The organism is Bacteroides sp. AM54-2NS (assembly GCF_003602935.1).
GTDB classification, from domain to species: domain Bacteria; phylum Bacteroidota; class Bacteroidia; order Bacteroidales; family Bacteroidaceae; genus Bacteroides; species Bacteroides xylanisolvens.
In genome coordinates this window covers 57,672-114,372 of the sequence record NZ_QTMZ01000022.1, presented here as the reverse complement: position 1 = coordinate 114,372, position 56,701 = coordinate 57,672, and the positions used below count along the sequence as shown (strand labels likewise).

Genomic DNA, 56,701 nt, shown 5'->3' with positions numbered 1-56,701 from the left:
AGGGTGAGGGGTGGTGAGGGTAGATTTATAACCTTTTATTTTATTATTTTCTATACTATCTCCTTTTTTATCTATAAAAAAAATACGAAAGTTATAAATCTACCCTCACCAACCCTCACCCTTGACCCATATCTTATAATAAAAAGATAACGGAGAATCTTAAAAACTCAATCATCTTTTTCAGATTTACCACAACGTTTCCAGAATACTCCATTATTTTATTCAAAACGGTACCGAAATGAATGAAACCTTGCTTTCTAACTGCTGATTACTCATTATTTCTTTATCCGCACGTTTACTGTTTGGGCAACGTCACCGAGAAATATGGATTGGGCGTATGTTGTTCGAAGATGATAGCTTTCATCTTTTCTACAACGTCCGGATGTTGGAGTGCTATATCAGTATCTTCGTGAATGTCCGTTTTTAAGTTGTAGAGGAACGGTGTTCCTTTTTTTACCACCATCTTCCAATCGTCCATACGTACGGCAATCTGGTCCGTTTCATCAAATTCCCAATACAGGAAATCATGTTTCTTCTGTTTTTTCTTACCCAGCAGTGTGGGAGCAAAAGAAATCCCATCGAAATAATCGACTTCTTTTTCTTTATTGCGATATTTCTTTTCGTAGTCCTTGATGCCGATCACTTCGCAGAATGTGGGCATTAAATCATAAAAAGCACAGATATGATCGTTCACTTTACCTGCCGGTATGTGCCCCGGCCAACGCGCGATAAACGGAATACGTATTCCTCCTTCATGACACTGGCGTTTTATCCACGTAGTTTTCCGTCTCTGCCGAAGAAAGTAGGGTCGGCTCCGCCTTCTTCGTGAGGGCCGTTGTCACTGGAGAAAATAACCAATGTGTTTTCGTCCAGCCCTTTCTCTTTCAGTTTTTTCAGAACTTCACCCACGTAATAATCCAGTCGGGTAATCATTCCTGCAAATTGAGCATGGGTGTGCGTAATAGCATTGTATCGTGAGCCTTCGCTTCCTTTAAACTCTTTGTCCGGGTTGAATTTGGCTTTGTATTCATTCAGGATAGAATCTTCCGGTTGAACGAGTTCCGCATGAGGCAAGGTGTAAGTCAATATGCCGAAAAACGGTTGTTGGTCGTCTTGTTGGTCCAGCCACTCCAATGCTTTCTGATGAATCATGTCGGCCGAGTATTGCGGACGTTTCTGGTAGTCGGGACCATACATCGGATATTTGATGTTTTCATTCATCACCACCCGCACCACTCCGGTGTCGCCCAACGCTTTACTATAACGGTTCAGGAAATTGGGGTAGTAAAGATGAGCCTGAAATTGGCAGATGTAACCGTAGTATTCATCTATTCCCCGTTTGTCGGGAGTAGAACGCGAGCCTTCATATCCTCCCGCCCATTTGCCGAACATACCCGTGGTATAGCCATTGTCTTTCATTATTTCCGGTAAGATTACATGGTCGGAATCATAAGGGTGTTGTCCTACTATCGAATATTCTTGGTTTTGCCCATACAACACGATCGGTACATTTTTCCAGTATTCTTTGTTGCCTCGCACCTCGCAGTGGCCTGAATGTTGCCCTGTCATGAATGAAGCTCTGGAAGGCGCGCTGACGGGACTGCCGGCGTATGCCTGTGTAAAACGCATACCTTCATTCGCCATCGTGTCTATATGAGGGGTGCGGATAAATGGTTGACCGTAACAGCCTAAATCTCCATATCCCATGTCATCGCAGAGAATGAAAAGAATATTGGGTGGAGTATTTGATTGGGGCGGTGTAGTGTTTTCCGGTGCTTTGTTAGTGGCTGTTGCAGCGCAGGTAACAGTGGACATAAGGGTTAGAATGAAAGGTTGTTTCATTGTTTTTGGGGGTTAAGTGTGTTATTATTAGTAGAAAAAGATGTGTCCGGCAAAGAACGGACACATCTTTTTCATCATCTGTTTAACTTAATTCAATGATTTCTTCATTGCAGTTCGTCAGCTTTTCTATTCCTTCATTGGTTACTACCCAAGAGTTTTCAATACCTACGGGGCCTACACCCGGAATAACGATTTTCGGTTCGAGGGCAAAGAACATGCCCGGTTCTAATTGTTGTTTCATGCGGGGAGCCAATACCGGAGCTTCATTAATTTCGAGTCCGATACCGTGGCCGATAAACTTGGCTTGTTGCCCTGTTCCCATAAATTTGTCGGCAAATCCGGCTTCTTTGGCTATTTCGGCAGCTGTGTCGTAAAGCACTTCACAAGCAATGCCCGGTTTGGCGATGGAAGCAATCTTTTCCTGAATATCCAAACAAACCTGATGGGCGGTGTAAGCCTCTTCGGGCAGCTTTCCTATTGAGAATACACGGCTCATATCGTTCATGTAGCCGTTGAAGTTACCTCCCAAGTCCACCATAACGCTCTGACCTTCCTTTAGCGGAGTTTTATTTGCTCCTCCCGGCAAAGCAGGATCAAGTCCCTGTCCACCTAAAGCAAAATCATAGGGCGAGGGGTATCCGGCATTGTCTCCGGTCAGTACGCTACCCATGAATATTTCCATGCTGCGTCCGAATACCCGGAAAATTCCGAGGCAACCTTGCAGACGCATCAGGCGTTCTATTTCAATGGAAAACTCGATGTCCGTCATACCGGGGCGATATACGCTTGGAATCTGCTCGTATGCCTTGGCGTGGGCAATGCCCGAACGGCGGAACATCTCAATTTCTACAGGTGTTTTTACGCTGCGTGCCTGACGAATCAACGGGGTGCCATTTACAACTTCTGCTTCCGGAAACAGGCTGGCCAGACGGCAATATTCCGTATAAGGGAGCTCGTCACCTTCTAACATCAGTTTGGTTGGCATCGGCAATCCTTGTTCTTTCAACAGGTCAACGATTTGTTCCGGTTTGCGAATCGAGAACGAATGTTCTCCTGTGATATTATTAGGGCGTTTGAAAAATAATAGTGCAGGCGAATGAAGGGGGAGGTAAAGATAGCCACTGACTACACAGCCATACGTGTAAATTAAATTTGCATTACAAGTGATAAGTGCGGCGTCAATGCCCTGTGACACCATCAGACTGCGAATCTTGTCACGGCGAAATTTCAATTCGGGTTGTAGCATTTTTTATTTATTACATGATTATTAATTACAAAACTATCAATGGTAAATTATTAGTTGTGAGTTGTTTATCTGATATAACAAATTCACAAACCATTATTTAACCTATCATGCCACAAAGATAATTAATTCCAGCGAAAATATTGTTAATCTCAAAAAATAGCGCTACCCGCGTCCTGTCACAGGAGGCGAGCAGCGCAAACCACAAATACAAATACAACTAAACAAAGTCTTCTAAATAACGCCTTGTCCCATCATTGCGTGAGCTACTTTCATAAATCCGGCAATGTTGGCACCCTTCACATAATTAATGTATCCGTCGGGTTCCGTGCCGTACTTCACGCATTGTGCATGGATGCCGTGCATGATTGCATGGAGCTTTTCGTCCACTTCGGCAGCACTCCAGCTAGGTGCATTGCGTTTTGAGACATTTCCAAACCGGAAGTGGCAACACCGCCTGCGTTGACCGCTTTACCCGGAGCATACATTATCTTATGTTCAATAAAGAGGTCGATTGCTTCGGGAGTACATCCCATGTTGGAAATTTCTCCGACGCAAAGTACGTCATTTTTTATGAGATTTTGAGCATCTTCTCCATTTAATTCATTTTGGGTAGCACAAGGAAGTGCGATGTCTGCTTTCACTTCCCACGGGCGCTTGCCTTCTACAAAGGTAGCATTCGGATACTGTTCTGCATAAGGTGCAACAATGTCATTACCCGACGAACGAAGTTCGAGCATATAGTCTATCTTTTCGCCGCTGATACCATCCGGATCGTAGATATATCCGTCCGGGCCGGAAATTGTAATCACTTTGGCACCCAGTTCGGTAGCTTTGGTAGCTGCTCCCCATGCAACGTTGCCGAAACCGGAAATAGCGACTGTCTTACCTTTTATATCAATACCTTTCGCTTGTAGCATCTGATTTACAAAATACAGACCACCGAAACCGGTAGCTTCCGGGCGAATCAACGAGCCTCCGAATTCTAATCCCTTGCCGGTGAATGTGCCTGTAAATTCGCGAGTCAGTTTCTTATACATACCGAACATATAACCTACTTCACGTCCGCCTACGCCGATATCACCGGCAGGTACATCCATATCCGGTCCGAGGTGACGCCATAACTCCAACATAAAAGCTTGGCAGAAACGCATGATTTCAGCATCACTCTTACCGCGCGGAGAGAAATCGGAACCTCCTTTTCCACCCCCCATAGGCAGCGTGGTCAGTGCATTTTTGAATGTCTGTTCGAAACCGAGGAATTTCAGAATGGAAAGATTGACGGAAGCATGGAAACGGATACCACCTTTATAAGGACCGATCGCATTATTGAATTGTACACGATAACCGAGGTTGGTCTGCACCTCGCCTTTGTCATCCACCCACGTCACACGGAAAGTGAAGATACGGTCGGGTTCTACCAATCTTTCTATGATTTTAGCTTTTTCAAATTCAGGATGTTGATTGTATATATCTTCGATAGAAAGAAGAACTTCCTTCACTGCTTGAAGATATTCAGATTCACCGGGATGCTTAGCCTCCAAAGAGGACATGATTTTCTGGATGTTCATGATACTATATTTTAAAAGGTTAATTCTGATAAAATGTCAACTAATTCACTGCAAATATAGGAAATTTTTTCAAAATTACTTGTTTTAATGCGGATATTTTGATTAAATAATGATAAAATGTCAATTTCTTCTGTTGGAAAACACAAAGCCCCGCAGCCTGTAATGTAAAATACAGGTTACGGGGCTTGTATGTGTTTATAAATAGGAAGTGCCGCTTTAGAATTTTGGTCTCATTCCTAGATTATACATGATGAATCCGTAAATATCAGCTTGTTCTTCCAGTACTTTAGCCATTGGTTTGCCTGCGCCATGCCCGGCTTTGCTGTCAATACGGATCAGTGTCGGATTGGTACCGTCGTTGTCGGCTTGCAGGGTAGCGGCAAACTTGAATGAGTGGGCAGGGACTACACGGTCGTCATGGTCGGCGGTAGTGACCAGTGTTGCCGGATATTTCGTGCCCGGTTTAAGGTTGTGCAGTGGAGAGTAGCCTTTGAGGTATTCAAACATCTCTTTGCTGTCTTCGCTTGTGCCGTAATCGCTTGCCCAGTTCCAGCCGATAGTAAATTTATGGTAGCGGAGCATATCCATCACACCTACTTGCGGGATCGCTACACGGAACAGGTCGGGACGCTGTGTCATGCAGGCACCTACCAACAGACCACCGTTGGAACCTCCTACAATGGCGATTTTATCTTTATTCGTATATTTCTGGTCGATCAGATATTCGGCAGCAGAGATGAAATCGTCGAATACGTTCTGTTTCTGCATTTTAGTTCCGGCTACGTGCCAGTCTTCACCGTATTCACTACCACCGCGCAGGTTTACTTGTGCGTAGATACCCCCATTTTCGAGGAATGGAATACGTGTGGCGCTGAAGCCCGGGTTGAGGCTGATACCGAAGCCACCGTATCCGTAGAGGAATACAGGGTTTTTGCCGTCTTTCTTCAAATCTTTCTTATAAGTAAGGAACATCGGAATTTTTACGCCGTCTTTGCTGGCGAAGAATACTTGTTCGGTCACAAAATCGTCCGAGTTGAATTGTACTTTCGGGGCACGATATAGTTCGTAGGTATTTTGATCCATGTCGTATTTGTAGGTAGCACCCGGGATGGTGAATGAAGTGAATCCGAAGAAACATTCTTTGTCGTCTTTGTTGCCGCTAAAGCCTACGGAACCGAGTGACGGCAGTTGGATTTCCTGGATTTGTTTGCCGTCGAGACCGTAAACGTATGCGTGGTTCGAGGCATCTTTGTCATAAGTAAGGAACAGTTTGCCACCGATCACTTCCGCATTTGAAAGAACAGCTTCCGATTCGGGTACGAGCTCTTTCCAGTCCTCCAGCTTCGGACGGTTGATGTCGGCTACCATGATCCGGTTTTTCGGTGCACCGTAGTTGGTATAAATATAAATCTGGTCGCCGATAACTTCAATCGGGTAATATTGGTAGTCGAGGTCTGTAGTCAGTTGGATGAAAGGTGAATTCGGTTTCTTCAAATCTCGTATAAACAGGTTGTTGCCTCTTCCGGCGCCGGATTCCGTTAGGAAGAGAATCCGTTCGTCTTCACTGGTGCTCGATGTGTAGAAACGTTTCGGATAAGCCGGGTTTTGATAAATCAGTTTATCTTTTGACTGTGGCTCACCGATTTTGTGATAATAGATTTTGTGATTTTCATTCACGTTAGAGAACTCTTTTCCTTTGGTCGGCGCATCATAGGCACTGTAATAGAAACCGTCTCCCTGCCAGGCGGCACCGGTAAACTTGGCCCATTCGATGTGGTCTTCCAGCAGTTTTCCGCTTTCGGTATCCATTACATAAATTTCAGACCAGTCCGAACCGCTGCGTGAAATACTGTAAGCGGTGTACTTGCCGTCGTTTGAGAAATAAAGACCGGTCAGTGCCACTGTTCCATCGTCCGATAGTTTGTTCGGATCGAGGAAAACACGCGGTTCACCGTCCAGTGAGTCCTGAACATAGAATACACTCTGGTTCTGCAGACCGTCATTTTTACTGAAATAATACTTTCCATGTTTCTTGATCGGGGCACTGATCTTCTCGTAATCGGCTAGTGTCGTCAATCGTTTCAGCAGATTTTCGCGGAACGGAATCTGGCTAAGATACTCATCCGTTACTTTGTTTTGTGCTTCTACCCAGGCAGTAGTGGCTGCACTGGTGTCATTTTCTAACCATCTGTAAGGGTCGGGAACTTGTGTGCCGAAGTACACATCTACAGTGTCTACCTTTGCCGTCTCGGGGTAGACCAGCTTTTTTTGTTGGGGAGCGCATGACATCACCATGATTCCACTCATTAATAAAGTTGCTTTTTTCATGTGAATAAAAAGTCTTTTTGAATAAACTTAAAGTTACAAATCTACAAAATAATAAGAGATAAACAAGTAAACTTTATAAAGAAGATGATGGAAAATGAGATTTAAAGAATTAACTTTGCAAAAGTAATCATCAAGTATAAAGGACTATGGGTAATTTTATTACGAGTATCAAGGTTAATCATATTTTTCATTTGGAGAACTTTTGTATACCAATCTCTGAAAATGAAAAAAAACATCTGATTATTACGGGAAAGAACGGAAGTGGTAAGACTATTCTGTTGAATGCAATAGTGGAGCATTTAAGTCAGGTTTGTAATGATAAGATGTTGAGTTTCTTAGATTTAAAGAAAAATTTAGAGTCTAATCAAGCATGGTTGCAGCAAGCTGAGACCACTGGTGATTCGAAAAGTATTGCTTCCGGCCAGAATAATGTTGAATATTATAAAAATAGAATTGAAGAATTTTATGGAAAAGTAGAACTTTCATTCCATGATATATACTCCATCTCTAAGGATTTTTTTAGTCAGAACTTTATTATAGCTTACTATGCTGATGAACGTAAGTCTCTTTTTGTAGAACCGAAGAATCCTGTTAAGCCAGATTTGAAGATGAAGACTGATCTGAAACATAATAAAGTAGATCAGTTCTTGAACTTTATGGTTGACTGTAAAGTGCAAGAGGCCTTAGCTCGTAATGAAGGAAAAACGGAGGATGCTGATTATATTCGTCAATGGTTTGTCGGCTTCCGAAATATCCTTCGTCAGATATTTGATGATACAACCTTAGAACTTGATTTCAATTATAAAGATTACTCTTTCCTCATTCAAACACGCGGAAAGTCGTTTAAATTCACCGAACTATCAGCAGGATATTCGGCTGCATTAGACATTGTAGCTGATTTAATTTTAAAAATGCAATCACAGAATAATGTGGTCCGTGCATACGAGAAAGAAGGAATTGTGTTGATTGATGAAATAGAAACGCATCTTCATTTGGAACTACAAAGAGTGATTTTGCCGATATTGACTACTATTTTTCCTAACATACAGTTTGTTGTCACTACTCATTCCCCTTTTATTCTTAATTCTTTAGAGAATGCTGTTGCTTTTGATTTGGAGCATCGTGAACCAATTGAAGACTTAACGGATTATTCTTATGAAGCATTAGCAGAAGGTTACTTTGGTGTTCGTACAGACTCCAGTGAGATTCAAATGCGTTTACAACGGATGGAAGAATTGATTCGTTCTGATCGGCTTTCTATTTCGGATAAAAGTGAGTTGGAAATGTATCTACAGGATTTTGATAAGATTCCGGAAGCAGTTGCTCCTGCTATTAAAGCTAAATATTATGATCTGAAAAGAGAGTGGCAAAATAAGAATTAATTAAGATGATTAGAATTTGTAAAAATGCAGATAAGCCACAAACTTTAGATAAGAGTTATAATACGGACGAGGTCTGCAAACAATTACTGATGGATCAGAATGATAAATGTTATCTATGCGAACGGCGTTTGACAACTGATTATCAAGTAGAGCATTTTAAATCGCAAGCCAATAATGGAGACTTGAAGCAAACATGGGAAAACTTATTTGTAGCTTGTGGATACTGTAACAATAAAAAGTCGAATAAGTATGATGATATCTTAGATCTGACTCAATATGATATCGAAACTATAATAGAACATTCAAATGATTTTGTTAATCAGAAAGCAATATTTGATAGTGATAATAGAACTTCTGAAGTACTTTCAACGATAAAGTTATTGAATTTATTATTTAATGGAAAACTATCTTATAGGAATTGTCGTGAGCAACGATTTTATGATGAATTTATTCAAAAAATGAATTTCTTTTCTTATGTTGTTGATGAATATATGTCAGGTAAGAAAGAATATTATTATCCGGTTATAAAAGAACAGTTGGATATTCGTAGTGAATATTTGGGATTTAAATATGCAATTATTCATAGTAACGATTTGCTGAAACATGATTTTGGAGATATGACGATTTGGAATAAGAAAGGAGAATGACTTTATGCTTAGTAAATATAAATTAAACCAGCTTTACTTCAAAGATACACAGTTCGCCAACCTGATGACAAGGCGAATTTTTAACGTGTTGTTAATCGCCAACCCTTATGACGCTTTTATGCTGGAAGATGACGGGCGCATTGATGAGAAGATTTTCAATGAATACACCTCTTTATCTTTGCGTTATCCGCCTCGTTTCTCGCAGGTATCCACAGAGGAGGAAGCATTGGCGCAGTTGGAAAATATGTCGTTCGACCTGGTGATTTGTATGCCGAGCACGGGGGATAATGACAGTTTTGATATCGGTCGTCATATAAAAGAGAAATATGAGCATATTCCTATCGTGATCCTGACTCCTTTCAGCCATGGTATTACCAAACGGATTATCAATGAAGATTTGAGTGCGTTTGAATATGTGTTCTGTTGGTTGGGCAATACCGACCTGCTGGTGTCTATTATCAAATTGATAGAAGACAAGATGAATCTGGAACACGATGTGCAGGAAGTCGGTGTGCAGTTGATTCTTTTGGTGGAGGATGGCATTCGTTTCTATTCTTCTATTTTGCCGAATCTGTATAAGTTCGTGTTGAAGCAGAGTCAGGAGTTCTCTACTGAAGCCTTGAATGCGCACCAGCGTACACTTCGTATGCGCGGGCGGCCTAAGATTGTACTGGCACGTACGTATCAGGAGGCAATGGAAATTTATCATAAGTATCAAAATAATATATTAGGAGTAATCACCGACGTCCGTTTCCCGAAAGTGGAGCGGGGGGAGAAAGACGGTCTGGCAGGTATCAAGCTGTGTGCCGAGATACGCAAGAACGATCCGTTTGTTCCGTTGATTATCCAGTCGTCCGAATCGGAAAATTCGTCTTATGCCGTTAAGTACGGCGCTAGCTTTATTGATAAGAACTCAAAAAAGATGGATGTCGATTTGCGTCGTATCGTTTCCGATAATTTTGGTTTTGGTGATTTTATATTCCGTAACCCGGATACCGGGGAAGAGATTGCCCGTGTCCGGAATCTGAAAGAATTGCAAAACATTCTTTTTGCCGTGCCTGCGGAGTCCTTCTTATATCATATCAGCCGGAATCACGTATCGCGTTGGTTCTATTCTCGTGCCATGTTCCCGGTAGCCGAGTTCTTGAAACCGATTACTTGGAATAGTCTTCAGGATGTGGATGCTCACCGTAAAATCATCTTTGAGGCCATCGTTAAGTATCGTAAGATGAAGAATCAGGGAGTTGTGGCTGTCTTTAAGCGCGACCGCTTCGACCGTTATTCTAACTTTGCCCGTATCGGAGATGGTTCTTTGGGCGGAAAAGGGCGTGGACTGGCTTTTATTGATAATATGGTGAAACGTCATCCGGAGTTTGAAGAGTTTGAGAACGCACGTATTGCTATTCCTAAAACGGTGGTGCTTTGTACGGATGTGTTTGATGAATTTATGGACACTAATAATCTGTATCAGATTGCGCTGTCAGATGCGGATGATGCTACGATTCTAAAATACTTTCTGAAGGCAAAGTTGCCTGACCGATTGGTGGAGGACTTCTTTACTTTCTTTGATGTGGTGAAATCTCCGATTGCTATCCGTTCCTCTTCTTTATTGGAAGACTCTCATTATCAGCCGTTCGCCGGAATTTATAGTACATATATGATTCCCTATCTGGATGACCGGTATGAAATGTTGCGTATGCTTTCGGATGCTATTAAAGGGGTGTATGCTTCGGTTTATTTCCGCGACAGTAAAGCGTATATGCAGGCCACTTCGAATGTGATCGATCAGGAAAAGATGGCTGTTATCTTGCAGGAGGTAGTTGGTAATCAATATGGCGATCGTTATTATCCGTCTATGTCTGGTGTGGCCCGTTCGCTGAATTATTATCCGTTGGGGGATGAAAAAGCAGAAGAAGGAACGGTTAACCTGGCTTTGGGATTGGGAAAATATATTGTAGACGGTGGTATGACCCTTCGTTTTTCTCCTTATCATCCTAACCAGGTGTTGCAAACCAGCGAAATGGAAATCGCCCTGAAAGAGACCCAGACCCGTTTTTATGCTTTGGATTTGAAAAATGCCGGGCATGATTTTTCTATCGACGATGGTTTCAATTTATTGAAACTCCATGTCAAAGAGGCGGAAATGATGGTGCCTTGCGTTATATCGCTTCTACGTATGACCCGTATGACCAGATTATCCGGGATGGTTTATATCCCGGAGGTCGGAAGGTGATTACTTTTGCCAATATCCTGCAACATGATGTATTCCCGTTGGCTCGTATTCTGCAATTAGTCTTGAAATATGGTGAACAGGAGATGCGCCGTCCGGTTGAAATTGAATTTGCGGCTACGATGAGTCGTGAACATGATAAATCCGGAACTTTCTATCTGTTACAAATACGTCCTATCGTAGACAGTAAAGAAATGCTGGACGAGGATTTGAACGAGATACCGGATGAAGATGTGATTCTCCGCTCATATAATTCATTGGGACACGGTATCATGAATGATATTTATGATGTGGTCTATGTAAAGACCGATAATTATAGTGCCTCCAACAATCAGCAATTGCCTGGGAAATAGAAAAGATTAACCAACAATTCTTGAATGAAGGAAAGAATTATGTGCTTGTCGGTCCGGGACGTTGGGGAAGCAGCGATACTTGGCTCGGCATCCCTGTGAAGTGGCCGCATATCTCGGCTGCCCGTGTGATTGTGGAAGCCGGACTGACCAATTATCGGGTAGATCCCAGTCAAGGGACACACTTTTTCCAGAATTTGACTTCTTTTGGAGTAGGATATTTCACTATCAACGCCTTTATGAATGATGGGGTTTATAATCAGGATTTCCTCAATGTGCAACCTGCGGTGGAAGAAACGAAATATCTTCGTCATGTCCGCTTTGAGAAACCGATGGTGGTCAAGATGGATGGAAAGAAGAAGCAGGGTGTGGTTTTGATGCCTTTTTAAGTGGAACTCGCAATAATTTTATGTGAAACAAATTTTGGAAGTACTAGGAGGGGCGTTTTTTATGTGTTAGAATTGATAAGATTCTTTTTTCTGACCGTTGGTCTTTTTAACTAAATTAAAATATGACTTAAATCTTCCGTAGCGTACCGTATAGTGTGAATATTAACCTTAAAAATCTATATAGACAGGAAATATGGCCTTATGATCTTAAAAATAGGACATAAAATACAAAGAATTGACCTTGTGTAAATTATTATAAAGCTGTTACTTTGTACTCGTTTTTGTGATCAAATAGATTATTAATTAATTATGAAAATTATGAAGAAGAGTTTATTGTACTTGTTTATGCTTGTTTGTTCTGTTAGCATATTCATGAGTTGTAGTGATGATGACGATGAAGTGAAATATCCGATAGATACAGAATTGGCTGGAGGCTATGTTGGTAATCTGTCTGTGAATGTGGATGGTAATCAAATGGGAACTACTGAAAATCAAAAAATCACAATTTCACAGTCTAATAAGGGAACTAACCAAATTGCATTATCATTGAAGAATTTTACTTTTTTGGTAAATGTTGGTGATATTGAAGTTGATCCTTGCACTGTGAAAGCTATAGATGGTGGTTATGCTTTTGAAGGTCAACAGAATCTAGATTTGGTACAGCCACTTGGTAATTGCCCTGTTAGTATTTCTGGTACTGTGAAAGGTAGCAATATTAATATTGAAATAGGTGTAAAAGTTGGTGCTCCTTTAAATCAAAATGTAAAGGCTACTTTTGTTGGTCGTAAATTGACAGGTAGTGAAAGTTCGGAAGCTAAAATAACAAGTTTTATTATTGACGATGAGGCAGTAGTAGAACAACCAGTTATAAATGAAGAAGCTGGTACGATTGTTTTTGCTGTTAATGAGGAAGTAGAATCTTTAAAGTTTACTCCTATTATTGAAATATCTGAAGGAGCAACTATTACTCCGGCTTCCGGCGTAGCACAGGACTTCTCGAATAATAAGAAAGTGACTTATACTGTGACGGCGGAAGATGGCACCGTGAAAGTTTATACAGCTTTTGTGGAAGGTACTCGCAAGGTATTGAAATATTCTTTTGAAGATTGGAAGGAAGGTACTAAGAATGATGAACTGTTACCCAAAGATTTGTGGGCAGGAAGTGCTGCAGGAGCAGGTATTTTAGGTGGTACTTTGTTGAGAAAGGAAACTAGAGAGGATGGTACGTATGCGGCTAAACTGATAACTTTTGAATATCCAAATGAGCCAAATTCATTAGTTCCGAAGATTACTGCCGGTTCTATTTTTATTGGTAAATTTGATATGATGCCTGCTTTACAAGGTGATAGGTTGAGTTGTACTAAATTTGGTCTTGATGCAGAAACAGTTAGTTTAGGTGGAAAACCGCTTCGTTTTAAGGGTGTTTATAAATATGAATCAGGTTCTAATTATCTTGACGCTTCTAATTATGAAGATGTAAAACCGGTTGATATTAAAGATAAAGGACAGATTCAAGCCGTATTGTATAAAGTGCAAACAGGTGAGGATGGTAAAGAGATTGTATTGACAGGTCACGATGTGAACACTTCGGAATTAAGAGTTGCTGTTGCTAATATTATCGTTGAGGATATTAAAGAATATACTCCTTTTAACATTGAATTTGAATATTTACAAGAGTATGACCGAACCGCAAAATATAAATTTGCTATAATTTGCTCTTCAAGTAAAGATGGTGATTTATTTAAAGGTGCTGGTGGTAGTACTTTGATTGTGGATGAATTTGAAGTAATATGTGAATAAGATTATTATAATATAAGTTGGCATACATTTGATGTGTGTTTATTGTATAAACGAGGGTGTCTATGAGGATATCCTCGTTTTTCTGTAAAATCCTGTATATATATATCAAATAAATATTAAATAGATTTCCCTTACTGTTTTTGGACAGTGGGGAGTTTTTTTGTAGTGAGGGAGAATTATTGTTTGTTTATGGCAATCATACCCAAAATGTCATTCAATATACGATACAGAAAAGGATTTGTTCACTATAGAATAACATCCGGATATAAAGTTTCAATGAATTTGAACTCAGCAAATACTACATAATGGAAAAATATCTATCATACTATCATTTATTTTTATATTAAGCTAGCTGTCAATAAGATAAGTATGATAGATGATTTTTCAAACAGGTATCTATCATATTTTTGTCGCAAAAAACGGGTATCTATCATATCCATACTGCATCCGTTTTAGTGTAGTATTAGGGGAAACACCCATATGAAGCCACAATAATATCCACTTTATAGGATGATAACCTGTATTTGGCAGCTAAATAATCCATTGGAAACGGTAATCTTTTTATAGCCTACATATGTAGGCTGTACAGCCCGCAGCTGTAAACCGTACAGCCCACGTATGCAGGCTGTTTGTCACACAGATGTGGGCTATAAACTTATCGCTGTCAAAGTGGGATTATTAAGCCATACAAGTCGGATTTATATAGGTTTATTGCAACAAAAACAAGCCATCTTACGCCTGTTTGAACCTTATTGGGCTATTTTATTGATGAGAGATACTCGCTTTTTGGTGGTATAGAAACGCGGAAACGCTTACGATATTACCATAAATAAAAAACTACGAGAAGAATTCCCGTAGTTTTCTATTGACACAATATTCTGGATTGTTTAGTATAAAACAATATGCTAAAATGCATATCCAAATCCCACGTTCAAATAAATAGGATACATGGCAAATGAGATTGTATCAAAATCTTTTTTGAAAATATCATTCAGCCCCCACGTTAAGTCAGCGTATACATTTAGATGTTTAAATGCTCTCCATTCGCCGCCTAGTTGTAGTCCCCATTGAAATTTTTGGAGATTTTCGGAAAAATCATAGGTAGCTATGCTTTCCCCAGAGAAAACAACTCGTGAACCTGTTTGGTCTGGAGTACGTAAATGACCGTTGTATACATGTCCGGAGAATCCTCCTTCGATGAGGTATGATATGTATGGACCTGCAGACAATTTCCAACGCTTGCTTATCTTATAGTTAGCAACCACCGGAATTGTCAGATATGAATTTTTAACTTTGGTCTTTACTCCTCCTGTCCATAATCCTTGTAATTCTCCACCATTGGTATTGATAATTTTCATACCGTAATTTTTTACGGTAGCTTCGGTGGTCATATTCTTATTTTCAAGTCGCACTCCTACAGTCATCCCCCATTTGGGATCGAACCACTTCGTCGCATTACCTTCAATTGAAATTGCGATTCCTGGTGCATAACTATCAATTTTACGGATTTCTTTTGGTAGAGGTAATGGTGAAGTTCCACCAATATTGAAACCGGCCTTTATACCATATTCCCATCCATGTAAATAAGACCAGATGATACCTTGGTTTCTTTCTTCCTGTGCTTGAGCTGTGAATATGCTTACAAATAGCAGCACAACTATGATATTGATTGATTGATATTTTTTCATTGTGTTAGTTTTTTTATTCTTTACAAATAAGTTCTAGCTCATCAACGTATAGAGTGCTACCAACAGCCCCTCTAAAATAGGCGCCATCTACGCTGGATGATAGTACAATACCTAATTTATATTTACCGTTTTGTAGTTTCGTATCGTCAATTTCTCGTCCTTTTACTGATTCGAAATATAAAGTAAACTCATTCCATTCATCTTCTGATTCAACGATATCTTCAGGTTTTATTCGTGCTAATAATACTAATTTATCAGAGTTGAATACGTCATCACCATTGAGCATGATAGAATTATTTTCTGCCTCATACATAACAGCATAAATATCACATTTATCCTTTTTTCCGGTTTGTGGCTGTCCTTCTACAGAATAAACTTCCCCAGCTTTAAATTTATAATGTCCTTTTAGTGCTATGGGATGTTTATAAAATTGAAAACCAAAGTTCGTTGCTTTTCTAGGATTTGTCAGTGCATTTTCTACTTCGAATGTTCCGATAAATAAATTCCCAGCAGCAATATACATTTTTACCATTGCACCAAAATCTCCAGTGTTACGGGTTTCTAGCTTTACAGCCTTACCTTTAAAACCATTTGTAACTTGTACTGTTGGGTAATCTATTCTAGAATTAGCCATACCTGTTAATTTAAAACCAGGATTACCGCTTGACCATTGTAGTACTTTAGATATTTCTTGCGAGGTTGCTGGTGTAAATTCGTAAAATGTATCGTATTCACTGGAGGTTGTCAGTAATTCTTCAAAACTGAAAAGGGTAGGTAATTCCGCTAAAATCACATTTACGGTATAAACAGGCTGCCATTGACCGTCTTCTGATGTAACGGTGAATTTACGGGAGTGCGGTTCTTCGCTGAAATCATAGGTAGATTCAGTATCGCCTGCTATTGGAGTATTTACTTTAATTGTAGCTCCTTGTGGAAGTGTAAATTTTAATTTCTGTTTGGAAAGGTCGGCTCCTTTATTTACATATACATTGATTACTTTAGAATCTGCATCGATATTTGCCAATTGCACATCATCGCCTGAACAAACATCAATGGCTGCTTCTGAATTTAATGCTTCATCCTGTATGCAGGAGGATATTGCACATGTAAAGATGAAATAGGCTATTAAAGTCTTAATTTTCATTTGATTTTCCTTTTTAGTTTACTAATTTAGTATCTTCTATAAAACTTGGTTGCAAAGTTAAGTTTCTTTTTTGAAATGCAGCACTTCATCACTTAAGTAATTCAATAAAATTAGTGCCTTTTTAAAATTGATGTTATAAATGAATTATTCCTTTTTACATCCCTGCACTGTTTTTATAATAAATCTAACCACCCTTCGAGGTTCTGTGAGACAATTTAGCTTGCACTCCTGTAAGTGTGGTTTGTGAACATATGACTTGACATACGGTCACGTCGATTTATCTTCCAGCTTTTCTCGGCAATATCCAAGAGACAGTCTTCGGGAATGAGACCGTCAAAGAATGGGAATAATATTAGACTTGTATATACTTTTTCAGAGATTGGCAATGTGAGACTGGTAGGTTCGGCATCGTTGGATTTAATGTAGGCTGTATCGTATTGGAAAGTATAGCCATTTTCATCTTCTGTAAGCAATCCTGCAAACTGGTCTTGGTTGTATATGAGTGCTTGTCTCATAGCTTGTTGAATTTATTTATTGGTACAACCCCCACTTTCATTCCAAAGAGGCTAAGCACTTGATTTACTTTATCAAGACGCAAAGTCTGTTTGTCTTGTTCGAGTTCGCGTACAAAGCGTAATCCAACTCCTGATTTTTCGGAAAGTTCTACTTGGGGCAAGTTATGTTCTTTACGCATTTGCTTGACGTATTCTGATAATGATTTATCATCCATATTATACCCTTTGGGGTATAAATATAATGTAATTTTTCTGTTTTACACCCTTTAGGGTATAAAAACTCCCGCACTTCCTTTCGGAAGGCGGGAGCCTTTAAATAAACTATAGCTTATATATCTTTCGCTGATTATACGATACCTTGTGCCATCATTGCTTTAGCAACCTTCATGAATCCGGCTACGTTAGCACCCTTCACATAGTTTACGTATCCGTCGGCTTCTGTACCGTACTGAACGCAAGCTTCGTGGATATTCTTCATGATGCTCTTCAGCTTTTCGTCTACTTCTTCAGCGCTCCAGCTCAATTTGATAGAGTTTTGAGTCATTTCGAGACCTGATACTGACACACCACCAGCATTAGCAGCTTTACCCGGAGCGTAAAGGATCTTAGCATCCTGGAACACTTTGATAGCTTCCGGAGTAGAAGGCATGTTAGCACCTTCAGATACGGCGATACAGCCGTTTGCTACCAGTTGACGAGCGTGGTCGCCATTCAATTCATTTTGAGTAGCAGAAGGAAGAGCGATATCACATTTTTCACCCCAAGGTTTAGCTCCTTCTACATATTTGCAACCATATTTTTCTGCGTATTCACGGATACGGCCACGGTACAGATTCTTCAGTTCCATGATGTAATCCAGTTTTTCGCGGTCGATACCATCCGGATCGTAGATATAACCGTCAGAGTCAGAGCAAGTAACTACTTTACCACCCAGTTCGATTACTTTTTCGATTGTATATTGAGCAACGTTACCAGAACCGGAAACCAGACAAACTTTACCTTTCAGGTCAGTGCCTTTTGTTTTCAGCATTTCCATCAGGAAGTAGATGTTACCATAACCGGTAGCTTCCGGACGAATCAGTGAACCACCGAATTCGCGGCCTTTACCTGTGAATGTTCCGGTAAATTCATGAGCCAGTTTTTTATACATACCGAACATGAAACCTACTTCACGGCCACCAACACCGATGTCACCAGCAGGAACGTCAGTTTCAGGACCGATGTGACGCCACAGTTCCAGCATGAATGCTTGTACGAAGCGCATTACTTCAGCATTTGACTTTCCACGAGGAGAGAAGTCGGAACCACCTTTACCACCACCCATCGGCAGCGTAGTCAGTGAGTTTTTGAGTGTTTGTTCAAAGGCAAGGAACTTCAAGATAGAAAGGTTTACAGATGCATGGAAACGGATACCGCCTTTGTAAGGACCGATCGCGTTGTTGTGCTGAACACGGTAACCCATGTTGGTCTGAATATTACCTTTATCATCCATCCAAGTCACGCGGAACTGATATACTCTATCAGGAATACACAAACGTTCGATCAAGTTTACTTTATCAAACTCCGGGTGTTTGTTGTATTCTTCTTCAATAGTAGAAAGTACTTCTTCTACTGCTTGATGATACTCCGGTTCATTGGGAAATCTTCTTTTCAGATCGTCTAATACCTTTGCTGCATTCATAATCTTTTTTCTTTAATTGGTTGATATAAAAATAATGTGCTAATTTGACAATTTGCTAATGTGCCGCTCGACTATGTGCTTTTCTGCCGTATAGCAATTTGCACACTTGTATATGGGTACATCGGATTTTTATTTCCGGTTGCAAAAGTAAAGATAAAAATTGAACCAGCAAACATTTTATAAAGAAAAATGCGATAAAACATCAAATTTGATATTTTATCGTAATAATAGGAAAAAAGATATTTATTTGTTCTTTTTGATCGACTTATAGACAGGAATAAATACTAATGCTGCCGAAATGACAAGCATTACTATCGTCATCCCGTCAATTCGTTCGGCTTTTGTCAGAACTAAATAGCAAAGCGCCAACCAAAGCAGGCTGATGCAAACTATTTGTGATTTGGATAACGGGCGTTTCATTTCACTCCTCTTTTCTTTTTGTCAACAATGGCATCGATCACGGCTACGGCTGTGATATTCACAATGTCACGGACGGAACTTTCGAAATCGGTGAAGTGGATAGGTTTGTTCAATCCCATCTGGATAGGGCCGATGAATTCTGTATCCGGGTCCATTGCCTGCAACAGTTTGTAACCGGCGTTTGCTGAACTTAGATTCGGGAAAATCAATGTATTTACGTCTTTACCTTTCAGGCGGGTAAACGGATATTTGGTATCACGCAATTCGCGGTTCATGGCAAAATTAACCTGCATTTCACCGTCGATAGCCAATTCCGGATATGCTTCCTGCATGTGAGCAACTGCTTCGTGCACTTTCACTGGGCTACCTGCAGTATCAGCGCCGAAGTTAGAGTATGACAACATAGAGATAACCGGTGTGTGATTGAAGAAACGAACTGTTTTATCGGACAGTTTGGCGATATCAATCAATGTTTCCGTATCGGGGTGGCGGTTAATCAATGTGTCTGCCAGGAAGTAAGTACCTTTCTTGGAGTTCAGGATATGCATGGTACCGAAGTGTTTGAAGCCCGGTTGGATGCCGATCACTTCTTTTGCCACTTTGATCGTATTGCTATATCTTGTATAAAGTCCGGTGATGAATGCGTCTGCATCTCCTGTTTCCACCATCATCATACCGAAGTAGTTGCGTTCGAACATCTTGTCGTTGGCTTCTTCGTAGGTAAATCCTTCGCGTGCACGTTTTTCTGCAAGGATGCGGGAGTAACGCTCGCGACGATCTGATTCGTCCGGGTGGCGAAGATTAACGATTTCAATACCTTCCAGGCTAAGCTCCATTTCTTCTGCCAGTTTTCCGATAGCTTCGTCGTTTCCTAATAAGATAGGATGACAGATACCTTCGGCTTTTGCTTCAACGGCAGCTTTCAGCATATTCGGGTGGATACCTTCGGCAAATACGACACGTTGCGGTGAGCGGCGGGCAGTATCATACAGTTGGCGGGTCAGTTTGGATTCGTAGCCCATCAATTCGCGCAGGTGAACACAGTAAGCGTCCCAGTCTTTGATTTCTGTGCGAGCCACTCCGCTTTCCATAGCAGCTTTTGCCACTGCGCAGGAAACTTCGGTGATGAGGCGTGGATCTACCGGTTTCGGGATAAAGTATTCCGCACCGAAAGAAAGGTTGTTTACGTGGTAGGCTGCGTTGACTACATCAGGCACCGGCTGTTTTGCCAGGTTGGCAATGGCGTGTACGGCCGCAATTTTCATTTCTTCGTTGATTGCTTTAGCTTGAGTGTCCAAAGCACCGCGGAAGATATATGGGAAACCGATTACATTATTAATCTGGTTCGGATAGTCGGAACGTCCGGTAGCCATCAGTACGTCAGGACGTGCTGCCATGGCATCTTCGTAAGAGATTTCCGGTGTCGGGTTGGCCAATGCGAATACGATGGGCATCGGAGCCATGCTGCGTACCATATCTTGACTCAACACATTTCCTTTTGACAGGCCGAGGAATACATCCGCGCCCTTGATTGCTTCTTCCAGTGTATGGATATCTGTGCGGTCGGTTGCAAAATATCTTTTTTGTTCGTTCAGATCGGTACGTGTCTTGCTGATAACGCCTTTACTATCCAGCATGACAATATTTTCGAGGCGAGCGCCCAAAGATACATATAATTTAGTACAAGATACTGCGGATGCACCGGCACCGTTCACGACGATTTTCACATCCTCGATTTTCTTTCCTGCCACCTGCAAGGCATTTACCAAACCGGCGCTGGAGATAATAGCAGTACCGTGCTGGTCGTCGTGCATTACAGGAATGTCTAATTCTTCTTTCAAGCGACGTTCGATTTCAAAACATTCGGGCGCCTTGATGTCTTCCAGATTGATACCTCCAAAGGTAGGGGCGATTGCTTTCACTGCCGCAATGAATTTCTCCGGATCTTTCTCGTCTACTTCGATGTCGAAAACGTCGATACCGGCATAGATTTTGAAAAGCAGCCCTTTACCTTCCATTACAGGTTTGCCGCTTAATGCGCCTATATCGCCCAGTCCGAGTACGGCTGTACCGTTAGAAATAACAGCTACAAGATTTCCTTTAGCTGTATACTTGTATGCATCCTGCGGGTTCTTCTCAATTTCGAGACAAGGTTCTGCTACACCGGGGGAATATGCGAGTGATAAGTCGGTTTGTGTACTATAAGGTTTGGTAGGCACTACCTCAATCTTGCCGGGTTTGCCCTGTGAGTGATAGAGCAAAGCGGCTTCTTTCGTTATTTTAGCCATGGTATATATGTAATTTGTTAATAAGTTATCAATTGGCTGCAAATGTAGAAATAAAAGTTAGAAATTGTTGCTGTTGATTGGTAATTTCTATTAATTTTATAGCAAAATGGCTGAATTTATGATATGAGATACATAGGATATGCATTTATATCCTATTCTTTTTTAAAAGCTTAGATATTGATTTATTGAAATTTTAACAAGCGCTTTGGTTGTCGGCTTTAGTTATTTCGTTATTTTTGAGTCCATATATGATTTAACCTTATTTGATGATGATTACCACCCAACAACTTCAATTATTGAAGGAAGGAAATAAAAATGCTTTTGAAGCGTTGTATCGTGCATACAATGCTCGCATTTACAGTTTTGTCCTTTCGATGATAGGCGATGCCGGGGTGGCAAAGGATATTACACAGGATATCTTTCTCCAAATCTGGGAGAAACGGCTCAATATTGATTTGGAAGGTAATTTTGACGGTTATCTTTTTAAGATATCCCAAATATGGTATACCATTACGTAAGGCGCGAACTCCTGCTTCAAAATTATGTGGATAAACTATCCAATGAATCGGCTGACGAATCTGTAGAGATAGATGAAGAGTTGGATTATTTATTTTTAGAAGAATATATCCTGAAACTTTTGGAAGAACTGCCTCCTGCCCGTCGGGAAGTTTTTATGCTCTACTGGAAATCCGGGCTGAACTATCGTGAGATAGCTGAACAGTTGGATATATCCGAAAAGACTGTTGCTACACAGGTACATCGTTCTTTGGATTTCCTGCGTGACAAACTGGGGACGATTGCCTTTTCTGTCTCTCTCTTCCTGCACCATATCTAATGCTTAATCTTTAATAAAAGTTAATATCTAACTTATCTTTATTTTCTTGTAGTCCTTTTCTGTCTCTCAAGGCTAGTATATATAGAACAGGAAAATTATGGAGCAACACGATTACATAGTACTATTGGAAAAATTCTTCAAGAAGGAGGCCTCTTCTGAAGAAAGAAGGATACTTATTGAATGGATTCGCAAACCGGGGATTCGTGATGAGTTTAATTCGCTTTGCGAGCAGATGTGGAAAGAAGCAGCTGTCGAAATAGATAAGACAGTGGAAGAAGAAATGTGGAATCATCTGCAGCGGAATTTGGATGAACCCAAAATTCTGTATCCAAAGAAGCGGCGTTGGCAACCTATTATATATAAGGTGGCGGCCACTATATTATTACCGGTTTGTTTGGGACTGGCTACTTATTTCGGAGTAGGACATATAAATAAGGTATCGCAGGATCCTTTCATGGTTGCAGTAGATTACGGGCAGAAAGCGAACCTGACTTTACCTGATGGAACGAAAGTCTGGTTGAATTCGGCTACTCATCTTTCTTATGATGCGGAGTATAACAAATCCGACCGAAAGATTTATTTAGACGGAGAAGCCTATTTTGAGGTGGCAAAGAACAAAGACAAGCGCTTTATCGTCTGCTGCAATGATTTGGAGATAGAAGCGTTGGGAACAACCTTTGATGTGAAGGGATATGGCGACGATCTTTCCGTCACGACACTGTTGGCGGAAGGAAGTGTCAGGGTTTCTAATAAAACGAATACCACATTGTTGAAACCCGGAGAAAAGGTAGAGTATCATAAGAACAAGCAGACATTTACTAAATCGCCCATCTCGGATCTGCGTGAAATCGACTTTTGGCGGAACAATATGTTGATTTTTAATTCAGCGCCTTTAGCAGAGATCGCGACCACGTTGGAGCGGATGTACGGGGTGAAAGTCGTGTTTGACTCGGAGAAGCTGAAGAATGTGCCGTTTTCCGGAACCATCCGGAACAGCAGTTTGCATAATGTATTTTACATTATAAGCCTTACTTATCCTTTGACTTATAAGTTAGAAGGAGATACGGTGAAAATTGGAAGTAGTATTAACTAAAAAAAGACGATTTATGGAAGACACCTCATAATAAAACAAAGAGGGTAGAATTATGTAGCAGCATAATTCCACCCTGAAATTAAATACGGTTTATACATGATAGTAAAAAAGAAATTTTTCCTTATGCGGATAAGGGAAAGGGAATCCTTTTTGCATCACGATTTCACAAAGATAATAAAAAGTCTGATTTTCAGACTTATATTTTAAAGAATTTAAAGCTAATTACTAATGAGAAAACAATTACATATCATATTCAGGCTTGTTATGTTCTGTTGTATCTTGTTGTGTGTATCTCAAGAGGTAAGTGCGCAGATCACTTTCTCTGTAAAGAATCAGACAATACGCCAGACGATACGAGTGATTGAGAAGAAGGCTGATTACAGCTTCTTTTATACGGATAAGCTTCCCGGATTGGATCAAAAGATTTCATTGAAAGTGGACAATGAAAGTATCGATTCGGTTTTAGAAAAAGTTTTCAAAGGGTCACCTATTAGTTATAAGATAGAATCGGGCAAGCAAGTAGTGCTTACCCTGAAAACCGAACAAAACGCCTCCCAGAAAGGAGATAAGAAAACAATAACCGGTGTTGTAGCCGATCGGAGGGGGGAACCTTTGATTGGTGTTACCGTGAGAGTGGAAGGAGAGAATATTGGGACCGCTACTGACATCGACGGACGTTTCTCTTTGGAAGCTCCCATAGGAGCAAAAATCAGTTTCTCCTATATCGGTTACGTTTCCCAGTCTCATACGGTCAATAAACAGAACATCTATAATGTGTCTTTGAGCGAAGATTCGCAAGTGCTGGAAGAAGTTGTCGTAGTGGGATACGGTTTTATGAAACGGAAAGATATTACGACGGCAGTATCTGTGGTTTCTACGGCAGATATTGAAGAGCGTCCGATCATGACAGCCGCACAAGCCATTCAGGGAAAAGCAGCCGGTATTCAAGTTGTGCAGCCATCGGGTATGCCGGGTTCCGGGGTGACCATCCGGGTGAGAGGTGCTACTTCCGTGCAGGCATCCAATGAGCCGTTGTATGTGGTAGATGGTTTGCCGTCGGATGATATTTCGAATATCAGTCCGAACGATATTGAAAGTATGCAAATCCTGAAAGATGCTTCATCAGCAGCTATTTATGGAGCACGTGCGGCAAACGGAGTGGTGTTGATTACGACCAAGAGGGGAAAGATCGGTGCACCGCAGGTGAAAATGAGTGCTTATGTGGGTTTTTCTAAATTAGGGAAGAAGATAGACGCCTTGAATACAGAGCAATATAAAGACTTGATGAAAGACTTGAAAGCAGTTTCGGATGTTGCTCCCAATATTCCTGAAAATGAAACACGCTATGTGGACTGGACTGATTTATTCTTCGGTACGGGTGTTAATCAGAACTATCAATTATCCGTGGCAAATGGAACCGAGAAATTACAATATTTTGTATCCGGAGGTTATTCCGATGAACAAGGTATTGTGGAGAAAGCACATTTCAACCGGTATAATTTCCGTGCGAATTTGGATAGTGAGCAGACAAAATGGTTAAAGATGGCACTCAACTTTGCGTATTCGCATACAGGAGGACAATGGGTGAACGAAAGCCGCAGTTCTTTGCGTGCCGGTTCCATCTTGTCCGTAGTGAATACTCCTCCGTTTATGCAGAAGTGGAACCCGTATGATCCGAACGAATACGACGAACAGGCTTATGGTGCACGTATTCTGAATCCGCTGGCTGCCAATGCTGCGGACAGCAACACGAATACAGATCATATTAATGGTTCGCTCGGCTTTACGGTTGATATATACAAAGGTCTGAAATTCAAAACAACTTTTGGCATTGAACTGACTAATGAACACTGGGATTATTATCTGGACCCGATTTCAACTTCGGACGGACGCGGTACAAAAGGACGTGTGGAAGAGAGTTTCTCACGAAACTTCGAATGGCTGTTTGAGAATTTGCTAACCTATGATTGTTCCTTCAACAAACATAACCTTTCCATCTTGGGAGGAGCCACCCAACAGCGTGCACAATATAACGCATCCTGGATGGCTGGTTTCGATCTGGCAGAGTCTTATCCCGATATTCATTCCATCAGTGCCGCCAATCAGTTGGATAAAGACGCTTGTGGTTCTTCCGCCTCCGCATGGACGCTGGCCTCTTTTTTAGGTCGTATAGCGTACAATTATGACAGCCGTTATTTGCTGACGGTCAACTTCCGTGCCGATGGTTCTTCCCGTTTTGCTCCGGGACACCGTTGGGGTACTTTTCCTTCTGTTTCGGCAGGTTGGAGAATTTCAAGCGAAAAGTTTATGCAACCTTTGCAAAACATTGTAACCGATTTGAAGCTACGTGCCGGATGGGGTATGAACGGTAACCAGGGCGGTTTTGGAAACTACGCTTACATGGCTTCCATGAGTGCTAGTAAACTACCGGTTTCAGAAGGTAACTTATACCCGGGACTAGCCATCAGACCCGGTTCGGCAGCCAATAAAGAACTGACTTGGGAAAAAACAAGCCAGTGGAATCTGGGTCTCGACCTGACAATGTTTGATTCCCGTTTATCCTTCTCGGTGGACGCTTACTACAAAAAAACAACCGACTTATTACTGACAGTCAGTCTGCCGGAGAATGTAGTGCCAAGCAGTGTGACAAGAAACGATGGTGAAATGGTGAATAAAGGTATGGAGTTCACTGTCTCTTCCCAGAATTTGAAAGGCAACTTCCAGTGGAATACCGATTTCAATATCTCTTTCAACCGGAATAAGTTGACGAAGCTCGGCTTGAATAAAGTCTATTATTATGCTGAAATGTATGAATCCAAGGAGAAAGCTGTCATCCTGAAAGAAGGTCTTCCATTGGGAACATTCTTTGGATATATATCAGAAGGCGTCGATCCGGAAACTGGAAATATTATCTATCGTGACCTGAATGGTAACGGCTTTATTGATCCGGAAGATCGCACTACGTTGGGAAATGCCCAACCTAAGTTCATTTACGGTATGACGAATACATTCTCGTATGCCGGCTTCGACCTGTCTGTTTTCTTGCAGGGAAGTCAGGGCAATAAGATTTTTAATGCGTCACGCATCGATATGGAAGGTATGACCGACTTTAGAAACCAGTCGGTTCGTGTATTGGATCGTTGGAAACGACCGGGTATGATTACCAATGTCCCCCGCGTTGGTAATACAGAGAACAATCACAACTCCTCCCGTTTTGTAGAAGACGGATCTTATCTGCGCTTGAAAACAGTCACTTTATCCTATAATTTCCCTAAGAAATGGTTGAATAAAATACATCTGTCTAGATTGCAGGCTTACGTCACCGGACAGAATCTTTTCACGTTGACAAAATACAAGGGATACGATCCTGAAGTAAATGCTTTTGGCGGCGACTCCGTTGCTCAAGGAGTGGACTATGGTACTTATCCTCAATCGAGGGCGGTAATATTTGGTTTGAATGTTGAATTTTAATAGGTGCGAAAATGAAAAACATAATAAAGTTAGCTTATGTCGTACTCTGTGTCTTATTCGTTTCATGCAGTAATTTTCTGGATGAGAAACCGCAATCGGATTTTATGCAGGAGGGTACCGGAACGGAAGATCAAGAGTCTAAATACGGAAGTCTGGCAGATGCGCAAGCCGAGTTGCAAGGTGCGTATGAAAGCTTTAAGGCAGATATATTCCAGTCGGAAAATTACACCATTGGAGATGTACAATCCGATAATTGCTATATTGGTGGAGACGGCGTGGCCGAACAAGAATTTGATTTGTTGAAGCTGACTTCTACCAATTATAAGGTAGAATTGGTCTGGTCACAGTATTATTCAATGGCTGGCACTGCAACCAGTGTGATTGAAAATACGAAAATGATGGATCCTGCCTCTACCGTAGCAGAAGAGCGTAATCGGGTCATCGCAGAAGCAAAATTCTTGCGCGCATGGGCCTACTTCGATATCGTCCGTTTATGGGGAGACGCTCCGATGGTGCTGGATTTGATTCCGACCATTACAGCCGAGAATCTGGATAAATGGTATCCGGTGATGTATCCTGAACGTTCTGTCGCAGATAAAATCTACGACCAGATATTGGATGATCTGAACGAAGAAAATACCATTCGTTACCTGGTAAGCAAAAATAAAGGAGTTTTCCAGGCCACCAAAGGCGCCGCTTATGCTTTGCGTGCCAAGGTGTTGGCAACCAGAGGAGAGAAATCAACACGCGATTATGCCAAAGTGGTTGAGGCTTGCGACAAAGTGATAGCAGAGGGTTATACGCTGGTCGGCAACTTTGATGAGTTGTGGCAACCTGACAAGAAATTCTCTTCCGAAAGTATCTTTGAAGTCTATTACACCTCCGATGCTCCCAACTGGGCTTATTGGGTGTTGCTGAAAGAAGACGACGGTTCGGTGACCTGGAGACGTTATTGTACGCCTACTCATGACTTGGTTGCTAAATTCGACAAGGAGAAAGATACCCGTTATGCATCCAGTATCCTTTGGAAATCGGTTCCTTATGACACCTATTGGCCGGCGGACAGTTATCCGTTGTCTTATAAGATTCGCGAGAAGACTTCCAACATTATTCTGATGCGATTGGCGGATATACTCCTGTTGAAAGCCGAAGCACTGGTAGAGTTAGACCGCACTCCGGAAGCGATTCGAATCGTGAACGGCATTAGAGAACGTGCGGGCTTTGCTCCCTCTTCTCTGGATGAGAATATGGGACAGGCTAGGGGCCGCTTGGCGGTAGAGAATGAACGTCAATTGGAGTTGTATATGGAAGGTCAGCGTTGGTTTGACCTGGTACGTAATAACCGTTTGCTGGAAGTGATGCAGAAACATAAAGACAAAGATGGCAGATTGCTGTTTGCAGGTTTGCAGGCTTTCCGGCAGTTGTGGCCGATTCCTCAAGGAGAGAAAGATAAAAATACCAATCTGACTCAAAATGAAGGTTATTAATGAAAAGAGGAACGTAAAATTTTAAAAGAAAAAATGATGAAACACAATAATCTGTTTTTATGGTTGCTGGGGCTAACCGTTTGCTGGCTGGCTTCATGTAGCGAAGAAGATGGTCGGGTGAAGTATCCATATTCATGTCCTGAACTATCAGGACTACAATTTTCGACTACCGATCAGACTCCTGCTGCCGATTCTCTTTATTTCTCTGTAAAGATTCACGATCCGGAGACTCCTTTGTCTACGCTGGAAGTGAAATTGATGGTGGGTGAAACCTTGGTAAGTTCGCAGTCGATTCGTACGAAAGGCACTGATGTGTCGATTGTTGAGAAAGGAATTTATATCCCGTTTGAGGCTGACTTGGAAGAGAATCAGGAGGCTAAAGTAGTATTGACTGCCATCAATGTGGAAGGTAGTGAAGTCACTCAAACGTTTGATTTCCATATCGTCCGTCCACAGATTCCGGAAGTGCTCTATCTTCACTATAACGGTGAGGTGGTAGAAATGACCCGGAGCGCAGAGAATCCTTATCTGTATCTGACGGAAGTTTCCGGCTCGGAAGAGGGCTATCCGATGGAGCTAACCGGAAAAATATCCACTACGGAATCATTGGACGATGCGGAATTGATTTGGGGAGCTGCTGAAAAGAGTAATACAGCGGTTCTTATTGAAGCGTCGGGACCCAGCTTTGCCTTTGATTACCGGGATTGGTTTGTTGAACAGATCACTTTCGACGTGATGACTTTTAAACTGGGTGTCGTCGGTTTCCAGAAGAACCTGAAAATTAAAGAAACCGAGTTGATAGCCAGTGAAGGATTGTTCCGTGCCCAGATTAGTTTTACTCAAGGTGAAGAATTTGAAATGAGTGGATTTGAAGATGTGGAACATGCTTACAACCGCGACTTCTTTAGTTATAATCCGGACAATGGTAAGTTTACCTTCCTGCGCAAATCAGGTACTTGGGAAATATACTATTCTTCTAAATTCAATTATATTTGGGTTGTACGGATGAGTGATACCGCACCTACTTGTTTCTGGTTGGTAGGACACGGATTCACTTGTGCTCCTGTCTGGAACGAGGCTTACAATAGCGGAGGCTGGAATTTGGAAGATATATCACAGTTGGGATATATTGTGCCGATTGGTGAACAAAAATATCAAACTACCGTGTATTTGAGTAACACTCATGAATGGGAGTCCTTCGAAATCGAAATTTACAGCGATTTGCAATGGAATAAAGATAAAGGTATGGAGTTGCAAGCAGGTTCGTTGTCCGGTGATACGGATGGAATTGAACTATCGGCTTCCAATGGAATAACGAGTGGCGACGGCTTCGTACCTGGCTATTACCGTTTGACTTTCGACACTTCGCAGGGAGTAGGTAAAGAAACATTGCACATCGAACGATTGAGTGATTAATGTCTGAAAGAGTGATATATAGAAAAATAGGAAAGCCTATGAGGAATATACTATATACGATAGGGGGAAGTCTGTGTCTCCTGCTGTTCATGACCGGCTGTAAATCGGCTGACGGGGCGAAAGCCCCCGTGTCATTGACTTGGGAGATGGGAGCTGCCGAAGTGCAGCCCGGCTACTATGAGAACTCATTTATCCTGAAGAATATATCAGATGCTCCTTTGGGAAAGGACTGGATCATCTATTATTCGCAGTTGCCTCGTGAGATTCTTCAAGACGAATCTGCATCGGTCAAGGTAGAGGTAGTAAATGCGAACTTCTTCCGGATGTATCCGGCGGAAAACTTCCAGCCATTGGCACCGGGAGATTCGCTGATTGTGACGTTCTGTTGTACCAACGGACTGAAGAAACTGTCACATGCTCCCGAAGGTACTTACTGGGTGAGTCAGGCAGGCGGCAAGCAAGGTACTCCCTTGCCTGTCGAACTGACCATACAGCCGCTACAAGGAATGGAGGCGGAAGACTGGTATCCCGCACCTGATAAGATATATGCTTCAAACTTGGCGTTAGAGACTACTGCCAAGTTGCAACAAACTGATATTTTCCCGTCAGTAAAGGAAGCGTTTCCGGCTGTCGGTAAAGAAAACGTTACCATAGAAAATAAGGTGAAACTGACTTTTCATCCCGATTTTGCCAACGAAGCAGGATTGTTGAAAGAAAAGTTGGAAACACTCTATGGGCTGGCAGTCATTTCCGAAGCACCGGTAACGGTTCATCTGGATTATTTGCCGCAACAGGAGACGGCTGCGAATGACGAATACTACCGGATGAACACAGGAAATAGTCTGATAAATATTTCAGCTCCTACGTCACACGGCATTTTCAATGGCACGCAAACCTTGCTCTCTCTCTTGAAAGGACAAGAGAAACCGTTCCGTTTGGAAGCTGTATCTATCCGTGACTATCCCGACTTGCCGTATCGCGGACAAATGCTGGATATTGCCAGAAACTTCACGACGGCAGACCAATTAAAGAAGCTGATAGACGCCATCTCTTCTTATAAACTGAACGTGCTGCATTTCCATTTTTCGGATGATGAAGGCTGGCGTCTTCAGATTCCCGGTCTGGAAGAACTGACCTCGGTCGGTGCACGTCGGGGACACACTACGGATGAACTGGAATGTTTGTATCCGGGCTACGATGGCAACTATGATCCGTCTGCACCTACCTCCGGTAACGGATATTATACTCGTGAAGAGTTTATAGATTTATTGCGTTATGCAGCTCAAAGACATGTGCGTGTAATTCCGGAAATAGAGTCTCCGGGGCATGCACGGGCGGCAATAGTGTCCATGAAAGCACGTTATCATAAATATATAAACACCGATCCTGAAAAGGCCGTCGAATATTTGTTGAGTGACGCGCAAGATACTTCCCGCTATGTTTCTGCACAGTCTTATACGGATAACGTGATGAATGTGGCATTACCCTCCACGTATCGGTTTATGGAAAAAGTGATTCGTGAGCTGATGGCTATGTATGAAGAAGCGGAGGTACCTTTGACTACCATCACTTGGGAGGCGATGAAGTGCCTGATGGAGCTTGGATGGGTTCTCCTGTCTGCCGGGCGTTTATGGATGAACATGGAATGACGAGTGCGCATGAACTGTCCGAATACTACATCACGAAGATGGCAGACTATCTGCAACAATATCATGTGCAGTTTAGTGGCTGGCAGGAAACAGCGTTGGGACATTCGGAGGCTACCGACCGCCATTTGAACAGGCTTGCGGCAGGAGTATATTGCTGGAATACAGTTCCCGAATGGGAAGCGGACGAAATACCTTATCAGGTAGCCAACAAAGGCTATCCGGTGATCCTCTGCAACGTGAACAACTTCTATCTGGATTTGGCCTATGATGCTCACCCCGATGAAAGAGGGCTCTCGTGGGCCGGATATGTGGATGAATCTAAAGGCTTTTCCATGCTTCCATATCACATCTATCGCTCTTCGCGTACTGATATGGCTGGCAATCCGGTCGATTTAGGTATTGCGGAAAGAGGAAAAACAGTTTTGACCGCATCCGGCAAGGAGCGTATCCAAGGAGTACAAGCGCAATTGTTTGCAGAAACGATCCGTGATTTCAAGTGGGTGGAATATTATACCTTTCCTAAAATCCTCGGACTGGTAGAACGCGGGTGGAATGCTTTTCCCGCTTGGAGTATGCTGGCAGGAGAGAAAGAACAGCAGGCTTTCAACAAAGCGCTGGCTTTGTTCTATTCGAAAGCGAGTGAGAAGGAAATGCCCCATTGGGCGTCCCGAAACATTAACTTCCGTTTGCCTTACCCCGGACTTTGCCTCAAAGAAGGCAAGCTCTATGCCAACACCCCCATCCGGGGAGGGGAGATACGCTATACGACCGATGGAGCGGAACCAACTCTTGATTCAGCGCTTTGGGAAGCTCCCATAGCCTGTGATGCTTCGGTTGTGAAAGCTAAACTGTTTTATTTAAACAAAGAGAGTGTGACAAGCACTCTCAAAGTAAATTAATCCACAAAAAGTAGACAAGTTATGAACTATGATAAGATAAAAAGAAGCGGTATATTATTCCTGTTGGGAATAGGTGCGATCACATCGTTGTCGTGCAATGACAATGATAATGGAGGGTATCCGGAACGGGTACCGACCCGCCTGTCGGTAATGCCTTTGCCGGAAAGAGTTGATTATAAAGAATCGGTGGTCACTCTTCCGCAGAATGTGACTGTTAGCCAGAATATTCCGGCTTCTACGTCACAACTGTTGAAATCCACGCTGGAAGAGAAACTGTCTCTTTCCGCGAGTGACGCTTCCAACGATCATGCCTTTATCCGGGTGAAACAAGAATCTGATCTGGCCAAAGAAGCCTATCGTCTGACCGTAACCAAAGAGGGGGCCTGCATCTATTATTCGACGGAAACCGGACTTCTTTGGGGAATCCAGACGTTGAGGCAAACACTCGAACAAGCTAATTTCTTCACTTCGGGAAACTCGAAATATCTTCCGATGGTAGATATAAAGGATGCTCCCAAATACGACTGGCGCGGATTCCATATTGATGTGGTACGGCACATGTTTACGGTTGATTATCTGAAAAAGGTGATAGACTGTCTGTCTTTCTACAAGATAAACAAGCTCCACTTGCATTTGACCGACGATCAGGGCTGGCGCATCGAAGTGAAAAAATATCCTTTATTGACGCAGGAGGGAAGCTGGCGTGACTTCGACGAGTATGACAAGAGATGCGTAGAGCTTTCCCAACAAGATTATAACTACGAGATAGATCCTCGTTTTGTGAGAAATGGTTCGCAATATGGTGGTCATTATACACAAGAAGAGATGAAAGGCTTGGTGAGTTACGCATTGGAAAGAGGTATTGATATTGTTCCCGAAATAGATATGCCAGGGCATTTCTCGGCGGCTATCAAAGTGTATCCCGAACTGTCGTGTACGGGAGAAGCTGGTTGGGGAGAAGAATTTTCTTATCCTATTTGCCCTTCCCGGCCGGAAAACTATCAGTTTGTGCAATCTATCATTGATGAAATGGTTGAAATCTTCCCTTCGGAGTATTTTCATATAGGAGCTGACGAGGTGGAAAAGGATAATTGGGAGCAGTGTGAAGTCTGTCAGCAGTTGATGCAACAGGAAGGTTATCAGAAAGTGGATGAATTGCAAAACCGCTTTGTGAAGATAATGACGAACTATGTGAAGGGTAAAGGTAAGAAAGTGATGGGATGGGACGATGCTTTTCTTGAGAAAGATCCACAAGACCTGATCTATACCTATTGGCGTGACTGGCTGCCCGACCAGCCGGGAAAGATTACCCAGAAAGGTTATCCGATTGTATTTATGGAGTGGTCTCGTTTCTATTTGAGCGCAACGCCTCGGACGAAGGATTAAGCTCTTTGTATAACTTCGAGTTCGAACCCCAGTTTCCTAGTATTGTGAAGCAGAATGTATTAGGCTTCCAAGCCTGTGTCTGGACGGAAATGATTCCCAATGAGCGGAAGTTCGGTCAGCATGTTTTCCCTTCTCTTCAGCCTTTTCAGAATTGGCGTGGGGAAGTGACCGCAACTGGATTGATTTCACCAATCGCCTGAAATGGCATGTTAAATGGTTGAATGAGAATGGATTTTACTTCACCAAACCGGGATTTATTTAATCCCGGTGTCATCAGAACGATATGAAATCAGAACGTTTACTTTCATTAGACGTGCTTCGGGGAATCACCATTGTCGGAATGATTTTGGTGAACAACCCCGGGACGTGGGAGTCTGTTTATGCGCCCTTGCGGCATGCCGAATGGAACGGACTGACACCGACAGACTGGTCTTCCCATTCTTTATGTTTATCATGGGTGTTTCTATGAGCTTTGCCTTATCCAGGTTCGACCATCACTTCAGCCGTAACTTTATCACCAAACTGGTGCGGCGCACAGTGATTTTGTTTTTGTTGGGACTTTTCCTTTCCTGGTTTTCGTTGGTGTGTGCGGGGGTGGAACAGCCTTTCTCACAGATACGTATTCTAGGTGTGTTGCAACGACTGGCGTTAGCTTACTTCTTTGGTTCCTTGTTGATTATGAGTGTCCGGCGTCCGGCAAATCTGGCATGGATCTCCGCGATTATTCTGATAGGCTATACTGTCTTGTTGGCTTTGGGGAACGGCTTTGAACTATCCGAGCAGAATATTATTGCCGTTACAGACCGAACATTGTTCGGAGAAACTCATCTGTATCGGGAGTGGTTGCCGGACGGTGGACGTATCTTTTTCGATCCGGAAGGGCTGTTAAGTACCTTGCCGTGTATTGCGCAAGTGATAATAGGTTATTTCTGCGGAAATATCTTGCGGGAGAAGACAGAAATTCATCACCGGCTGTTACAGATATCCATACTGGGTATTGCTCTTTTATTTGCCGGATGGTTGCTTAGTTACGGTTGCCCGTTGAATAAAAAAGTATGGAGTCCGACTTTTGTCTTGGTAACCTGTGGTTTTGCTTCTTTATTTCTTGTGCTTCTCACCTGGCTTATTGATATTCGTAAAAAACAGAAATGGGCGTATCCTTTCCATGTTTTTGGCACGAATCCGTTGTTCATCTATGTGGTAGCCGGTGTGTTGGCTACTCTGCTCGAGGTTATCACAGTTAGTGGAATTAGTCTGCAAGGGAAGGTTTATACCTCCATCCTGCTCATTCTTCCCGACACTTATTTGGCCTCTCTGATTTACGGACTTCTGTTTATCGGATTCAATTATTTGATTGTGTGGGTCTTGTACAAAAAGCGGATCTTTATAAAGATATAAAAAGACAGGTCTGAAAAATGGATCGTTTATACCGATTCTTTTCGAAAGTTGGTTTTCGTAATGAATCGGTATAAACTCTATTCATACTACTGAAATTTCACAAATTATTCGGGGAAACCATAAATAGACTGGAAGAACCTACAATTTCACCTCTTTCGTGAATACTTCCCCGAAACGATTCTTAACCACCACTTTGACAGACTTTGTACCTTTCGCAGGCTGTGCCCGGAAAAGATGCCGTGTATGATAGCCGGTTTTCTTTCCTTTCACCATGTTGATGTAATCCTGGTCTTCATCATCAAAAGCCTGCATGGCACCTTTCAATACTCCGTCTTCGTACCAGTTTACCGTATACGTTCTGTCCCAATCCCAGATGTTGGCTACCACATAGTCTTTCTGGCTTTCAAATTCTCCCGGCTTGTAGAGCCGGAACTGATAATCGGGAGAACAGCCTGTCGCTTTGTAACGCCACTTCACATCGTCACCTTTCACTTCTACCACCAGATAACCGTTCGGCGCTCCGCAACGGTTCACGTGTCCTGCCCACCATGCACCGCAGGCAGCTCCGATATTATGTTCATAAATAGTAGGCGCAGGTTGCTGATTCTCATAGAAATGTGTGTGTCCCGAAAAAATATGAACCTGATACGGTCTTAATAGTTGGAAAAGCGCGTTGGCGTTGCGTGCATTTCCACCGGCCGATACCGTGTTGTTGGCTACCGGAGCGTGTACGTTCAGGAATACGGTGCTTCCTTCGGGCACATAACTTAAATCTTTTCTCAACCAGTCCAGATCTTCCGGTGTGAATCGTTCCGTGTATTTCTTATTACCATCGTAGTCGATGTCTTTCATTGCGATTACATGGATTTTTCCAATGTTGAATGAATAGTTGGCCGGACCGAACGACTGGTAATAATTCTGTTCCCCATATCCGTCTGCCGGATGGTCCGTCTGTGTCATGGACTTGTAGAGCAGGTTGAAATCATGGTTTCCCATTAGTTGGAACATTGTGATACCTAAATTAGAGACGGCTTGCCGGTAAGGAGCATATAAGTTCATGGCATCCCACACAAGGTCGCCCAGTCCCATACCAACGATTTCGAAGTTCTTTAGCGAGTCGGCAGTCTGTTTCAGGTCGGGCACTGTCTCTGTGCGGAAGCGGTCCAGTTGCTTCTCGTTCCTCACTTGCGGATCGGAAATGGCGATATATACAAATTCATCTGCCGGCTTCTGCCGCTTGGTCAGAACGAAGTTGCACTGATTCTCGCTTTTCTTCGCATCCAAATATTGATAGAAGCCGTCGGCTACACCCTCTTTGGAAGGAAGCTCATAGTCTGCCGGAGTAGAGATGTAAACCATCGGATAACGTGCCGGATCGGTGTTCAAAACATAGTTCCCTTGCTCGTCGGTTGTTTTAAAATGCGCACCGTCAGTTACTACTACACCGCTGACAGGCTTACCTGTGTTATCTTTCACACTGCCTTTCACAACAGTCTGACCAAAAGCGGCAACAACATTTAGCTGGAGACATAAGATTGCCGCAAACAACATATTTCTATTACATACTTTTTTCATTGCTTATAACTTTCTTAGAGTGACTTGATTGAATAATGCGATAATCTCTTCCGGTTCGTCTGCCGACTTTACAGCCTCTTCGAAAGACTTGCTGTTATCGTCGAAACACATCACATTGGCACAATCCAGAATGTGTGCCATGTTGGATGTGGCAACTTCCCGGCTCACTTCTTCCTTTTTCAGTGCCTTTTTATAATATTTGTTCACCTTGTTGACTGCCTTGTAAATGGAAGGCTTCAAAATCTCAACGGAAGAATCAGTGAATCCGATCGTTACATCATACTCGTGCGTGTAATTCTGGATGAAAGTATTCCATTTTCCGGTAATGTCACTACCTAGATAATGTTCCGTTTCAAACACCGGTTTAGTTGTCGGAATCTCTCCATATACGTCGAATATAAATGTAGCTTTTGGTTTCTTCCCTACGGGAGTCGCTTCTTTCTCTGCTCTATTTTCTGCTGTATTTCCTACCGTATTCTCCGCAACGTTTCTTGAAACATTTTCCTTTCCGCGGATATTTTCGTTCATGGCAAGTTCTCCTTTCTGTGCCATTGCTGTCATTGTTATATATAACATGACAGCCATACTGATAATTTTCTTCATACACATTGAATTTTAAATTTATGGTTGATACATTTCTTTATTTGCCATATTCCGTTATTGTTGCCACATTAATCGAATATTAAAATCATCACCTCCCATATTCTGCTTGGCAGCCTGATAGTTTTTCAGGTTGGTACGTTGCAGGGCAGCCGGATATTTGAAACGTTTCGGCATTTGGTTGTTGGCATTCGCGATGCCGGGTCCTACGGGCAACACAGGAAAGCCGGTACGGTTATATTCGAACCACTGCTGATAGTCGCAGAAGAACAGTGCAACGAATTTCTGGTTCATGATACGTTCCAAAGTATCGTCATAAGCTGCTTCCGGATTCTCAAAGTAATTGTCGGGCAATACCTGTCCCCACTGTTCGATAGCTGCCTGCACTCCTTTCTGATACGCTTCTTTGGCAGCGTTGCTTCCTCCGTCGATCACCCCTTTCTTCAGTAGTTCCGCTTTGATAAATTCAACTTCGGCATAAGGCATCATGGCAAGTTTCATGGGAGCTTTCGCCATTTCTTGATTCAGTCCCGAAGCCGTGATAGAGGCAACGTCTGATAACCGCTGGGCAAGCCTACATAATCCTTTGTCTGGTCGGGTAGAGTGACCTGCGTTGCATACACTTGCAGACGAGGGTCGTTCCATCCTTTTAGCAGGTCGACAAAGAACTCGGAAATCTGAACGTATGAAGTGAAATCCTGCGGCCGGGTGAGCGGAGCTTCCTGCGGATAAGTTCCGCTGATGGCAAGCAGGGCGGCATCAGCGTTCGATTCGAATACCGGATAGGTGGCGGGATCGGTTAGCATCGTGCGCAATTCCTGTTTCGCGTTGAACTCCGGAACGTCGATCACGCGGAGCAATGCACGCAGGCGGAGCGAGTTGCAGAACTTCTTCCATTTCTTTATACCGGTTGCATCTCCTTTAGACGTGTTGTACAACATTTCGCCCGATTGGTTGTAGATCAGTCCGTTAGCTTCGTCAAACAGTTCGTTTGCCGTTTTCAGGTTGTCGATAATTTGTCGGTACACTTGTTGTTGGGTGTCGAACTTCGGCGCGAGTATTCCTTCATCGGCAGAGCAGGCTCGCTCATCGGGACGTCACCGAAAGCATCGGTTAGAATCTGGTACAGCCAACTTTGCAGTGTGAGTGAGATGGCGTCATAATTGGGTTGTTTGGCAGCCTCCGGGAGTTTTTCGGTGAGACGCGTCATCTCTTTGGCGTTATTGATCCATTTATAAAAGGTAGTCCATGTGCCGTCTCCCTGGCTGTCCGTCATATACCACCATCCGACACCGTTAGTGCTGGAAGTAGATACAGCGCATTGCATCAGGTCGTAGGTGTAGTTGTTGTAGAGTTTCCAGTTGTAGACAGACGTTTCGTAGAGAATCGGGTTGAGCAGTGTGCCGGGATTCACCTCGTCCATGCGGGTGGGGTCCGTATTCAGTTCGTCGAAGCTGGTACAGGAGGTTGTACAGAGTGTTCCGCACACTATTATTCCTCCTGCTATATTCTTTAAAAAATTATAGGTTTTCATGAGTCAGTGTTTAAAAAGATAAGTTAATATTCAATCCGAAAGTACGTGCCGTAGGCAGTGAACCCGTTTCCACACCCGTTACCATCGAACTTCCGTTGAGGGCGGCAGATTCGGGGTCAAATAAAGGATAATCCGTGATGCAGAACAAGTTGCGTGCATAAAACGCTATCGATGCTTTGCTGAAAGGAGTTTTCTTCAGTGTGCTGCCCGGTAATTTATATTCCAGTCTCATTTCACGCAGTTTGAGGAAATCGGTGCTGAAAGTGTTCGTCTCCACGTTTGCCATCCGATAGAACTCTTTATAATAGCTTTCCACGGTTACCACTTTAGTGTTTTTCGAGAAGCTACCGTCGTCGTTTTTCACTACACCCGGGGCAATCATATACATTCCGTCCTGCGGTGAAAGTCCGGCGGTGGCAATGCGCGGATCATCTTTCGACATATAAAATTCCGTTCCCGGCAGACGTCCGTTCAGGGTATGAGCCAGTTTTCCCTGTTCCGTCATTTTGTGGTGAGAGTGCGAATACATTTTTCCTCCCACTTGTCCGTCGAGCAGGACGCTAAGAGTAAAGTTTTTGTAGGAAAATTCGTTATACAGTCCGGCTTTCCATTTCGGATAGGCTGTGGCTACGTATTCAATCTCTCCCGAACGTTCGGGCAGTCCGTTATCATTGATGACAACGTTTCCTTCCGGGTCGCGCACCAGTTTGTAGCCCAGAGGTCGCCTGTCGTACCTCCCACGCGTCCGATGATGGAGACGTTGCCGATACTGCTGATTAACTGATTCTCGTCTGCCCCTTCCGCCAGCGAGATAATCTTGTTTTCGTTTTTAGACCAGGTAAAAGTGGCGTTCCAGCGGAAATCTCTGCTGACTACCGGGGTAACGTCCAATTGGATTTCATAACCACGGTTGCGGACACATCCCGAATTGATAGTCGCTTTGCTGTAACCTGTAGTCGGGTCCATCGGAGCATCCAGAATTTGGTTTTTGGTGCGGTTGTAATAGAATGTGAAATCGAGCCCGATGCGGTTTTGGAACATACGCAGGTCGAAACCGGCTTCGTAGTTGGTTGAAATTTCCGGTTTGAAGTCCTGATTGTACAGTGTGGAAGCAACGACAGCCGATCCGGGGAAATCGCTCGTGCCGTAGTAGGGCGATGTTTTGTAAGGGTCTGTGTCGTTACCCACCTGGGCGAAAGAACCTCTTACTTTCAACAAATTGATTGGTTCCGGCATTAGGAACAGTTCGTTCATCACTGCGCTGACACTGACCGACGGATAGAAGAAGGAACGGTTGCTCTTCGGTAGGGTAGACGACTCGTCGTTACGTCCGGTGACGTCGAGAAACAGTTTATCCTTATATGCGAAGTTGGCTGTGAAATAAAGACTGTTCAATGCTTTCTTTTTGATGACAGTCTGCACGTTCGGGTTGGAGACACCGTTTGCCAGTTTGTAGACTCCCGGCGTAATCAGTCCCACCACCGAGGCGGCGAGCATATCATAGCTCTGTTGCATCATGTTTCCTCCCGCCGAAGCATTGACGTGCAATCCGTTAGCGAAGGAATCATGGTACGTAAATAAAGCGTCGCTGTTTAATTCATAATCGAACACATTCTGTTTTTTGAAGAATCCGTTGCCAAATACCACATCGCTGATAGGACGGTGTTGTTCGCGCTGGTCGGTGGACAGTTGGATACCGGACCGGATCATGAAATCGAACTTGCTGTTGATACGCAGGTTGGCGGAAACGGAGGAGACGTTACTATGTTTCTCTGACGGATTTTCAGATTCGTATAGAATGACATACGGGTTTCCGATGAAGGAACTGTAAGGCTGGAGCTGTTTCACATTTTCCTGTCCGGTACGCCACATCGGGCGCAGCCAGTCGAGGTTGACATTCGGATTCTGGAAGATGAGGAAGTAAGAGATGGAGTTGCTGTTATATCCCAGGGCAGGCGTATTGTTGAGCTTGCGGTAGGTATAGCTCGATTTAAAATTGATGCGCAGTGCCCGCGAAATCTGTTGTTGGGCGGAAATCATGGCAGTGATGCGCTGGAAACCTGTATTGGGAAGAATCCATTCGTTTTTGGTGTGGGTGATGGAAGCCCGCACGCTGCCCCGGTCGGATTTTCCGGTCAGGGCTACGGAGTTGGTAATTGTGTAGCCCGTCTGGAACAAATCCTTGCGGTTGTTTTTATACGCTACCCAGGGAGTCGCTTCGGAGGCACGTCCCTGTGTCACCGGATCATATTGGTAGAATTTCCTGTTGGCATCGAAACGTGCTCCGTATGCGCTACTCGTTCCGCTGGTGCTTGCGTAGCTGCCGTCTTCCGCTTTTCCGTAGGAGTAGTATGGTTCGCCCTCATAGATGGACCCTGCCGGACCGATGTTACTCGGCAGTCCTTGTCCGAATTCATACTGATAATCCGGCCACCTCATCACATCGTCTATGCTGAAGTTACCGCTATAAGATACGCCGATACCTTTGGGTGCGCCGGCTCCCGATTTCGTAGTCACCATAATCACGCCGTTGGCTGCACGCGTACCGTACAGAGCCGTCGCGCTGGCTCCTTTCAATACTTGTATGCTTTCGATATCATCCGGATTGATGTCGGAAAATCCGTTACCGTAGTCCACGGAAAGCTCACTGTTGGAACCTGCACCGTAGGCGACTCCCGGATTGGTCATCGGGCTGCTCATCGGTACACCGTCCACTACCACTAATGCATCGTTCCCGTTCTGATTCAGCGAGACGTCTCCTCGCAGAGAGATGCGGCTCGAATTGAGCGGACCGCCGGAAGAGATAACGCTCAATCCGGCTACCTTACCGTTGAGTGCCGTCGACCAGTTGGAGGGCAGGGCGCTGGTAATTTTGTCTCCTTTCACGGTTTCCGTGGCGTATCCCAGCCTTTTTCTTCACGTTTGATGCCCAGGGCGGTCACTACCACATCATTCAGTTGTTGCGACTCTTCCGCCAGTTTTACGTTCATCGTGTTGCCCGTATAGTTTTTTTGTAGCGTTTTATATCCCACATAACTAAATAGGAGCAAATCTTTGGAACTTAATGTTTTCTTAGTTTTCAGGGAGTAGTTGCCGTCAATATCGGTCACCGTACCGTCTGTCGAGTTTTTTACAGTGATGGTAGCCCCGATTAACGGTTCTCCGCTTTCACTCGTTATTTTCCCTTTCACTGTTGTCTGTGCGTATGCAGAACCACAGCACAGAAATCCAACTGCCAGAGAAAGCAGCCATTTGTTACTTTTCATAATCTTTTTACCTTGCTTCTTTTAATTTATTAAATGCAATAAAGTCGTTAACACCAGTGTTTTTGTTTCACGGTGCAAAGGAAGACAAGGCAGATTAAGATAGTATTACAGATCTGTTAACAAATTGTGTTATATCGTAAACACTAATTAAAGAATCAGTTTGCACTCGTGACAAAGTGGTGGTATGACGGAAAAGGCAGGCAAATTTATCGGATAGTGCATCCGTAATGGTTCATTTCTATAATGAATATAATCAGCAACTTACAAATGTGCAACCAGCGGTTGCGCATTTGCAGGAAGCTTCCATAGTATTGCCGGTAAAACAGCAAAGTTGGTCATAGAACATCGCTTTAATACAATGGGTAAAAGACCTGAAAGCTTGCTATTTTGGTTATTAGATAGAATATTTGCTCTGATACTCCTTCGGCGACATCCCTTCATGCCGTTTGAAATACCTGCCTAGATACGACTGATCGGGAAAACCGAGCCGGTCGGCTATTTCCTGAATCGTCAGTTCGGTGGATTGAAGCAGCACTTTTATCTCCAGGATGGAGAAGTCGTCAATAAGCTTTTTGGCAGCTTCACCCGTCACGCTTTTGCAGATACCTGTCAGGTATTTGGTGGAGATACAGAGCTTGTTGGCGTAGAAGGTTACTTCCCTTTCAGCGATGCAGTTTTCGTGCACCAGTGCGATGAATTTCTTGAAGATTTCATCCTGCCGACTTCCTCCTTCTATTTCCTGCCGGTCGAAGTAGCGGTAACACTTATCGTAAATATCCAGCATAAACGACTGGAGGTGATTTTTAGCAATTTGGTTGCGGAAACGATTTTCGCGGTCGTTGTATATAGCGGTCGTGGCACGTATTAACCCATTGATAGCTCCGGTATTTTCTTCCGGAAGTACGTAACACGGCTTTTCTTTGATGAACCGGAAGAAGATCGGCTCGAAACGGAGGCAGGCTTCGCGAAACATTTCTTTGGGGAATCCGAAGAAAGAAGCTGTGAAATCACTGCTGCTGCCGTTGACGCGGATAATCGTTCCCGGCAAGAGCACGATTTGAGTATTTTCGACAATTTCATAGTCTTTCAAGTCGATCGTGACGTGTGCCCATCCGCTACGGCAAAAATAGATGGCACCCCCTTCCAGTTTCCATAGGCGTTGCATAATTGGAGACAGGTTTTCGTCCATTCCGGCTACGAACGGTTCACGAAATATGGCTAGGCTAGAGTTTTTTGATTCCATTGTTATTCTTATTTTGGGTACAAAAATAGCACTTTTTCACTAAATATCGGTTTTAATGTTCCTAAAATGAACAAAACTGAAGATACTAAGTCCAGTTTTCAATGAAGAAAACAGTCTACCTTTGCCGCGTTCAAAAATATTTAATAGGTAACAGAAAATGAGTAGAAAGGTATGTAAAATGAAGCAGGGATTATTGTTGCTCTGCTGTATGATTGCTGCGACAGGCTGTAAACAGGCTCCCCCGGCACAAATGGAAACAGAATACGAAGTGATGACCGTTGTTCCGGCCGACCGGATGATTTCAAGCGCCTACTCGGCAACCATCCGCGGACGCCAAGATATTGATATTTATCCCCAGGTGAGTGGTACGCTGACTAAAGTCTGTGTGACGGAAGGTCAACGCGTGAAGAACGGACAGACGTTGTTCGTCATCGATCAGGTGCCGTATGAAGCTGCTTTGCAAACGGCAGTGGCAAACGTTGAGTCGGCAAAAGCCTCTCTGGCTACGGCACAACTGACGTATGACAGTAAAGAGGAACTGTATAAAGCGAACGTAGTTTCCTCTTTCGATTTGAGTACCGCGAAAAACTCCCTACTGGCTGCCAAGGCACAGTTGGCGCAGGCAAAAGCGCAGGAAGTGAGTGCCCGCAACAATCTTTCTTATACGGTTGTGAAAAGTCCGGCAGACGGTGTGGTGGGTACATTGCCTTACCGCGTAGGTGCTTTGGTAAGTTCCGCTCTTGCCCAACCGCTGACAACGGTTTCCGACAATTCGGATATGTATGTTTACTTCTCCATGACGGAAAACCAGTTGCTGGGACTCATCCGCCAATACGGTTCCAAAGAAGAGGTGCTGAAAAATATGCCTGCCATCAATCTGCAACTGAACGATAAATCGGCTTATTCCGAACAAGGACAGATCGAGTCGATTAGTGGAGTGATCGATCGTTCGACGGGTACGGTCAGTCTGCGTGCTGTTTTTCCGAATAAGGAAGGATTGTTGCATAGCGGTGGTGCGGGCAACGTGATTGTTCCTGTGCAGAAAACGGGAGCATTGACCATTCCGCAGGTTGCCACTTTCGAAATACAGGATAAGAGATATGTGTATAAGGTAGTGGACGGTAAAGCTCAATCAAACCCGGTACAGGTGACTCGCGTCAACGGCGGTCGGGAATTTATTGTAGATGAAGGCTTGGCACCGGGCGATGTGATTGTGGCCGAAGGCGTAGGATTGCTTCGTGAAGGTACTCCGGTCAAGGCGAAGGCTGCTCAAACTCCAGTGGCAGGAGTGACAAAGGCTAATCAATCCTCATCAGCAGAGACAATCAATCAATCCTCATCAGCAGAGGCAATCAACCAATCCTCATCAGCAGAGGCAATCAACCAATCCTCATTAGCGGAGACGACCGCTCAATCTCTGTCGGCAGAGACAGCCACAGCGTCTTCGGCCACAACTACTGAAAATTAAACCAAGGAGGAATCATTCATGAATTTAAGAACCTTTATAGAACGCCCCGTATTATCGGCAGTCATTTCTATTACGATTGTTGTAGTGGGTATCATCGGGCTGTTCAGTCTGCCTGTTGAGCAGTACCCCGATATTGCTCCGCCTACCATTATGGTGAGTACCACCTATTATGGCGCCAGTGCGGAAACGTTGCAGAAGAGTGTAATCGCGCCTTTGGAAGAGGCGATCAATGGGGTGGAGGACATGACCTACATGACATCTTCCGCCACCAATGCCGGTTCGGTGAGCATCACCGTCTATTTTAAGCAGGGCACCGATCCTGATATGGCGGCTGTCAACGTGCAAAACCGTGTGTCGCGTGCTACGGGACAGCTTCCGGCGGAAGTAACCCAAGTCGGTGTGACCACTTCCAAGCGGCAGACGAGTATCTTGCAGATGTTCTCCTTGTCCAGTCCGGACGAGAGTTATGACGAGAACTTCCTGTCCAACTATATCAGTATCAACCTGAAACCACAGATTCTCCGTATCTCCGGTGTGGGCGATATGATGATTATGGGTGGTGAATATAGTATGCGTGTATGGATGAAGCCGGATGTGATGGCACAGTACAAACTGATTCCGTCCGACATCACCGGCGTGCTTGCCGAGCAGAATATCGAATCGGCAACCGGTTCGTTTGGCGAGAACTCGAATGAAACGTACCAATATACGATGAAGTACAAGGGACGTCTGATTACTCCCGAAGAATTTGGCGACATCGTCATCCGTTCTAGCGATACTGGCGAGGTGTTGAAACTGAAAGATATTGCCGACGTACAACTGGGACAGGACAGCTACGCTTACCACGGTGGTATGGACGGCCATCCGGGTGTGTCCTGTATGGTGTTCCAGACGGCAGGATCCAATGCGACGGAAGTAAACCAGAACATCGACAAATTCCTTGATGAGGCACGCAAGGATCTTCCGAAAGGAGTGGAGCTGACACAGATGATGAGCTCCAACGACTTCCTGTTCGCTTCCATTCATGAGGTGGTGAAGACGTTGATCGAGGCAATTATCCTCGTGATCCTCGTAGTGTACGTTTTCTTGCAGGACTTCCGTTCCACATTGATTCCTTTGGTCGGAATCGTTGTGTCGCTGGTAGGTACGTTCGCTTTCATGGCGATAGCGGGATTCAGTATCAACCTGCTGACACTGTTTGCGCTCGTGCTGGTGATCGGTACGGTGGTGGATGATGCCATTATTGTCGTCGAGGCGGTGCAGGCGCGGTTCGATGTGGGGTACAGGTCGTCCTATATGGCAAGTATCGACGCGATGAAAGGTATTAGTAATGCTGTTATCACTTCTTCACTGGTGTTTATGGCGGTATTTATTCCGGTGTCCTTTATGGGCGGCACTTCCGGTACGTTTTATACACAGTTCGGGTTGACGATGGCGGTGGCAGTAGGTATTTCGGCCATCAATGCGTTGACCTTGAGTCCGGCTTTGTGCGCATTGCTGCTCAAGCCTTACATCAATGAAGACGGAACGCAGAAGAACAACTTTGCGGCACGTTTCCGTAAGTCTTTCAATTCGGCTTTCGATGTGATGGTGGATAAATATAAGACGATTGTATTGCTCTTTATCAAGCGCAGATGGCTCACATGGTCGCTGCTGGCTTGTTCCGTAGTGTTGCTTGTGTTCCTGATGAATACGACAAAGACCAGTCTGGTGCCCGACGAGGATCAGGGGGTGATTTTCGTCAATGTAAGTACGGCGGCAGGCAGTTCGCTCACAACGACGGATGAGGTGATGGAACGCATCGAAAAACGCCTGATGGCGATTCCCCAACTGAAGCACGTGCAGAAAGTGGCCGGTTACGGTTTGCTGGCCGGACAGGGAAGTTCGTTCGGTATGTTGATTCTCAAGCTGAAACCGTGGGACGAACGACCGGATGACGCGGATAATGTGCAGTCGGTGATCGGACAGGTGTATGCCCTTACGGCCGATATTAAAGATGCCAGTGTGTTCGCCATCTCACCGGGTATGATTCCGGGCTACGGTATGGGTAATGCGCTTGAGCTTCACATGCAGGACAAGATGGGCGGTGATATCAATGAGTTCTTCACCACTACCCAGCAATATTTGGGAGCGTTGAACCAACGGCCTGAAATAGCAATGGCTTATTCGACGTTCGACGTGCGCTATCCGCAATGGACGGTAGAGGTGGATGCGGCTAAATGCAAGCGTGCAGGTATCACGCCCGACGCTGTGTTGAGTACGCTGTCCGGCTACTACGGTGGTCAGTATGTGTCCAACTTCAACCGTTTCTCTAAAGTGTACCGCGTTATGATTCAGGCCGATCCGATGTTCCGTCTGGACGAGACTTCGCTCGACAACGCTTTTGTGCGTATGTCCAATGGTGAGATGGCTCCGTTAAGCCAGTTCGTTACGCTGACCCGCAGCTATGGTGCCGAGTCGTTGAGCCGTTTCAATATGTATAACTCTATTGCGGTGAACGCGATGCCGGCCGATGGATACAGTACGGGAGACGCGATCAAGGCTGTGCAGGAAACGGCGGAACAGTCTCTTCCGAAAGGTTACGGCTATGACTACGGAGGTATTACCCGTGAGGAAAACCAGCAAAGCGGCACGACGATGATTATTTTCGGTATCTGTTTCCTGATGATTTACCTCATTCTAAGTGCGCTTTACGAGAGCTTCATTATTCCGTTCGCCGTTCTTTTGAGTGTGCCTTGCGGATTGATGGGTAGCTTCCTTTTCGCCCGGATGTTCGGACTGGAGAATAATATTTATCTGCAAACGGGTCTGATTATGTTGATCGGCTTGCTGGCAAAAACGGCTATCTTGCTGACGGAATATGCTGCCGAACGCCGGAAGGCCGGTATGGGACTGATTGCTTCTGCTGTCAGCGCAGCCAAAGCCCGTCTGCGCCCGATTCTGATGACGGCTTTGACGATGATTTTCGGTCTGTTCCCGCTAATGATGTCCAGTGGAGTAGGAGCTAACGGTAACCGTTCATTGGGTACGGGGGTAGTTGGCGGTATGACTATCGGTACGCTGGCACTGCTTTTCATCGTGCCGACTTTGTTCATTGCTTTCCAATGGTTGCAGGAACGTCTCCGTCCCATACAGAGTGCCCCTACGCATGATTGGCAGATTGAAGAGGAAATCAAAGTGAGCGAGGAAGAAAAGTCCAGGGCTGGAAAAGAGTAATTCTGATTTTCAGACAGAAGAACATAAGTACAAAAGATAAAGTCGGTGTAGTCATATAATTAATGTAATCATATAATCGATGTAATTAATATAAGTATATCACCATCATTAGTTTATATCATAAATTCAGATACAGATTAGACAGTTGCTTAATAACAGCCGTCATTCGAGGAACCATGTAATCCGCGTAATCCGTGCTGATAATATAAGATGAGTATGCAAGAATACTTAGTTGATATAATGAATACAATCATTGTAATAGAACGTTGACAATGACTTCAATATTTGTTCTTTTGTTCTTCTGTCTGAAAGATAAAATAAGCATTTAATTAGGATACAGTGAATCTGTCCTCCTCATTAGTTTATATCATAAATTTATAGTTGAATGAGAAAAATAATAATTCTGTCCGCAGCAACACTCGTTTTGAGCAGTTGCGGTATCTATAATAAATACAAACCGGTATCGGAAGTCCCCGAAGGACTTTACGGCAGCGAGTCAGTGGCCGCCGCCGATACGGCAAACTTCGGCAACCTCTCGTGGCGGGAGGTCTTTACCGATTCGTCTTTGCAAAACCTGATTGATTCGGCACTCGTGCGCAACACCGATATGCAGACTGCCCACTTGCGTGTGAAAGAAGCGGAAGCTACCTTGCTGACGTCCAAACTGTCTTATCTGCCTTCTTTATTCCTTGCGCCGGAAGGAGTTGCCAGTAGCTTCGACCGTGGAAAGGCGACGCAGACTTACTCTCTGCCCGTGACCGCTTCGTGGGAACTGGATATTTTCGGAAAAGTGACCACCGCAAAACGTCGTGCGAAAGCCGCTTACGAACAGAGCAAGGAATATGAACAAGCCGTAAAGACACAATTGGTGGCATCCGTTGCCAACACCTATTACACTTTGTTGATGCTCGATTCGCAATATGAGATAGCCGTTGCCACCGAAGCTGCGTGGAAGGAAAGCGTGAACGCCACCCGTGCCATGAAAAAAGCCGGTATGGTGAACGAGGCGGGACTGGCGCAGACGGAGGCCACTTATTATAATATATGTACCACCGTGCTCGACCTGAAAGAGCAAATCAACCAGGCGGAGAATTCACTGGCGTTGTTGCTGGCTGAAACTCCCCATGAGATACAGCGTGGCAAACTGGGAAACCAGCAGTTGCCGGAAAACTTCTCCGTAGGTGTTCCCTTGCAGATGCTTTCCAACCGTCCCGATGTGCGTAGCGCAGAATTCTCGTTGGCACAGGCTTTCTACACCACAAATGCCGCCCGTGCCGCTTTCTATCCTTCCATCACGTTGAGTGGCAGCGCAGGCTGGACCAACAGTGCGGGTAGCATGATTGTCAATCCGGGTAAGTTTCTGGCTTCCGCCGTAGCTTCTCTGACGCAGCCTCTATTTAATAAAGGCGCCAACATCGCCCAACTGAAAATAGCGAAAGCCCAACAAGAGGAAGCCCGCCTTAGCTTTGAGCAAACCTTGCTGAATGCAGGTGTGGAAGTGAACGAGGCACTGGTACAGTATCAGACTGCCCGCGAGAAAGCCGACTACTATGACAAGCAGGTAGCCTCTTTGCAAACAGCCGCCAAGAGCACAAGCCTGTTGATGAAGCATGGCAACACCACTTATCTGGAAGTGCTGACGGCACAACAGACGTTGCTCAACGCGCAACTGTCACAAGTGGCGAACCGCTTTACCGAAATTCAGGGTGTGATTACGTTGTATCAGGCTTTGGGTGGTGGCCGTATGTAGGGAGGTATGTTTAAAATGGATGGCATCCGTTACATTGACTAACATTTGGTACCTGATCATTTGAATGTTTGTGTATGAAGAGAAAGAGGTGGGCTACCCTGTGAAGGGGAACTCACCTCTTTTGTTTTAGCTGTCTATGTCATATAGGTTAAGAAGGGTTTCTTTAATTCTGTCTTTTTTTCTCTCTATATCAGAACACTCTTTTTTGTTTACCATCAGGTAAGAACTGATTTCTATAAATTCGTAATGTTCAAAACGTTCTTTACCAAATAATTGGGTAGCCATGTTTTTGTATAATCTGAACCTTTGATTGTTGGCTCTTCCTTCTATTTTGTTAGATTCTAAATCTAAACTTTGAGCACCATTTATCACAAATGAAGCTAGTGGGAATTTTTGTAAAATGAGAGGGACAATGCTGGCACAAGTCATAAATATACGTAGAGTTTCTGTATAGTTGTGCATTTTGAGAATTCGGTTATATTTATTATCGAGCTTTTTGTCTCTGGCAGCATAAAACTTGATGGCAAAAATATCATTGGTAACTTCAACCCTGACAATGTATTTTAGTCTTTGACAGATATCTTTTCTGTTTGAGTAGAATTTATAAATATATGCAAAATCAAAAGCGTCACCAACATTTGGTGACGCTTTTTGAATAAATATCATCTTATAAGGCCTTATATTATCCAGCATTACGGTACAAGTCTTATACTTGTATTTACAGGAATATTTGTTTCGTTTACACGATTCCCGTTTCCGACAATTTTTTTGAGAGACACAGTTTTATATTCGCTTATTGATTTCCATCCAAGTCTCTCACCTTTGCTCTTTTTGGTGTTGTTAGCAGCCAATGAAGCTTCTTTCTGTTTTTTTAAACTGTTTCCCATAATTAATGTCTCCTTTAGAGCTATGCCCCAAATATCTGTTTTGGAACGTAATAATGTTATTACTCCGCAAAAATAACAAATATATTTGCAAGAGAGGGTGGCTGATTGTGGATTGATGAGTGCTTTTAACTTCTTTTGTCTAATTACTCTATAACTCTTCGATCATGCTTAAAGGTAAATCAGTACATTCGGCAATAGATTGGTTGTCTATCCCTTTGGCTTTCATGTTCCGGGCTATTTGTAGTTGGGCTTTTTGGGCGCCTTCTTTCATCCCTTTCTCCATCCCTTTCTCCATCCCTTCTTTCATCCCTTTTTGTTCAGCTGCATCCATTGTCACCAAATAATCGCGGTACACCTTGACGCTATTGTCGTATCGCTCCCTGTCTTCCGGAGACATAGAAGCCACATCAGCGATATCTTCCAATTTCTCGAAGACAGCTTTTCGTGCCTTGAACGGCATGCGTTTTAAAGTTTCCATATTATTCAATATATAAATCCAACGTTCAAAATTCGTTTCGCATTCCTCTTCGTTTTTGTTGAAGAGCGGGAGGGCGATAAAGATTTCCCGAAACTTATCCGAGAAAAGTTCTCTTGTTTCCCTGTCACTTAGAATAACATCCGTGCGGAGTTTTATGTTCTTGTCGATGATGAAATTCATCAAGAAACCCCGTATACGCTTTTATGTCAAACTTCCATTCATTGCCTGCCATTCCTTGATTGACGATGGCACGAGACAAATAATAAATCGAGCGTTCTTTGAAGTTGCTTTGCATACGATTCTGCATTTCAACGATAATTTTTTCGCCCGTCTCCGTGGTGCAATACACGTCATAGATGATGCCTCGCCCTTCCGGATATAATGGCAATTGCTCATTATTCAAAACTGTAAGTCCGTTATCACTCGTTCACCTTCGAGCAGGTCGTTCAGAAATTCGATTAGTAACTCTTTAGACACTTCTCTGCCGAATATTAATTTGAATCCGTAGTCGGTGAACGGATTGATAAATTTGCTCATTGTTTTAGGTGGTTTCTTTTTTATGTTTTGTTTTGCAAAGAGACGTTTCTCTTTATACCTAAAAAAGAGGCTTTTTCTTCGTACTACAAAGGTACGATAATTCTTGGTTTTCTATCTTTTTGCGGCAAAAATAAAGTGCTTCCCTGTTTTTTTTTGTTGTGTTTGGCACTCCTGTTCTTTATTGGGTGTTCGTATTGTGTTTCCTTGTTTTACATTCTGTTTGATGTCCGCACTATGTGTTTCGTTTTTATATTCAGACTTTTTCCCGGTTTATCTTCCCCTGATTAGCTTTTTCAGTGTCCCGTTGTATGTGTTCTCAAATTCCGTCGGATGATTGAGCGCCCAAAGAATGTAATCACCCGGTTCGTTCTTTTTGAGTAGGGTAGGGCGGTATTGGGAACTAAGGATTTTCCATAAAATCCCGCCGGGACCTCCCAGTTCTTTACGTCGGGCAAGGGCGGCAATCGCTTTCACTGTCTGTTCGTTCCGAATACCGATTGTTTGCATATTTAGTAGAAGTATAGCTTCCGAACCCCCTCCCGTTTGCATCCCTTCCGAAATCGTTTTCGGAGCTGTTTCTAAGACTGTTCCCGGAGCTGTTTCAGAAATTGTTTCAGAAACCGTCTCCGCAATAGATTCCGTTTTTTCTCTTCCAATCGATTTATCCAAAGACAAACCCTCTACAACGACAGGCGAAGCCTGAAAAACGCTGTTTGACGGAACGGGCGGCATTATCCTCTCATTCTCTTTTTGGCATTTTCCTTGTCTCTCTGTCTCTTTGTCTTTTTTGATTTCAGATTTGATCTCATTTTCCATATCCATTTCCTGTTTACCTTTGATATCTGTATCCGTTTCCTCTTTTGTTTGTGGCATTGTTGTAGCAAAATCATGGGATTCTGTTACATCTTTAAAATCTTCCTTGATAAGCCAGAAATGTTCCAGAGGTAATTTGTATTTTCTCCGGCTGTCGGTGATGATTTTATGATATTGTTCCTGAATGGCCTGTGAAGTCAATACACCGTACTCCTTATATATAAGATCGTCGAACAGCCCCACCGCCAGGCAATCATCAATAATGGCCTGCATTTCCTCCTCCCCGCAACACGCTTCCTGGGCGATGTCGAAGAGCGTGTCTTTGTTCCACGAAATATAATAACCTTTCTCTTTATAAATGAGGCAAAGCAGTGAAGTGAGCGCAGCAATCCCTGCCGCATGGTGGCGACAGGAGATGCGGCGTACTTTTCTGTCCTGCAGAAAATTGACATCGAGGGGAAAATAATCTAATCCGGGTTTGGAAATGCGGGCCATGATGATAAATTACTGATTGTAAATAATTGATAATAAATAACTGATAATTATTGAATAAACTCCGCTTTTACATCGAAGCAGGGGCAGGATTTTATATACTCGTTCGGTGAGATAATACCGTCTCCATTAAGATCGGGACTGGTGTCCCGATGTCCTATCACCTGTTGCAGAGAAGGGAAGACAAGGCGCAAATCTTCTACCAGCCGGACAAGTGCTTCACGCTGCGCTTCCGTTCGTGTGTCGGCAGGCCGACCGTTCCTGTCCAGTCCGCCAATGTAGCAGATACCGATAGACCGATGATTCCATCCCGTGCAATGCGCTCCGTCGAGGGCAACATCCCTTCCCGGTTCAACCGTGCCGTCGAGACGGACGACGAAGTGATAACCGATAGAACGGAAGCCGCGTTGACGATGCCAGCGGTCGATGTCGGCAGCGGTAAAATCCTGTCCCGCACGAGTGGCGGAACAATGGATGATGATGGTGTCTCTCATTGTGAAATCCTCCTTTCTTGTTTGCGTATAGTAGGGGAGGTGAATCCGAAGGCGGCAGCCTCCTCTGCAGACAGTTGACGGTAATATTGCTTTGTCACCGAGTGGTGCACCGGAGTGAAGGGAGCGTGAATCGGTGGTACAGCCGTATCCGTTATTGCCAATGAGTTTAAAAAGACAGGCAGTTGTGATAAAGCCGATGAATTGGCAAAGGGAACTTTCATGAAATCGTTTCCCCGATGTTGCCTTGCACGTAGGTTATGTAGCCATACACGATCCGGATGTTTCAGTTGCAGGATGAGCCAGTGTTGGTGTGACGGTTTCAGACGTTCCTCTCTGCCCATTTCTTTCATAGACGGATAGGCACGTAAAATGATTCCTTTCGCATCCGTTACGGCGCAGGGAGTTTTGCGGGAACCTGTTCCGGTGGGGCGTAATCCTGTGCGGATGGCGTGCATCGTGTTGGTGTATGCATCGCACCATTCAAGGTTTGACACGTGGTTGTTCATTGTGTTTCCGTCAAGGTGGTTTATTTGCGGCAGATGTTTCGGGTTCGGAATAAATGCTTTGGCAATTAAGCGGTGGACGTTGTAATCGGTACAAATTCCTTTATTCAGGAGTGATACCGTTTCATAACCGGTTCCGATGATTTTAGTGCAAAGAATTAACTTCGATTTGCCCTTGAAACTCAATACCCGCCCATGATCTGAAATCATATAGTCGGGGTTTTCTTCAATAAATCTCCAATTTTCCATACTTGATACTGATAAATGTTAATAAAATTATACTCTGTTAAAAAATAGTCGCTTCTCTGAATTTGGCAAGGAGAAACGGCGTTTCCTGCATCTGTTAAACGGCGCTTCCTAGTGTGGAAAAGCGGCGTTTCTTGTATGTGTTAAACGGCGTTTCTTGCTGTCTTCATCTTGCTCTGTAGGAGGTTCGAGCCGTTCGGCACAGTGAATGAGAAATTCTAATTCTTCCCGGCAACCTTGAATCGCTTCTTGCAGGGAGTCTACATTATACTGTCTGCAAAGAGCTTCCCACTCTTTTCGTTCTTGCTGATTCATTCCTTTTTCTTGTAGGTTCATTTTCTTTTTCAGTAGATTCATTCTTTTTCCTGCAGGTTCATCCTTTTTTCCTGTAGATTCATTCCACTTCGATATCCAGAAAATTTTCAGCATGAAAGGTGCGCCAGCCTTTGGCATCGATGTCGTAATAGACGACAAATGTGTTCTCCGGTTTTGGTGTGTACGGGCGGCGGAAACTATGTTCGTAGCCGATGAGTGTACCGGTGGCACGACGGATGGTTCCATCCTGCTTGGTATATCGGAAACAGACGTTTCCGTGATGCATTTGTCGGATAAGCTTTCCTATCCGGTGAGCCGTGACGAGTGCATCGTGTCGGCTCATGCCATTACTTTGCCGGATGACAGCGGCCTGCTTCATAAGCCGTATCCGTTGAAGTGAATGATTCTTTTTGATTTCAGTCATTTTTTTATTCGGTTTATTTTTGATTACGGTGGCAAAGGTAGAAGATGAGTTGCGTAAAGGTTGTCCAAGCTTGACGCATAAAAAGAATGGATACGAATGTGTCATGCTTGAATGAGTCGATGCATTAAAAGATTCGACCCATATTTGAATTTATTCATGGAATAAGAACGAATGTGTCATGCTTGAACACAAATGTTAAAAGAAATATCGGACTTTTGTGGAATATTATAAAAATAAATTATGAAAATGGTAAATAAGAAATTTAAAGTAAAAAGTAGGGATAAACAGAGTAAAACAACCGGTGTCCGTCATAGTGACGACGATGTGAAGAAAGCGGTGGTGGATCGCATTTTTAAGATAGAACAGTTGAATAATATTCCGGAAGGCTATGTGGCGAACAATTCGAATTGTTCGCGTTCTTCAATAGGACGTATATGCAAATGTAAATTTGACGGTCAGAGTCCTATCCCCGATTGGACAACTATTCATAATTATTCTGCTTGTATCATTGGAGAGTCTGAATTTATTCCCGGATTTCCCGAAGTATTGTGTCAAATTTTAAATCTAATTGTTGACGATTCGGCAGATATAGACTGCACGGTGGATAATGACTGCCATATAGACATTGAAATTCGGTTTCATACCTCCAAAAAACTGGTTAAGGATCCTACGGAAAAGGAAGGAGATAAGGAGATAGGGAGAAAGAGGAACAATAAAAAGTAGAATTAAAGATGAAAATAGAAGGAATGGACCGATGACGCGGCTGCTGTTGGCTTTCGTCGGAGGTCACCGCCGATTTAATGAAACCGTCGGGAGAAGAACCCTCGGAATAAAGCGGCTTCGGGCGATATTTTTGCCCGGTTATGAATTTATCTTTTAGACGCGGATAACGGACGCGGATTTTTAAATAGCTGTGCAGCTTTAAAAATCCGCGTCATCCGTGTCTAAAAAATTACTAGTATGCTGAAGGGAAATCCTGCTCGGACACTACGATGGCAAATATCCATTTAAATCACTCTATTTTCATTCTTTTCCGTGCCGTATTTGTTTTTTAGGGTTCTCCCAAAAACTTGAAGAATAGTCCAACTTGAGCCGGAGTAAGTAAGATTGCCTTTTCGCTGTAGCCGGTTTGGGCGAGTGCGGCTTGTAATGCCGTATTTTGGGCAATCCAACTGCGGAGGGTGCGGCGTGCCGAGGCAGGCTGTATGTGAGGCAGATAAAGTGTGGCCAGCTGACTTTTGCTGTAAGTCTGTATGCGGGTAGAGTTTGCCGTCTCCGGCATTTCTTTTGGGCTGACGGAGGTTGCTGTTGTTTCTGTTTTCATTGTCGGTACTTTCTATTATTAGTAGGTGTTCATAATTCGTTTATATCATAATTCGTTTATATCATAATTTAGGCACGGATTACTCCTAAAAAAATAGCCATTAATCAGTGACAGGAACTTATCTGTTTCTTTTAAGTTTATTCTGTGTGAATGCGAAGATACGCTTTTTTATGCCAAGTGGTTCTGCTTTGTACAGAAGCCTCTGTTGGCATAGCTTGTGTAGAAATTGTGCCTTTGGGTTGTCTCTTGTGACGAGTTGTCACATTGTGTTCCTTTGCTTTTTTCCTTTCCTATACTTTTGCCTTCGTAATCGGTTACAGATAGAATTTATTCATTAATCATTAAAAAGAAGAAAGGAAAAAAAGTATGCCATTAATTTACAAA

The 56,701-nt window shown here is 43.5% G+C and carries 32 protein-coding genes and 10 pseudogenes (1 of these 42 running past the window's edge); 17 read left to right on the top strand and 25 right to left on the bottom strand.

Annotation, left to right across the window (positions count from 1 at the left end; all coding sequences use genetic code 11):
• Positions 1 to 295: 295 nt before the first annotated feature.
• The 4 genes and pseudogenes from DXA05_RS14940 to DXA05_RS14925 all read right to left on the bottom strand — a co-directional run bounded on the left by DXA05_RS14940 (position 296) and on the right by DXA05_RS14925 (position 6,984).
• Positions 296 to 1,842, bottom strand: a pseudogene (locus DXA05_RS14940) (arylsulfatase).
• A gap of 82 nt (positions 1,843 to 1,924) precedes the next feature.
• Positions 1,925 to 3,088: a Xaa-Pro peptidase family protein gene (locus DXA05_RS14935; RefSeq protein WP_128859324.1), complete on the bottom strand. Its 1,164-nt coding sequence runs from the start codon at positions 3,086 to 3,088 to the stop codon at positions 1,925 to 1,927.
• 231 nt (positions 3,089 to 3,319) lie between these two features.
• A pseudogene (gdhA, locus tag DXA05_RS14930) lies at positions 3,320 to 4,656 on the bottom strand (NADP-specific glutamate dehydrogenase).
• Between the two features lie 216 nt (positions 4,657 to 4,872).
• The gene (locus DXA05_RS14925; protein WP_128859323.1) at positions 4,873 to 6,984 is read right to left on the bottom strand and encodes a prolyl oligopeptidase family serine peptidase; all 2,112 of its coding nucleotides are present in this window, start codon (positions 6,982 to 6,984) and stop codon (positions 4,873 to 4,875) included.
• 146 nt (positions 6,985 to 7,130) lie between these two features.
• On the opposite strand from DXA05_RS14925, the gene DXA05_RS14920 reads away from it, so the two are divergent.
• The 4 genes and pseudogenes from DXA05_RS14920 (at position 7,131) to DXA05_RS14905 (ending at position 13,782) form a co-directional block, all read left to right on the top strand.
• Entirely contained in the window at positions 7,131 to 8,366 is a 1,236-nt protein-coding gene (locus tag DXA05_RS14920) for an AAA family ATPase (protein WP_074910696.1), read from the top strand.
• 5 nt (positions 8,367 to 8,371) lie between these two features.
• A complete protein-coding gene (locus DXA05_RS14915; protein ID WP_128859322.1) occupies positions 8,372 to 9,013 on the top strand; it encodes an HNH endonuclease in 642 nt (213 codons plus the stop codon).
• A 4-nt stretch (positions 9,014 to 9,017) separates the two neighbouring features.
• Positions 9,018 to 11,982, top strand: a pseudogene (locus DXA05_RS14910) (PEP/pyruvate-binding domain-containing protein).
• Between the two features lie 318 nt (positions 11,983 to 12,300).
• On the top strand, positions 12,301 to 13,782 hold the full coding sequence (locus DXA05_RS14905) for a PCMD domain-containing protein (RefSeq protein WP_128859321.1): 1,482 nt from the start codon (positions 12,301 to 12,303) through the stop codon (positions 13,780 to 13,782).
• Positions 13,783 to 14,687: 905 nt separating this feature from the next.
• On the opposite strand, the gene DXA05_RS14900 is transcribed toward DXA05_RS14905, so the two are convergent.
• From DXA05_RS14900 to DXA05_RS14870, 7 genes are all read right to left on the bottom strand, one after another.
• Entirely contained in the window at positions 14,688 to 15,470 is a 783-nt protein-coding gene (locus tag DXA05_RS14900; protein WP_117809256.1) for a porin family protein, read from the bottom strand.
• Positions 15,471 to 15,483: 13 nt separating this feature from the next.
• Complete coding sequence (locus tag DXA05_RS14895; RefSeq protein WP_117809257.1) at positions 15,484 to 16,614, bottom strand: PCMD domain-containing protein; 1,131 nt, start codon at positions 16,612 to 16,614, stop codon at positions 15,484 to 15,486.
• 215 nt (positions 16,615 to 16,829) lie between these two features.
• The gene (locus tag DXA05_RS14890) at positions 16,830 to 17,129 is read right to left on the bottom strand and encodes a HipA N-terminal domain-containing protein (protein ID WP_117809258.1); all 300 of its coding nucleotides are present in this window, start codon (positions 17,127 to 17,129) and stop codon (positions 16,830 to 16,832) included.
• Positions 17,126 to 17,344, bottom strand: a complete 219-nt coding sequence (locus tag DXA05_RS14885) for a helix-turn-helix transcriptional regulator (RefSeq protein ID WP_117809259.1) — start codon at positions 17,342 to 17,344, stop codon at positions 17,126 to 17,128. Before DXA05_RS14885 ends, DXA05_RS14890 begins: the two co-directional genes overlap by 4 nt.
• A gap of 131 nt (positions 17,345 to 17,475) precedes the next feature.
• A complete protein-coding gene (locus tag DXA05_RS14880) occupies positions 17,476 to 18,810 on the bottom strand; it encodes an NADP-specific glutamate dehydrogenase (RefSeq protein WP_128859320.1) in 1,335 nt (444 codons plus the stop codon).
• A 243-nt stretch (positions 18,811 to 19,053) separates the two neighbouring features.
• A complete protein-coding gene (locus DXA05_RS14875; RefSeq protein WP_004317275.1) occupies positions 19,054 to 19,230 on the bottom strand; it encodes a hypothetical protein in 177 nt (58 codons plus the stop codon).
• Positions 19,227 to 21,518, bottom strand: coding sequence for an NADP-dependent malic enzyme (locus tag DXA05_RS14870; protein ID WP_008024705.1), 2,292 nt, complete (start codon positions 21,516 to 21,518; stop codon positions 19,227 to 19,229). The genes DXA05_RS14875 and DXA05_RS14870 overlap by 4 nt, the downstream gene beginning before the upstream one ends.
• A gap of 269 nt (positions 21,519 to 21,787) precedes the next feature.
• Here DXA05_RS14870 and DXA05_RS28415 point away from each other — a divergent pair.
• From DXA05_RS28415 to DXA05_RS14830, 8 genes and pseudogenes are all read left to right on the top strand, one after another.
• Positions 21,788 to 22,353, top strand: a pseudogene (locus DXA05_RS28415) (RNA polymerase sigma-70 factor).
• Positions 22,354 to 22,450: 97 nt separating this feature from the next.
• Positions 22,451 to 23,446 (top strand): FecR family protein, encoded by a 996-nt coding sequence (locus DXA05_RS14860; RefSeq protein WP_128859319.1) that lies wholly within the window; start codon positions 22,451 to 22,453, stop codon positions 23,444 to 23,446.
• A 228-nt stretch (positions 23,447 to 23,674) separates the two neighbouring features.
• Positions 23,675 to 26,917, top strand: a complete 3,243-nt coding sequence (locus DXA05_RS14855) for a TonB-dependent receptor (RefSeq protein ID WP_128859318.1) — start codon at positions 23,675 to 23,677, stop codon at positions 26,915 to 26,917.
• A gap of 11 nt (positions 26,918 to 26,928) precedes the next feature.
• A complete protein-coding gene (locus DXA05_RS14850) occupies positions 26,929 to 28,404 on the top strand; it encodes a RagB/SusD family nutrient uptake outer membrane protein (protein ID WP_128859317.1) in 1,476 nt (491 codons plus the stop codon).
• A 33-nt stretch (positions 28,405 to 28,437) separates the two neighbouring features.
• Positions 28,438 to 29,820, top strand: coding sequence for a DUF5016 domain-containing protein (locus DXA05_RS14845; protein WP_128859316.1), 1,383 nt, complete (start codon positions 28,438 to 28,440; stop codon positions 29,818 to 29,820).
• Positions 29,821 to 29,858: 38 nt separating this feature from the next.
• Positions 29,859 to 32,368 (top strand): annotated as a pseudogene (locus DXA05_RS14840) (family 20 glycosylhydrolase).
• 21 nt (positions 32,369 to 32,389) lie between these two features.
• Positions 32,390 to 34,016: pseudogene (locus tag DXA05_RS14835) on the top strand (beta-N-acetylhexosaminidase).
• A gap of 21 nt (positions 34,017 to 34,037) precedes the next feature.
• Positions 34,038 to 35,152 (top strand): annotated as a pseudogene (locus DXA05_RS14830) (DUF5009 domain-containing protein).
• Between the two features lie 138 nt (positions 35,153 to 35,290).
• Here the strand turns inward: DXA05_RS14830 and DXA05_RS14825 are convergent.
• The 5 genes and pseudogenes from DXA05_RS14825 to DXA05_RS14800 form a co-directional block, all read right to left on the bottom strand.
• A complete protein-coding gene (locus tag DXA05_RS14825) occupies positions 35,291 to 36,727 on the bottom strand; it encodes a calcineurin-like phosphoesterase family protein (RefSeq protein WP_128859315.1) in 1,437 nt (478 codons plus the stop codon).
• Positions 36,728 to 36,730: 3 nt separating this feature from the next.
• Positions 36,731 to 37,330 carry a hypothetical protein gene (locus DXA05_RS14820; protein ID WP_170849033.1) on the bottom strand — a complete coding sequence of 200 codons (600 nt, stop codon included), beginning with the start codon at positions 37,328 to 37,330 and terminating at the stop codon, positions 36,731 to 36,733.
• A 54-nt stretch (positions 37,331 to 37,384) separates the two neighbouring features.
• A pseudogene (locus DXA05_RS14815) lies at positions 37,385 to 38,861 on the bottom strand (SusD/RagB family nutrient-binding outer membrane lipoprotein).
• A 10-nt stretch (positions 38,862 to 38,871) separates the two neighbouring features.
• Positions 38,872 to 42,127, bottom strand: a pseudogene (locus DXA05_RS14810) (SusC/RagA family TonB-linked outer membrane protein).
• A 394-nt stretch (positions 42,128 to 42,521) separates the two neighbouring features.
• Positions 42,522 to 43,370, bottom strand: coding sequence for a helix-turn-helix domain-containing protein (locus DXA05_RS14800; protein WP_009038711.1), 849 nt, complete (start codon positions 43,368 to 43,370; stop codon positions 42,522 to 42,524).
• 157 nt (positions 43,371 to 43,527) lie between these two features.
• Here DXA05_RS14800 and DXA05_RS14795 point away from each other — a divergent pair, with 157 nt between their 5' ends.
• The 3 genes from DXA05_RS14795 (at position 43,528) to DXA05_RS14785 (ending at position 49,804) form a co-directional block, all read left to right on the top strand.
• A complete protein-coding gene (locus tag DXA05_RS14795) occupies positions 43,528 to 44,838 on the top strand; it encodes an efflux RND transporter periplasmic adaptor subunit (protein ID WP_128859314.1) in 1,311 nt (436 codons plus the stop codon).
• An 18-nt stretch (positions 44,839 to 44,856) separates the two neighbouring features.
• Positions 44,857 to 48,054 carry an efflux RND transporter permease subunit gene (locus DXA05_RS14790; protein WP_128859313.1) on the top strand — a complete coding sequence of 1,066 codons (3,198 nt, stop codon included), beginning with the start codon at positions 44,857 to 44,859 and terminating at the stop codon, positions 48,052 to 48,054.
• Between the two features lie 385 nt (positions 48,055 to 48,439).
• Positions 48,440 to 49,804 carry a TolC family protein gene (locus DXA05_RS14785; RefSeq protein ID WP_128859312.1) on the top strand — a complete coding sequence of 455 codons (1,365 nt, stop codon included), beginning with the start codon at positions 48,440 to 48,442 and terminating at the stop codon, positions 49,802 to 49,804.
• A gap of 126 nt (positions 49,805 to 49,930) precedes the next feature.
• Here the strand turns inward: DXA05_RS14785 and DXA05_RS14780 are convergent, their stop codons facing one another.
• From DXA05_RS14780 to DXA05_RS14745, 8 genes and pseudogenes are all read right to left on the bottom strand, one after another.
• On the bottom strand, positions 49,931 to 50,470 hold the full coding sequence (locus DXA05_RS14780) for a hypothetical protein (protein ID WP_249225896.1): 540 nt from the start codon (positions 50,468 to 50,470) through the stop codon (positions 49,931 to 49,933).
• Positions 50,471 to 50,496: 26 nt separating this feature from the next.
• The gene (locus DXA05_RS14775; protein WP_004317307.1) at positions 50,497 to 50,691 is read right to left on the bottom strand and encodes a hypothetical protein; all 195 of its coding nucleotides are present in this window, start codon (positions 50,689 to 50,691) and stop codon (positions 50,497 to 50,499) included.
• Positions 50,692 to 50,839: 148 nt separating this feature from the next.
• Positions 50,840 to 51,706: pseudogene (locus DXA05_RS14770) on the bottom strand (Rpn family recombination-promoting nuclease/putative transposase).
• Positions 51,707 to 51,976: 270 nt separating this feature from the next.
• A complete protein-coding gene (locus DXA05_RS14765; protein ID WP_128859310.1) occupies positions 51,977 to 53,014 on the bottom strand; it encodes a DUF4373 domain-containing protein in 1,038 nt (345 codons plus the stop codon).
• A gap of 47 nt (positions 53,015 to 53,061) precedes the next feature.
• On the bottom strand, positions 53,062 to 53,505 hold the full coding sequence (locus DXA05_RS14760) for an N-acetylmuramoyl-L-alanine amidase (RefSeq protein WP_009038703.1): 444 nt from the start codon (positions 53,503 to 53,505) through the stop codon (positions 53,062 to 53,064).
• Entirely contained in the window at positions 53,502 to 54,257 is a 756-nt protein-coding gene (locus tag DXA05_RS14755; RefSeq protein ID WP_117684042.1) for an HNH endonuclease, read from the bottom strand. The genes DXA05_RS14760 and DXA05_RS14755 overlap by 4 nt, the downstream gene beginning before the upstream one ends.
• A 108-nt stretch (positions 54,258 to 54,365) precedes the next feature.
• Positions 54,366 to 54,611, bottom strand: a complete 246-nt coding sequence (locus DXA05_RS14750; RefSeq protein WP_229127526.1) for a hypothetical protein — start codon at positions 54,609 to 54,611, stop codon at positions 54,366 to 54,368.
• Between the two features lie 37 nt (positions 54,612 to 54,648).
• Positions 54,649 to 54,993 carry an SH3 beta-barrel fold-containing protein gene (locus DXA05_RS14745; protein ID WP_008770759.1) on the bottom strand — a complete coding sequence of 115 codons (345 nt, stop codon included), beginning with the start codon at positions 54,991 to 54,993 and terminating at the stop codon, positions 54,649 to 54,651.
• A 240-nt stretch (positions 54,994 to 55,233) separates the two neighbouring features.
• Here DXA05_RS14745 and DXA05_RS14740 point away from each other — a divergent pair, with 240 nt between their 5' ends.
• On the top strand, positions 55,234 to 55,716 hold the full coding sequence (locus DXA05_RS14740; protein ID WP_128859309.1) for a hypothetical protein: 483 nt from the start codon (positions 55,234 to 55,236) through the stop codon (positions 55,714 to 55,716).
• 328 nt (positions 55,717 to 56,044) lie between these two features.
• On the opposite strand, the gene DXA05_RS14735 is transcribed toward DXA05_RS14740, so the two are convergent.
• Entirely contained in the window at positions 56,045 to 56,317 is a 273-nt protein-coding gene (locus DXA05_RS14735) for a DUF4248 domain-containing protein (RefSeq protein ID WP_128859308.1), read from the bottom strand.
• Between the two features lie 366 nt (positions 56,318 to 56,683).
• Between DXA05_RS14735 and DXA05_RS14730 the strand changes: the two genes are divergently transcribed.
• A protein-coding gene (locus tag DXA05_RS14730) for an HU family DNA-binding protein (protein ID WP_049702164.1) crosses the window boundary here: on the top strand, positions 56,684 to 56,701 show its 5' end (the start). The gene runs 495 nt beyond the window's last position; 18 of the gene's 513 nt are visible here — the first part of the coding sequence; the start codon lies at positions 56,684 to 56,686; the stop codon falls past the right edge of the window.

Excerpts from the sequence above, each read along its gene's own strand:
- DXA05_RS14935 (WP_128859324.1), bottom strand. The coding sequence starts at position 3,088 with ATGCTACAACCCGAATTGAAATTTCGCCGTGACAAGATTCGCAGTCTG.
- DXA05_RS14925 (WP_128859323.1), bottom strand. The coding sequence starts at position 6,984 with ATGAAAAAAGCAACTTTATTAATGAGTGGAATCATGGTGATGTCATGC.
- DXA05_RS14920 (WP_074910696.1), top strand. The coding sequence starts at position 7,131 with ATGGGTAATTTTATTACGAGTATCAAGGTTAATCATATTTTTCATTTG.
- DXA05_RS14915 (WP_128859322.1), top strand. The coding sequence starts at position 8,372 with ATGATTAGAATTTGTAAAAATGCAGATAAGCCACAAACTTTAGATAAG.
- DXA05_RS14905 (WP_128859321.1), top strand. The coding sequence starts at position 12,301 with ATGAAGAAGAGTTTATTGTACTTGTTTATGCTTGTTTGTTCTGTTAGC.
- DXA05_RS14900 (WP_117809256.1), bottom strand. The coding sequence starts at position 15,470 with ATGAAAAAATATCAATCAATCAATATCATAGTTGTGCTGCTATTTGTA.
- DXA05_RS14895 (WP_117809257.1), bottom strand. The coding sequence starts at position 16,614 with ATGAAAATTAAGACTTTAATAGCCTATTTCATCTTTACATGTGCAATA.
- DXA05_RS14890 (WP_117809258.1), bottom strand. The coding sequence starts at position 17,129 with ATGAGACAAGCACTCATATACAACCAAGACCAGTTTGCAGGATTGCTT.
- DXA05_RS14885 (WP_117809259.1), bottom strand. The coding sequence starts at position 17,344 with ATGGATGATAAATCATTATCAGAATACGTCAAGCAAATGCGTAAAGAA.
- DXA05_RS14880 (WP_128859320.1), bottom strand. The coding sequence starts at position 18,810 with ATGAATGCAGCAAAGGTATTAGACGATCTGAAAAGAAGATTTCCCAAT.
- DXA05_RS14875 (WP_004317275.1), bottom strand. The coding sequence starts at position 19,230 with ATGAAACGCCCGTTATCCAAATCACAAATAGTTTGCATCAGCCTGCTT.
- DXA05_RS14870 (WP_008024705.1), bottom strand. The coding sequence starts at position 21,518 with ATGGCTAAAATAACGAAAGAAGCCGCTTTGCTCTATCACTCACAGGGC.
- DXA05_RS14860 (WP_128859319.1), top strand. The coding sequence starts at position 22,451 with ATGGAGCAACACGATTACATAGTACTATTGGAAAAATTCTTCAAGAAG.
- DXA05_RS14855 (WP_128859318.1), top strand. The coding sequence starts at position 23,675 with ATGAGAAAACAATTACATATCATATTCAGGCTTGTTATGTTCTGTTGT.
- DXA05_RS14850 (WP_128859317.1), top strand. The coding sequence starts at position 26,929 with ATGAAAAACATAATAAAGTTAGCTTATGTCGTACTCTGTGTCTTATTC.
- DXA05_RS14845 (WP_128859316.1), top strand. The coding sequence starts at position 28,438 with ATGATGAAACACAATAATCTGTTTTTATGGTTGCTGGGGCTAACCGTT.
- DXA05_RS14825 (WP_128859315.1), bottom strand. The coding sequence starts at position 36,727 with ATGAAAAAAGTATGTAATAGAAATATGTTGTTTGCGGCAATCTTATGT.
- DXA05_RS14820 (WP_170849033.1), bottom strand. The coding sequence starts at position 37,330 with ATGAAGAAAATTATCAGTATGGCTGTCATGTTATATATAACAATGACA.
- DXA05_RS14800 (WP_009038711.1), bottom strand. The coding sequence starts at position 43,370 with ATGGAATCAAAAAACTCTAGCCTAGCCATATTTCGTGAACCGTTCGTA.
- DXA05_RS14795 (WP_128859314.1), top strand. The coding sequence starts at position 43,528 with ATGAGTAGAAAGGTATGTAAAATGAAGCAGGGATTATTGTTGCTCTGC.
- DXA05_RS14790 (WP_128859313.1), top strand. The coding sequence starts at position 44,857 with ATGAATTTAAGAACCTTTATAGAACGCCCCGTATTATCGGCAGTCATT.
- DXA05_RS14785 (WP_128859312.1), top strand. The coding sequence starts at position 48,440 with ATGAGAAAAATAATAATTCTGTCCGCAGCAACACTCGTTTTGAGCAGT.
- DXA05_RS14780 (WP_249225896.1), bottom strand. The coding sequence starts at position 50,470 with ATGATATTTATTCAAAAAGCGTCACCAAATGTTGGTGACGCTTTTGAT.
- DXA05_RS14775 (WP_004317307.1), bottom strand. The coding sequence starts at position 50,691 with ATGGGAAACAGTTTAAAAAAACAGAAAGAAGCTTCATTGGCTGCTAAC.
- DXA05_RS14765 (WP_128859310.1), bottom strand. The coding sequence starts at position 53,014 with ATGGCCCGCATTTCCAAACCCGGATTAGATTATTTTCCCCTCGATGTC.
- DXA05_RS14760 (WP_009038703.1), bottom strand. The coding sequence starts at position 53,505 with ATGAGAGACACCATCATCATCCATTGTTCCGCCACTCGTGCGGGACAG.
- DXA05_RS14755 (WP_117684042.1), bottom strand. The coding sequence starts at position 54,257 with ATGGAAAATTGGAGATTTATTGAAGAAAACCCCGACTATATGATTTCA.
- DXA05_RS14750 (WP_229127526.1), bottom strand. The coding sequence starts at position 54,611 with ATGAATCTACTGAAAAAGAAAATGAACCTACAAGAAAAAGGAATGAAT.
- DXA05_RS14745 (WP_008770759.1), bottom strand. The coding sequence starts at position 54,993 with ATGACTGAAATCAAAAAGAATCATTCACTTCAACGGATACGGCTTATG.
- DXA05_RS14740 (WP_128859309.1), top strand. The coding sequence starts at position 55,234 with ATGAAAATGGTAAATAAGAAATTTAAAGTAAAAAGTAGGGATAAACAG.
- DXA05_RS14735 (WP_128859308.1), bottom strand. The coding sequence starts at position 56,317 with ATGAAAACAGAAACAACAGCAACCTCCGTCAGCCCAAAAGAAATGCCG.